At 71.0% G+C, this 55,791-nt stretch carries 50 protein-coding genes and 1 pseudogene (2 of these 51 cut by a window edge); 27 read left to right on the top strand and 24 right to left on the bottom strand.

Annotated elements, in window-relative coordinates; all coding sequences use genetic code 11:
- A protein-coding gene (locus ACZ6BB_RS32180; protein WP_471618640.1) for an SGNH/GDSL hydrolase family protein crosses the window boundary here: on the top strand, positions 1-440 show its end. Its footprint begins 460 nt before the window's first position; the window shows 440 of its 900 coding nt (coding positions 461-900); the start codon falls outside the window, past its left edge; it ends in the stop codon at positions 438-440.
- Between the two features lie 214 nt (positions 441-654).
- Here ACZ6BB_RS32180 and ACZ6BB_RS32175 read toward each other — a convergent pair whose 3' ends face one another.
- Positions 655-3,117: a glycoside hydrolase family 3 protein gene (locus tag ACZ6BB_RS32175; RefSeq protein ID WP_471618639.1), complete on the bottom strand. Its 2,463-nt coding sequence runs from the start codon at positions 3,115-3,117 to the stop codon at positions 655-657.
- Positions 3,118-3,228: 111 nt separating this feature from the next.
- Here ACZ6BB_RS32175 and ACZ6BB_RS32170 point away from each other — a divergent pair, with 111 nt between their 5' ends.
- Positions 3,229-3,825, top strand: a complete 597-nt coding sequence (locus ACZ6BB_RS32170) for a TetR/AcrR family transcriptional regulator (RefSeq protein WP_471618638.1) — start codon at positions 3,229-3,231, stop codon at positions 3,823-3,825.
- 140 nt (positions 3,826-3,965) lie between these two features.
- The gene (locus tag ACZ6BB_RS32165) at positions 3,966-5,285 is read left to right on the top strand and encodes a pyroglutamyl-peptidase I (protein ID WP_471618637.1); all 1,320 of its coding nucleotides are present in this window, start codon (positions 3,966-3,968) and stop codon (positions 5,283-5,285) included.
- Positions 5,286-5,319: 34 nt separating this feature from the next.
- On the opposite strand, the gene ACZ6BB_RS32160 is transcribed toward ACZ6BB_RS32165, so the two are convergent.
- The 3 genes from ACZ6BB_RS32160 to ACZ6BB_RS32150 form a co-directional block, all read right to left on the bottom strand.
- Complete coding sequence (locus tag ACZ6BB_RS32160) at positions 5,320-6,147, bottom strand: EI24 domain-containing protein (RefSeq protein WP_471618636.1); 828 nt, start codon at positions 6,145-6,147, stop codon at positions 5,320-5,322.
- 68 nt (positions 6,148-6,215) lie between these two features.
- Entirely contained in the window at positions 6,216-7,409 is a 1,194-nt protein-coding gene (locus tag ACZ6BB_RS32155) for a GDSL-type esterase/lipase family protein (protein WP_471618635.1), read from the bottom strand.
- A gap of 65 nt (positions 7,410-7,474) precedes the next feature.
- Positions 7,475-8,053, bottom strand: a complete 579-nt coding sequence (locus ACZ6BB_RS32150; RefSeq protein ID WP_471618634.1) for a TetR/AcrR family transcriptional regulator — start codon at positions 8,051-8,053, stop codon at positions 7,475-7,477.
- Positions 8,054-8,312: 259 nt separating this feature from the next.
- On the opposite strand from ACZ6BB_RS32150, the gene ACZ6BB_RS32145 reads away from it, so the two are divergent.
- Positions 8,313-9,485 carry a serine hydrolase domain-containing protein gene (locus tag ACZ6BB_RS32145; protein WP_471618633.1) on the top strand — a complete coding sequence of 391 codons (1,173 nt, stop codon included), beginning with the start codon at positions 8,313-8,315 and terminating at the stop codon, positions 9,483-9,485.
- Positions 9,486-9,608: 123 nt separating this feature from the next.
- On the opposite strand, the gene ACZ6BB_RS32140 is transcribed toward ACZ6BB_RS32145, so the two are convergent.
- Positions 9,609-10,631 (bottom strand): NADP-dependent oxidoreductase, encoded by a 1,023-nt coding sequence (locus tag ACZ6BB_RS32140; protein ID WP_471618632.1) that lies wholly within the window; start codon positions 10,629-10,631, stop codon positions 9,609-9,611.
- 126 nt (positions 10,632-10,757) lie between these two features.
- Here ACZ6BB_RS32140 and ACZ6BB_RS32135 point away from each other — a divergent pair, with 126 nt between their 5' ends.
- A complete protein-coding gene (locus ACZ6BB_RS32135; protein ID WP_471618631.1) occupies positions 10,758-11,195 on the top strand; it encodes a MarR family winged helix-turn-helix transcriptional regulator in 438 nt (145 codons plus the stop codon).
- A 23-nt stretch (positions 11,196-11,218) separates the two neighbouring features.
- On the top strand, positions 11,219-11,668 hold the full coding sequence (locus ACZ6BB_RS32130; protein WP_471618630.1) for a GNAT family N-acetyltransferase: 450 nt from the start codon (positions 11,219-11,221) through the stop codon (positions 11,666-11,668).
- A gap of 94 nt (positions 11,669-11,762) precedes the next feature.
- On the opposite strand, the gene yjfF is transcribed toward ACZ6BB_RS32130, so the two are convergent.
- The 6 genes from yjfF to ACZ6BB_RS32100 all read right to left on the bottom strand — a co-directional run bounded on the left by yjfF (position 11,763) and on the right by ACZ6BB_RS32100 (position 19,029).
- A complete protein-coding gene (gene yjfF / locus ACZ6BB_RS32125; protein ID WP_471618629.1) occupies positions 11,763-12,797 on the bottom strand; it encodes a galactofuranose ABC transporter, permease protein YjfF in 1,035 nt (344 codons plus the stop codon).
- Positions 12,797-13,927 carry an ABC transporter permease gene (locus ACZ6BB_RS32120; RefSeq protein ID WP_471618693.1) on the bottom strand — a complete coding sequence of 377 codons (1,131 nt, stop codon included), beginning with the start codon at positions 13,925-13,927 and terminating at the stop codon, positions 12,797-12,799. Before ACZ6BB_RS32120 ends, yjfF begins: the two co-directional genes overlap by 1 nt.
- Positions 13,928-13,938: 11 nt before the next feature.
- Positions 13,939-15,471 (bottom strand): sugar ABC transporter ATP-binding protein, encoded by a 1,533-nt coding sequence (locus ACZ6BB_RS32115; RefSeq protein ID WP_471618628.1) that lies wholly within the window; start codon positions 15,469-15,471, stop codon positions 13,939-13,941.
- 100 nt (positions 15,472-15,571) lie between these two features.
- Complete coding sequence (locus ACZ6BB_RS32110; protein ID WP_471618627.1) at positions 15,572-16,579, bottom strand: ABC transporter substrate-binding protein; 1,008 nt, start codon at positions 16,577-16,579, stop codon at positions 15,572-15,574.
- A gap of 142 nt (positions 16,580-16,721) precedes the next feature.
- The gene (locus tag ACZ6BB_RS32105; protein WP_471618626.1) at positions 16,722-17,756 is read right to left on the bottom strand and encodes a LacI family DNA-binding transcriptional regulator; all 1,035 of its coding nucleotides are present in this window, start codon (positions 17,754-17,756) and stop codon (positions 16,722-16,724) included.
- A gap of 427 nt (positions 17,757-18,183) precedes the next feature.
- Positions 18,184-19,029 carry an SCO2400 family protein gene (locus tag ACZ6BB_RS32100; RefSeq protein ID WP_471618625.1) on the bottom strand — a complete coding sequence of 282 codons (846 nt, stop codon included), beginning with the start codon at positions 19,027-19,029 and terminating at the stop codon, positions 18,184-18,186.
- Between the two features lie 257 nt (positions 19,030-19,286).
- On the opposite strand from ACZ6BB_RS32100, the gene ACZ6BB_RS32095 reads away from it, so the two are divergent.
- From ACZ6BB_RS32095 to ACZ6BB_RS32060, 8 genes are all read left to right on the top strand, one after another.
- Positions 19,287-20,444 carry a mandelate racemase/muconate lactonizing enzyme family protein gene (locus ACZ6BB_RS32095; RefSeq protein WP_041669839.1) on the top strand — a complete coding sequence of 386 codons (1,158 nt, stop codon included), beginning with the start codon at positions 19,287-19,289 and terminating at the stop codon, positions 20,442-20,444.
- Positions 20,441-21,481: a zinc-dependent alcohol dehydrogenase gene (locus ACZ6BB_RS32090; RefSeq protein ID WP_471618624.1), complete on the top strand. Its 1,041-nt coding sequence runs from the start codon at positions 20,441-20,443 to the stop codon at positions 21,479-21,481. The genes ACZ6BB_RS32095 and ACZ6BB_RS32090 overlap by 4 nt, the downstream gene beginning before the upstream one ends.
- Positions 21,482-21,613: 132 nt before the next feature.
- Positions 21,614-22,582 carry a hypothetical protein gene (locus tag ACZ6BB_RS32085; RefSeq protein ID WP_471618623.1) on the top strand — a complete coding sequence of 323 codons (969 nt, stop codon included), beginning with the start codon at positions 21,614-21,616 and terminating at the stop codon, positions 22,580-22,582.
- A 136-nt stretch (positions 22,583-22,718) separates the two neighbouring features.
- A complete protein-coding gene (gene chvE / locus ACZ6BB_RS32080) occupies positions 22,719-23,831 on the top strand; it encodes a multiple monosaccharide ABC transporter substrate-binding protein (RefSeq protein WP_471618622.1) in 1,113 nt (370 codons plus the stop codon).
- Between the two features lie 43 nt (positions 23,832-23,874).
- Positions 23,875-25,425 carry a multiple monosaccharide ABC transporter ATP-binding protein gene (mmsA, locus tag ACZ6BB_RS32075; protein WP_471618621.1) on the top strand — a complete coding sequence of 517 codons (1,551 nt, stop codon included), beginning with the start codon at positions 23,875-23,877 and terminating at the stop codon, positions 25,423-25,425.
- Entirely contained in the window at positions 25,422-26,666 is a 1,245-nt protein-coding gene (mmsB, locus tag ACZ6BB_RS32070; protein WP_471618620.1) for a multiple monosaccharide ABC transporter permease, read from the top strand. The genes mmsA and mmsB overlap by 4 nt, the downstream gene beginning before the upstream one ends.
- Before the next feature lie 70 nt (positions 26,667-26,736).
- Positions 26,737-27,780 (top strand): aldose epimerase family protein, encoded by a 1,044-nt coding sequence (locus ACZ6BB_RS32065; RefSeq protein ID WP_471618619.1) that lies wholly within the window; start codon positions 26,737-26,739, stop codon positions 27,778-27,780.
- A 191-nt stretch (positions 27,781-27,971) separates the two neighbouring features.
- Positions 27,972-29,666 (top strand): pyridoxal phosphate-dependent aminotransferase, encoded by a 1,695-nt coding sequence (locus ACZ6BB_RS32060; protein WP_471618618.1) that lies wholly within the window; start codon positions 27,972-27,974, stop codon positions 29,664-29,666.
- 211 nt (positions 29,667-29,877) lie between these two features.
- Here the strand turns inward: ACZ6BB_RS32060 and ACZ6BB_RS32055 are convergent, their stop codons facing one another.
- The 3 genes and pseudogenes from ACZ6BB_RS32055 to ACZ6BB_RS32045 form a co-directional block, all read right to left on the bottom strand.
- Positions 29,878-30,090, bottom strand: coding sequence for a hypothetical protein (locus ACZ6BB_RS32055; protein ID WP_471618699.1), 213 nt, complete (start codon positions 30,088-30,090; stop codon positions 29,878-29,880).
- Positions 30,091-30,114: 24 nt separating this feature from the next.
- Positions 30,115-30,323, bottom strand: a pseudogene (locus ACZ6BB_RS32050) (DUF5994 family protein); the annotation flags it as partial.
- Positions 30,324-30,414: 91 nt separating this feature from the next.
- Positions 30,415-30,939 (bottom strand): DUF5994 family protein, encoded by a 525-nt coding sequence (locus ACZ6BB_RS32045; protein WP_471618617.1) that lies wholly within the window; start codon positions 30,937-30,939, stop codon positions 30,415-30,417.
- Positions 30,940-31,140: 201 nt separating this feature from the next.
- Between ACZ6BB_RS32045 and ACZ6BB_RS32040 the strand changes: the two genes are divergently transcribed.
- The 3 genes from ACZ6BB_RS32040 (at position 31,141) to ACZ6BB_RS32030 (ending at position 33,745) form a co-directional block, all read left to right on the top strand.
- Positions 31,141-31,437, top strand: coding sequence for a hypothetical protein (locus ACZ6BB_RS32040; protein ID WP_471618616.1), 297 nt, complete (start codon positions 31,141-31,143; stop codon positions 31,435-31,437).
- 157 nt (positions 31,438-31,594) lie between these two features.
- On the top strand, positions 31,595-32,200 hold the full coding sequence (locus ACZ6BB_RS32035) for a DUF5994 family protein (RefSeq protein WP_471618615.1): 606 nt from the start codon (positions 31,595-31,597) through the stop codon (positions 32,198-32,200).
- A gap of 261 nt (positions 32,201-32,461) precedes the next feature.
- Entirely contained in the window at positions 32,462-33,745 is a 1,284-nt protein-coding gene (locus ACZ6BB_RS32030) for an ABC transporter substrate-binding protein (RefSeq protein ID WP_471618614.1), read from the top strand.
- A gap of 16 nt (positions 33,746-33,761) precedes the next feature.
- On the opposite strand, the gene ACZ6BB_RS32025 is transcribed toward ACZ6BB_RS32030, so the two are convergent.
- Positions 33,762-34,163, bottom strand: a complete 402-nt coding sequence (locus ACZ6BB_RS32025) for a hypothetical protein (RefSeq protein WP_471618613.1) — start codon at positions 34,161-34,163, stop codon at positions 33,762-33,764.
- Positions 34,164-34,472: 309 nt separating this feature from the next.
- Here ACZ6BB_RS32025 and ACZ6BB_RS32020 point away from each other — a divergent pair, with 309 nt between their 5' ends.
- Entirely contained in the window at positions 34,473-34,937 is a 465-nt protein-coding gene (locus ACZ6BB_RS32020) for an ATP-binding protein (protein WP_471618692.1), read from the top strand.
- Between the two features lie 3 nt (positions 34,938-34,940).
- On the opposite strand, the gene ACZ6BB_RS32015 is transcribed toward ACZ6BB_RS32020, so the two are convergent.
- Both ACZ6BB_RS32015 and arfA read right to left on the bottom strand, forming a co-directional pair.
- Positions 34,941-35,399, bottom strand: a complete 459-nt coding sequence (locus ACZ6BB_RS32015; protein ID WP_275458708.1) for an RrF2 family transcriptional regulator — start codon at positions 35,397-35,399, stop codon at positions 34,941-34,943.
- A gap of 72 nt (positions 35,400-35,471) precedes the next feature.
- Positions 35,472-36,986, bottom strand: a complete 1,515-nt coding sequence (gene arfA / locus ACZ6BB_RS32010; protein WP_471618612.1) for an arabinosylfuranosidase ArfA — start codon at positions 36,984-36,986, stop codon at positions 35,472-35,474.
- Between the two features lie 222 nt (positions 36,987-37,208).
- Here arfA and ACZ6BB_RS32005 point away from each other — a divergent pair, with 222 nt between their 5' ends.
- Genes ACZ6BB_RS32005 through ACZ6BB_RS31995 form a run of 3 tightly spaced genes read left to right on the top strand, consistent with a single transcriptional unit; the run spans position 37,209 to position 39,978 of the window.
- Positions 37,209-37,826: a transcriptional regulator gene (locus tag ACZ6BB_RS32005; RefSeq protein ID WP_471618611.1), complete on the top strand. Its 618-nt coding sequence runs from the start codon at positions 37,209-37,211 to the stop codon at positions 37,824-37,826.
- Positions 37,823-38,605, top strand: a complete 783-nt coding sequence (locus ACZ6BB_RS32000) for a toxin-antitoxin system, toxin component (protein WP_471618610.1) — start codon at positions 37,823-37,825, stop codon at positions 38,603-38,605. The genes ACZ6BB_RS32005 and ACZ6BB_RS32000 overlap by 4 nt, the downstream gene beginning before the upstream one ends.
- A complete protein-coding gene (locus tag ACZ6BB_RS31995; protein WP_471618609.1) occupies positions 38,602-39,978 on the top strand; it encodes an MAB_1171c family putative transporter in 1,377 nt (458 codons plus the stop codon). Before ACZ6BB_RS32000 ends, ACZ6BB_RS31995 begins: the two co-directional genes overlap by 4 nt.
- Positions 39,979-40,225: 247 nt before the next feature.
- Here the strand turns inward: ACZ6BB_RS31995 and ACZ6BB_RS31990 are convergent, their stop codons facing one another.
- The 3 genes from ACZ6BB_RS31990 to ACZ6BB_RS31980 are packed head-to-tail and all read right to left on the bottom strand — an operon-like array spanning position 40,226 to position 42,239.
- The gene (locus tag ACZ6BB_RS31990) at positions 40,226-41,338 is read right to left on the bottom strand and encodes a hypothetical protein (RefSeq protein WP_471618608.1); all 1,113 of its coding nucleotides are present in this window, start codon (positions 41,336-41,338) and stop codon (positions 40,226-40,228) included.
- A gap of 10 nt (positions 41,339-41,348) precedes the next feature.
- A complete protein-coding gene (locus ACZ6BB_RS31985) occupies positions 41,349-41,759 on the bottom strand; it encodes a peptidase inhibitor family I36 protein (RefSeq protein ID WP_471618607.1) in 411 nt (136 codons plus the stop codon).
- Positions 41,760-41,807: 48 nt separating this feature from the next.
- Positions 41,808-42,239, bottom strand: coding sequence for a peptidase inhibitor family I36 protein (locus ACZ6BB_RS31980; protein ID WP_471618606.1), 432 nt, complete (start codon positions 42,237-42,239; stop codon positions 41,808-41,810).
- Between the two features lie 197 nt (positions 42,240-42,436).
- On the opposite strand from ACZ6BB_RS31980, the gene ACZ6BB_RS31975 reads away from it, so the two are divergent.
- Positions 42,437-45,352 carry an AfsR/SARP family transcriptional regulator gene (locus ACZ6BB_RS31975; protein WP_471618605.1) on the top strand — a complete coding sequence of 972 codons (2,916 nt, stop codon included), beginning with the start codon at positions 42,437-42,439 and terminating at the stop codon, positions 45,350-45,352.
- A gap of 211 nt (positions 45,353-45,563) precedes the next feature.
- A complete protein-coding gene (locus tag ACZ6BB_RS31970) occupies positions 45,564-46,628 on the top strand; it encodes a helix-turn-helix domain-containing protein (RefSeq protein WP_471618604.1) in 1,065 nt (354 codons plus the stop codon).
- 53 nt (positions 46,629-46,681) lie between these two features.
- Here the strand turns inward: ACZ6BB_RS31970 and ACZ6BB_RS31965 are convergent, their stop codons facing one another.
- From ACZ6BB_RS31965 to ACZ6BB_RS31950, 4 genes are all read right to left on the bottom strand, one after another.
- Entirely contained in the window at positions 46,682-47,554 is an 873-nt protein-coding gene (locus ACZ6BB_RS31965; protein ID WP_471618603.1) for an SMP-30/gluconolactonase/LRE family protein, read from the bottom strand.
- Positions 47,551-48,324, bottom strand: a complete 774-nt coding sequence (locus ACZ6BB_RS31960) for an IclR family transcriptional regulator (RefSeq protein WP_471618602.1) — start codon at positions 48,322-48,324, stop codon at positions 47,551-47,553. Before ACZ6BB_RS31960 ends, ACZ6BB_RS31965 begins: the two co-directional genes overlap by 4 nt.
- A 250-nt stretch (positions 48,325-48,574) precedes the next feature.
- Entirely contained in the window at positions 48,575-49,816 is a 1,242-nt protein-coding gene (locus tag ACZ6BB_RS31955) for a PucR-like N-terminal domain-containing protein (RefSeq protein WP_471618601.1), read from the bottom strand.
- 3 nt (positions 49,817-49,819) lie between these two features.
- Positions 49,820-49,972, bottom strand: coding sequence for a hypothetical protein (locus tag ACZ6BB_RS31950; protein ID WP_013003939.1), 153 nt, complete (start codon positions 49,970-49,972; stop codon positions 49,820-49,822).
- Positions 49,973-50,193: 221 nt separating this feature from the next.
- Here ACZ6BB_RS31950 and pgfA point away from each other — a divergent pair, with 221 nt between their 5' ends.
- From pgfA to ACZ6BB_RS31930, 4 genes are all read left to right on the top strand, one after another.
- Positions 50,194-51,171 carry a cell envelope lipid trafficking protein PgfA gene (pgfA, locus tag ACZ6BB_RS31945; RefSeq protein WP_471618600.1) on the top strand — a complete coding sequence of 326 codons (978 nt, stop codon included), beginning with the start codon at positions 50,194-50,196 and terminating at the stop codon, positions 51,169-51,171.
- 329 nt (positions 51,172-51,500) lie between these two features.
- Positions 51,501-52,652, top strand: a complete 1,152-nt coding sequence (locus ACZ6BB_RS31940; RefSeq protein ID WP_471618599.1) for a glycosyltransferase family 4 protein — start codon at positions 51,501-51,503, stop codon at positions 52,650-52,652.
- A gap of 176 nt (positions 52,653-52,828) precedes the next feature.
- Positions 52,829-53,509: a class I SAM-dependent methyltransferase gene (locus ACZ6BB_RS31935; RefSeq protein WP_471618598.1), complete on the top strand. Its 681-nt coding sequence runs from the start codon at positions 52,829-52,831 to the stop codon at positions 53,507-53,509.
- Positions 53,506-55,791, top strand: partial view of an alpha-(1->3)-arabinofuranosyltransferase domain-containing protein gene (locus ACZ6BB_RS31930; protein WP_471618691.1) — the 5' portion only. It continues 2,181 nt past the right edge of the window; only the first 2,286 of its 4,467 coding nucleotides appear in the window; the start codon lies at positions 53,506-53,508; its stop codon lies beyond the right edge, outside the window. The genes ACZ6BB_RS31935 and ACZ6BB_RS31930 overlap by 4 nt, the downstream gene beginning before the upstream one ends.

Below are 55,791 nucleotides of genomic sequence, written 5' to 3'. Positions count from 1 at the left end.
CGATGACCCCGGTCGCCGACTTCCGAGCCGACTTCGAGGACGCGATGACCACCCTGCGGAAGAGCCTGCCCAAGGCGCAGGTGTTCGTGGCGAGTGTGCCGGACCTGAAGCGGCTGTGGTCCGAGGGCCGTTCGAACCCGGTCGGCAAGCAGGTCTGGAAGCTGGGCATCTGCCCGTCCATGCTGGCCGACCCCGACCTTCTCACCACTGCGGCGGGCGAGCGGCGCGACGCCGTCCAGGGCCGGGTGGAGGCGTACAACGACGTGCTGCGCGAGGTGTGCGAGAAGGACCGCCACTGCCGCTACGACGGGGGCGCCGTCTTCGCCTACCGCTTCGGACAGACCCAGCTCAGCCAGTGGGACTGGTTCCACCCGAGCGTGGACGGGCAGGCGCGGCTGGCCGAGATCGCGTACCGGATCATCAGCAGGAAAGGCTCGTGACCTGGGGTTCTGCCGTGACCTGGGGTTTCGCTCATGAGCGACCTCTTCGACACGCTTGCCCCGGGGGGCGGGGCCGGGTCCGGCCGACCCGGGTGAGTCCGGACGGGCAAGTGGGCTTCCCGGGCGTCCGGAGGTGTCCGCCACGTACACGCCGGCGGAGCCGCACGGTGACACGGCCCCGCGCCCCTGACGGGGGCCCTGCCGGCCCCGGTCCCTATGCCTCGATCGTCACCCGCGTGCGGCGGTCCCCGATCGAGCGGCCGGCCTCCACCTCGTACGAACCCTTCACGTACACCCACGCGTCGGCCGTCTCGTCCCAGATCTCGAAGGCTCGGCGCGGGAGAGGGATGACGGCCTCCGTGGATTCGCCGGCGGCCGCCTCGACCGTCGCGAAGCCCGCCAGCCAGCGGGTCGGGCGGGTGGCGTCCGCGGTCGTGGGGGCCAGGTAGAGCTGGACGGTCTCGCGGCCCTCGCGGGTGCCCGTGTTGCGGACGCGTACCGTCGCCGTCGTTCCGGTGACGTCGAGGGACTCGTACGTCCAGTCGGTGTAGCCGAGACCGTGACCGAAGGGGTACGTGGGGGTCCTGCCCTCCCTGTCCCAGGCTCGGTAGCCGATGAACACGTCCTCGTCGTAGCGGAGTTCGCCGGCGGTGGGGGTTACCTGGGTGATCGGGGCCTCGGACAGGGAGCCCCAGGTGGTGGGGAGACGGCCGCCGGGCTCATGGGCGCCGGTGAGGACGTCGGCGAGGGCGGCGCCGCCCTCCTGGCCGGGGAACCAGGTGAGCAGGACGGCGGCGACCTCCTCGCGCCACGGGAGTTCCACCGGGGAGCCCGCGTTGACGACCACGACCGTGGCGGGGTTGGCGGCGGCCACCGCGCGGACCAGGTCGTCCTGGCGGCCGGGGAGGCGGAGGTCCTTGCGGTCGAAGCCCTCGGACTCGACCCGTTCGGTGGTGGCCACCACGACGACGGCCGTGTCGGCGGCGCGGGCGGCCTCGACGGCCTCGGCGATCAGGTCGTCGGGGTCGCGCTGCGGTTCCTGGTGGCACAGCGAGAAGGCCAGCATCGTGATCGGGGCGTCGGCGGCGAGTTCCACGACATGGGTGAGGGAGACCCGCACCGGTGTGCCCTCGGTCAGTGCGACCTCGGCCAGCGGGACGGGGGCGCCGAAGAACGACACGAAGGGGTCGTCCGTGTCGGTGGTCCGGACCCCGTCGAAGTGGGTCGTGCCGTCGACGGTGAGGGTGTAGGCGCCGAGGCCCTTGACGCCGAAGGTGTGCGTGCCGGTCTCGCGCGGGGTGAAGGTGCCGGTCACCTCGACGGTGTGCAGGGTGGTGCGGGTGACGCCGTCGGGCAGGTCCGAACCCATCCACTGGATGTGGCCGTTGGGGGCGGAGCGCGTGCCGATGACCGTGCCGGCGGCGTCACGGCAGACGGCCCGGAGCGTGAACCCCTGGTCGGCGACGGCCAGTTCCTCGTTGGGGTCCGCGCCCAGGGCGTACGTCAGCGCGCCCTCGGGGAGGGCGGCGGTCAGGCCGTCGAGGGGGGAGACGACGCGGGAGGGGAAGACCGTGGCGGAGCCGCCGCCGAGGACGCGGGCGTCGCGGGCCGCGGCGCCGATGAGGGCGGTCCTCGTGCCCTGCTTCAGGGGCAGGGCCGCCCGGCCGTCCCGTACGTCGTTGCGGACCAGGACGAAGGAGCGGCGGGCGACCTCGCGGGCCAGGGCCTCGCCGTCGACGGGGGCGGGCAGGTCGGTGACGGCCGGGGCGGCGCCCTCCAGGATGCCGACGCGGGCGGCCAGCCGCAGGACCCGGCGGACCGCCTCGTCGAGTGCGGCCCGCGTGACCTCGCCGGCGCGGACGGCGGCCGCCAGAGGCTCGCCGTAGACGGTGGCCGGGCCGGGCATGGCGACGTCGAGGCCGCCGGCGAGGGCTCCGGCCGTGGAGCGGGCGGCCAGCCAGTCGGAGACGTTGAAGCCGTCGAAGCCCCACTCGCCGCGCAGGACCTCGTTCACGAGGTGGCGGTGCTCGGTCATCGTGGAGCCGTTGACCTGGTTGTAGGCGGTCATGATGCCCCAGGGGTGGGCGTTCGCCACGATCGCCTCGAAGGGGGCCAGGTACAGCTCGCGCAGGGCGCGTGCGGAGACCAGGTTGTTCACCGTGAAGCGGTCGGTCTCGGCGTCGTTGGCGACGAAGTGCTTGACGGTCGTACCGACCCCGCCGGTCTGGACGCCGGTCACATAGCCCGAGCCGATCTCCCCGGTGAGGTACGGGTCCTCGCTGTACGCCTCGAAGTGACGGCCGCCCAGCGGGGAGCGGTGCAGGTTGACCGTGGGGGCGAGGAGGACGTGGACACCCTTGCGGCGGGCTTCCTGGGCGAGCAACACCCCTGCCCGGCGGGCGAGTTCGGGGTCCCAGGTGGCGGCGAGGGCGGTCGGGGAGGGCAGCGCCACGGACGGGTCGTCGGCGGTCCAGCGCACCCCTCGCACCCCGATCGGCCCGTCGGACATGACGAGGGAGGCGAGGCCGATCTCGGGGAGCGCGGGCAGGGTCCACATGTCCTGTCCGGACAGCAGCCTCGCCTTGGCGTCGAGGTCCAGTCCGGCCAGGGCCTTCTCCACTGCCGCCTCGCGCGCCTCGTCGGCCGGGGTGGGGTGGGTGCCCGGGGTTGCCGCCATCGCGGTGCCTCCTCGTCGAGTCCGGTCGTCCCCTCATCGTGCATCGGTTACCTGTAGAGCGGTAGGTTTTGTTATCTTGCAGTAATTTTCTCTCTCGGCCGGCGGGACCGGATGCCGTACGGTGACGGCATGAGCGGCACCGGCAGGACCAGGGGCGTCCGGGGCGAGGAGCGGCGCGCGGAGATCGTGCTGGCGGCCCTGGAGGTGATCGCCGAGCGGGGTTACCGGGGCGCGAGCATGGCGGCGGTCGCCGAGCGCGTCGGGCTGACCCAGCAGGGCCTGCTGCACCACTTCCCCACCAAGGACGCCCTGCTCGTCGCCGTCCTGGAGGAACGGGACCGCTGGGACGCGCTGCCCGACAGCACGCTGCGGCTCGATCTGCTGGGCTCCCTCGTCGAGTACAACGCCATGCGGCCCGGCATCGTCCAGACCTTCTCCGCGCTGCTCGGCGAGAGCGTGACCGAGGGCCATCCCGCGCGGGAGTTCTTCACGCAGCGGTACGGGCGGGTGCGGGGGGCCATGGCGCAGGTGCTGCGCGCCGAGTACGGCGACCGGCTGCCGAGCGGTCTCACGCCGGAGCGGGCGGCGCCGCTGCTGGTGGCCGTGATGGACGGCCTGCAGTACCAGTGGCTGCTGGATCCGGGGTCCGTCGACATGCCGGGGGCCTTCCGGGACTTCCTGGCACTGCTGGGCGAGGACCCGGGCTGAGGCCGGCCGCGCGCGCGTACCGCCGGGCCTGCCGTGGTGGCCGAAGGTGGCGTGGCGCGCACCCCTCCCGTCACGCGATACTGCCGCGGTCCGGAGCGAGACCCCCACGGCACGACAGCGACGGAAGGACCCCGAGTCCCTTGACATCCCCACTGACTTCCCGGCGGGCCCGCGGCACGACGATCGGCCTGGCGGCCCTGCTGGCCGGTCTCTGCACCCCCGCGTCCGCCACTGCTCCCGCCGCCCCCTCCCCCTCGGCCGCGTCGGCGGCGGCCCCCACCGTCGAGGAGCAGCGGCTCGACCGGGCCGTCCCTCAGGAGATCCTGCGGCGGTCCGGATTCGGCACCGTGGCCTCGGAGTTCGGGCGGGCGCTGGACGGCGCGCGGTCGTACGCCCAGGCCGAGCGGATCGTCGTACGGGAGGGTGCGCGGTTGTGGAGGCGGGCCGTGGACCGGGCGCAGGGGCGCGGGCCGGCGGGCGGTGATCTGAGCCGCGACGACGACCGGCCCCTGTACTGGGCGCGGTTGGGCATGACCCGGGAAGTGCGGGGCTGGACGCCGGAGTTCGGCCTGTCGGACGGTCAGAGAGCCGCACTGACAGGCGCGTTGGAGCAGGCGTCCCGGGGGCAGGACTCCCTGAACCACCCCCGGGCAGGCAAGGGGGTGAAGCGGGTTCTCGTCACCGGGTTCGATCCGTTCACGCTGGACCGGGACGTGCGGATCTCCAACCCGTCCGGGGCCGCGGCCCTCGCCCTCGACGGCACGGTGATCCGGACCGCCGACGGCCCCGCGCGCATCGAGACCGCCGTCTTCCCGGTCCGCTGGCAGGACTTCACGGACGGCACGGTCGAGCGCACCCTGCGGGGGCGACTGCCCCGGGTGGACCTCTTCGCGACCGTCAGCCAGGGCCGGGTGGGGCGTTTCGACGTCGAGCGGACCAACGGGGCCTGGCGCGGCGGCTTCGCCGACAACGACAACATCGGCCGCACCGGGACCGTGCCGGTGACCGACCCCGCCGGCCAGCCCCAGTGGACGACCACGACCCTGCCGTACGCCGACATCGTCGCGGCGGAGACGGGCCGCTTCCCGGTGTACGACAACACGAGCGTGACCGAGATCCCCGCGGGCGGCACGACGGCGGTCGTACGGCCGGACGGGCCGACCCCCGGCTCGACCGCGCGGGCCGGGGGCGGCGGTGACTACCTCTCCAACGAGATCGCCTACCGGGCGACGCTCCTGCGGGACCGGCTGGGGCTCGGCGCCTCGCTGCCGGGCGGGCATGTGCACACGCCCGTCCTGCAGTTCGGCGCCGGCAACACGGACCCGGCGACCGGGACGGTGACCGATCCCGCGTTCGTGCGGAACCGGCTGGACATCATCGCGCAGGTGCGGGCGATCGTGACGGTGGCCGTGGAGGCCGCCGCGACCGGTTCAGGGGCCGCCCGGGGGACGCGGGACTGACGCGGGGTCCGGGCGTCGGCGCCGAGGATCTGCTTCAGGCGCCGACCCCGGGCTTGCGGAACATGCTGTTCTGACCGTGCTGAGGGGGGACGCGGTGGCGCTCGTCCTCGTCGGCCGTCTCCTCGCCCAGCAGGTCGCGGGCCATGAGGGTGGCGCCCGCGACCGCGCCCGGCATCAGGAAGACGGCGACGAACGGCACCAGGAAGGCGAGGCCCAGCGGGGTGCCGAAGCCCCAGATCAGGGTCTTGCGGGAGCGCAGGAGGGCGAGCCGGTCGCGGAGTTCGACGCGGCGGCGCTGGAGGGCCACGGCGGTCAGTTCCTCGGTGAGGAAGAAGCCGGTCACCATGAAGCCGATCACGGGGACGACCGTCTGGCCGACGAACGGGACGAAGCCGAGGCCGAAGAGCAGCAGGGCCCACACCAGCGCCCGTACGACGATCCGGAGGCTGTCCCGGCCCGAGATCCACAGCTCCCGCCACAGCGGCAGGCCGGACTCCGGTGCGGTGCCGTCCGGGGAGACGTCCCGGTCGACCCTCTCCGAGAGGCTCTCGTAGAAGGGCTGGCCGATGAGGAGGGTCACCGCGGTGAAGGTGACGACCGCGAGGGCCAGGGCGAGGGCGAACAGCACGGCGGTGAGGAGGCCGCGGAAGAGGCCGGCCCAGGGGCTGGACCAGTCGTCCGCGAAGGGGGTCGCCCAGGTGACGAAGTCCGGGCCCCAGACGCCGAGCGCGACCAGGGCGCCGAGGTAGAGGACGAGTGTGATCAGGCCCGGGATCAGACCGAAGCCGTACTGCTTGCCGTGCCTGGCCACCCAGCGTTGGCCCTGCACGAGGTACTGGAAACCCACCCCTAGATCGCGCATGGGGCAAATTTTACCCAGCGGGGTGCGGGCGGTCCGCGGTGGGAGCGCGGGCGCGCGGTCCGGGGTGCTCAGGGGGCGAAGGCTCCTTCCTGTCCGAAGGCCAGCTTCGCGAAGCGTTCGCCGATGAGGCGGTGGGTCTCGGCGTCCGGGTGCAGGTCGTCCGGCAGCGGGAGGGCGGCGGTGTCGCGCTCGCCGTACAGGGTGAGGCCGTCGAGGTGATGGAGGTTCGGGTCCTCGGGGGAGCGCTGGGCCACGATCGCCGCCAGTTCCTCGCGGACCACCTTCAGGGTGAGCCTGCCGGGGGTGGGGTCGTCCGGGTCGCCCATGGCGCGGAAGCGGAGGCGGCCCTCGGCGAGGTCGGTGAAGTCGGGGGCGCTGGGGCCGGGGGTGTCCTCGTGGATGGGGCAGAGGATCGGGGAGACGACGAGGAGGGGCGCGGTGGGGTGGCCGTCGCGGATCGTGTCGAGGAAGCCGTGCACGGCGGGGGCGAAGGCGCGCAGCCGCATCACGTCGTGGTTCACCAGGTTGATGCCGATCTTGACGCTGATCAGGTCGGCGGGGGTGTCCCGGATGGCGCGGGCGGTGAAGGGGTCGAGGAGGGCGCTGCCGCCGAGGCCCAGGTTGACGAGTTCGACGCCGGCGAGGCCGGCGGCGTGGGCGGGCCAGATCTCGGTGGGGCCGGCCGCGTCGGAGCCGTGGCTGATCGAGCTGCCGTGGTGCAGCCAGACCCTGCGGCCCCGGTCCGGGACGGGCTCGACGGGGGCGTCGGTGCGCAGGGCGAGGAGTTCGGTGGTCTCGTTGTGCGGGAGCCAGATCTCGACCGTCTTGAGGCCCTCGGGGAGGTCCGTGAAGCGCACGGTGCCGGGTGGGCCGGGGCGGTGCTCGGACCGTCCGGTGGTCATGTCGAGGGTGATGGTGTTGCCGTCCGGCACGCTCGCGCGGGCGGTCAGCCGGCCGTCGACGAGGAGGTCGTACAGGCCGTCCGGGCGGGGCGGGGCGCCCACGTAGGCCCGCTTGGTGCGCAGGGCGTCCAGTTCGACGGCGGTGGCGCGGGTACGCAGGACGAGGCGTACGCCGGAGGGCTGGGACTCGACGACGGCCAGCTGCGGATCGGTGCACTGGGCGCGGGCCCGGGCCGGCAGCCGGTGCGGCAGCACCCCGCGCTCGGTGCGCTCCAGCTCCAGGGCGCCGCGCAGGAGGTCGGCGGTGAGCGGGGTGGTGATCCAGTGGGGGCCGGTGGGGTTCTCGGAGTTCGTGGGCATGACCTGACCTGACGATCGGTGGGGTGGAGGGTCCGGCGGTGCGTGGCGTGGGGCCGCCCTCTGCATCAACCGGGGGGCGGGACCGGCCAGTTGCGCAGCAGGGCGTCGAGGGCGTCGAGGATCCGGTCCCAGCTCTCCTGCGAGTCGGGGGCGCTGTGGCTGAAGCCGCCGGCCGACTCCAGGCTGACGTACCCGTGGAAGACGCTGCCGAGGAGGCGGACGGCGTGGGTCTGGTCCGGTTCGGTGAGGTCGTAGCCGCGCAGGATCGCCCGTGTCATCTGCGCGTGCCTGCCGCCCGCACTGGCCGCGGCGGCCTCCGGGTCCAGTCTCAGCCGGGCCGCCGCGTAGCGGCCGGGGTGTGCGCGGGCGTAGTCGCGGTACACGTTCCCCAGCGCCGCCAGCGCGTCCTTCCCGGCCCGTCCGGCGAGCGCGGCGGCGCCCCGGTCGGCCAGTTCCTCCAGGGCGAGCAGGGCGATCCGGGTCCTGAGGTCCTGGGAGTTGCGCACATGGGAGTACAGACTCGCGACCTTCACGTCGAACCGCCGGGCCAGCTCGGACACGGTCACCTCCCCGAACCCGATCTCATCGGCCAACTCCGCGCCCGCCAGGGCGAGGCGCTCCGGGGTGAGACCCACGCGTGCCATGACCGTCCTTCACTCGACCGGCGTCGACGGGCGTCGACTGGATGGATTATGCAATTGCCTAAAGCTTTTAGGCAAGAGACCTCAAGCCTTAGGAGGGTGCCCCGACATCGGCGCGAGGCTCCGGTGGACACGACCGCATACCGCTGGCCGCTCCCGCCCCTCCCCCACGGTCGCCCGGAGTCACCAGGGGAATTCACGCAGGTGGGGCGGGTGTTGGTGGTGGGTGGGGGATGGGTGGAGCCGAGGAGAGGGAATGGGTATGAGTGAGGGGACCCGGGCGGTCGGTGTCCAGGGGACGGTCGCCGATGGCTTCGAGGCGGTGCGCGAGGCGTTCGCCGTGTTCGTGGCCGGTGAACGGGCGGACTACGAGGGGCAGTTGACCGCGTATGTGCACGGGCGGCGGGTCGTGGACCTGTGGGCCGGCCCCGAGGCGGAGACCGGTGGCGACACGCTGCACGGGGTGTTCTCCTCGACCAAGGGTGCCGCGCATCTCGTCGTCGCGCTCCTCGTCCAGGACGGTGTGCTGGAGCTGGACCGGGAAGTCGCCCACTACTGGCCGGAGTTCGCGGCCGAGGGCAAGGGGGCGGTGACCCTGCGGCAGCTGCTGGCGCACCGCGCGGGGCTCGTCGGCACCGATGCCGGGTTCACGCTGGAGGAGCTGGCGGACGACCGGGTGATCGCCGAGCGGCTCGCCGTCCAGCGCCCGTTCTGGCGGCCGGGCACGGCCTTCGGGTACCACGCGCTCGTGATCGGCGCGCTCACCGGAGAGGTCGTACGGCGGGCGACGGGGCGCACGCTGCAGGAGGTGTACGAGGAGCGGGTGCGCGCCCCGTACGGGCTCGATCTCTTCCTGGGGCTGCCGGCCGAGCACGAGCCGCGCTTCCGGACCGTCCTGCCGATGACGCCGACGCCCGCGCAGCAGGCCGAGCTGGACGCGGTACCGCGCGGGCCGCACACGCTGGCGTCGATCGCGTTCAACTCCCAGGTGCCGGAGCCGGGCGAGCTGACGGACTTCCCCAACGCGCGGATCGTGCGGGCGAGCGGGCAGTCCTCGGCGGGCGGTGTCGGCTCGGCGCGCGGGCTCGCCGGGATGTACGCGGCGGCCATCAGCACGGTGGACGGCCGTCCGCCGCTGCTGAAGCCCGACACCATCGGCGAGTTCGGCCAGATACACTCCGTCGGCCACGACCTGGTGGCCCGCGCCCCCAAGGCGTTCGGCCTCGGCTTCCAGGCGACCGCCGAACTCGTCCACCCCTTCCTCGGCGCCGGCGCCTTCGGCCACAGCGGCGCCGGCGGCTCCCAGGCCTTCGCCGACCCCCGCAGCGGCCTCGCCTACGGCTACACCCGTCGCCGTATGGCCTTCCCGGGCGGGGCGGCGCCGGAGAACGCGGGGTTCGTACAGGCCGTGCACACGGCGGCGCTGGCGCTCTGAGAGCCGCGAGTCGGGCCCGCGGCCCGGCCGCGCGCACACGAACGGAGTCCGCACCCCACGTCCAGGGGTGCGGACTCCGTCATGTGCAACGAACGTGAGCGGGCGTCCGTCACGGGGTGGGGCTCAGAGCTTGACGATCATCTTGCCGGTGTTGTCGCCGCGCAGGACGCCGAGGAATGCCTCCAGGTTGTTCTCTATGCCCTCGACGACGGTCTCGCGGTACTTGAGCGCGCCCGAGGCGACCCAGGGGCCGACCTCCTGGACGAACTGCGGCTGGAAGTCGTAGTGGTCACCGACGAGGACGCCCTCGACGCGCAGGCGGTTCTGCAGGATCTTGACCATGTTGCGCGGGCCCGGGGTCGGCTCGGTGGAGTTGTACTGGGAGATCATGCCGCAGATCACGGCCCGGCCCCGCAGGTTGAGCGCACCGATCGCGGCCTCCAGGTGCTCACCGCCCACGTTGTCGAAGTAGACGTCGATGCCGTCGGGGGCGGCCTCCTTGAGCTGCTCCCACACGGGGCCGTTCTTGTAGTTGAAGGCGGCGTCGAAGCCGTACTCCTCGACGAGGAGCTTGACCTTGTCGTCGGAGCCGGCCGAGCCGATGACCCGGGAGGCGCCCTTGAGCTTGGCGATCTGGCCGACCTGGCTGCCGACCGCGCCGGCGGCGCCGGAGACGAACACGGCGTCGCCCTCCTTGAAGGCGCCGACCCGCAGCAGGCCCGCGTAGGCGGTGAGGCCGGTCATGCCGAGGACGCCGAGGTAGGTGGAGAGCGGCGCGGCGTCCGGGTCGACCTTCACGGCCTGCTTGGCGTCGATCGTGGCGTACTCGCGCCAGCCGCCGAAGTGCAGCACGTGGTCACCGACGGCGATGCCGTCCGCCGCCGAGGCGACGACCTCGCCGACGGCGCCGCCCTGCATGACCTTGCCCAGCTCGAACGGGGCGACGTAGGACTTCGCGTCGCTCATGCGGCCACGCATGTACGGGTCCACGGAGAGGTACGTGTTCCGTACGAGGACCTCACCCGCGCCGGGCTGCCGGATCTCCGCCTCGACCAGGGCGAAGTCCTCGTCCTTGGGCCAGCCGACGGGGCGGCTCAGCAGGTGCCATTCGCGGCTGGTGGCGGGGAGGGCGGGGGTGTCGGACATGGGGGTGGGCCTTCCTGCGGGTGCGTGGTGCGAACGGTGGTGCATACCGTGCGGTTACTTCATTGACTGAAACAACCATGCTCCTGAATATTTCATGTTGTCAAGTAAAGAGGTAACCTCGACCCCATGCCCACGCAGAAGACGACCCCTCGCGTCGACCCCTTGACCATGGAGGTCGTCGAACTCATCGGCACGGTGGTGGCCCGCTACCACGAGGAGTACGAGGACGCCGCCGCCGAGCACACGCTCACCGGCGCGCAGGCCCGCCTCCTCGGCCTCCTTTCCCTGGAACCGCTCCCCATGCGCCGCCTCGCCCAGAAACTCCGCTGCGAACCCTCGAACGTGACCGGCATCGTGGACCGACTGGAGACCCGGGGCCTGGTGGAACGCCGCCCCGACCCCGGCGACCGCCGCGTGAAGCTGGCCGCGGCCACGGCCGAGGGCCGCCGGGTCGCCGCCAGCCTGCGGGACTCCCTGGACTTCGCCCGGGAGCCGCTGGCGGGGCTGAGCACGGCCGAGCGGGAGGTGTTGCGCGACCTGCTGCGGAGGATGGTCGGCGCATAGGGCCGCCCGGTATCGTGTAATGCATGCCGAGCCAGAGTGACCCTTACGACCTGAGCATGGGCGTGCCCTCGGTCGAGGTCTTCCGCCGTCTGCGTACCGATGCGGGCCTGTCCGACAAGGCCCCCGAAGCGGTCGCGCTCGCCCTGCCCCGCACCTGGCACGGAGTGGTCCTCCGGCACGAGGGGCGGCCCATCGGCATGGGGCGTGTCATCGGGGACGGCGGTACGGCGTTCCAGATCGTCGACATCTGTGTGCACCCCGCCCACCAGGGCCGCGGCCTCGGCAGGCGCATCATGGCCGCGCTCACGGAGGAACTGGAGCGCCGGGCGCCCGCCACCGCGTACGTCTCGCTGATCGCGGACGGCCCGGCCCGCTTCCTCTACGAGAAGTTCGGCTTCGCCGACACCGCCGCGCACGGCTCGATCGGCATGTACCGCGTGATAGGCGGGGGTTCGCAGGGCCGCGGCGCGTAGGCGACCGGGCGGAAGAAACGCGTAGGCGATCGGGCGGAAAAAGGGGACGCCCGCCCGTTCCCGGGCGGGCGTCCCCCTTGCTCGGGCGACGTTCTCAGGTCTTCTTGCGTGCCGTCATCGCCCGCTGGATCAGGATGAACGCACACAGCAGCACACCCGTGGCGATCTTCGTCCACCAGGAGCTGAGGGTGCCCTCGAACTGGATGATGCTCTTGATCAGGCCCAGGACGAGGACGCCGAACAGGGTGCCGATGACATAGCCGGATCCGCCCGTGAGCAGGGTGCCGCCGATGACGACCGCGGCGATCGCGTCCAGCTCCATGCCGGTGGCGTGCAGCGGGTCGCCGGACTGGATGTAGAGCGTGAAGAGCAGGCCCGCCAGCGCCGAGCAGAAGCCCGACACGGTGTAGACGGCGATCTTGGTGCCGCCCTGCGGGAGGCCCATCAGCATCGCGGACTGCTCGTTGCCGCCGATGGCGTACACCCGCCGGCCGAAGCGGCTGTAGTGGAGGATGTAGAACGCCGCGGCCAGGACCACCAGCGCGACGATCGCGCCGACGGAGAGGAAGCCCACGCCCAGTTGTGCCTGCGCCTGGGCCAGGCTGCTCACCGTCGAGTCGTCGAAGGCGATGGACTCCTTGCTGATGACCAGACACAGGCCCCGGAAGAGGAAGAGGCCGGCCAAGGTCACGATGAAGGGCTGGATCTCGTAGTTCTGGATCACGTAGCCCATCAGGAAGCCGCCCAGGGCGCCCACGGCCAGGGCCAGGGGAATGACCGCCAGGATCGGCAGGCCCTGGCGTTCCACCAGCCAGGCCGTGAGCATCGTGGTGAAGCCGATGACCGAGCCGACGGACAGGTCGATGCCGCCGGAGAGGATCACGAAGGTCGCGCCGACGGCGGCCACCAGCAGGTAGCCGTTGTCGATGAACAGGTTGAGGAAGACCTGCGGTTCGCCGAAGCCGTAGTTCTGGTAGCGGCTCAGGCCCGTGATGTACATCGCGAGGAAGAGCACGGCGGTCACCAGGACGGGCAGCCGCCGGTCGGCGAGGAGTGCCGAGACCTTGGACGAGGACGCCGGTGCCGCGAGGGTGTCCTGGGACGGCGGGGTCTTGGTGGTCGCGGTCATCACGACACCTCCATCTTCGGGGCCGCGTCGGCGGGTGTCGTGGCGGTCTTCGCCGGGGCCGCGGGTGCCGTGCCGCCGCCGGCCGCGCCGGGCTTGGAGCCGAAGCGGGCGCCGAAGACCTTCGCGCGGAACTTCGGGGACTGGAGCAGGCAGACGACGATGACGACGACGGCCTTGAAGACCAGGTTGGTCTGGGTGGGCACGCCGATCGTGTAGATCGTCGTGGTGAGGGTCTGGATGACCAGGGCGCCGACGACCGTGCCGCCGATGGAGAACCGGCCGCCCAGCAGCGAGGTGCCGCCGATCACCACGGCGAGGATCGCGTCCAGCTCGATCCACAGACCGGCGTTGTTGCCGTCCGCGGCCGAGGTGTTGGAGCTGATCATCAGGCCCGCGATGCCCGCGCACAGGGCGCAGAAGACGTAGACCATGATCTTGATGCGCATGGACCGGATGCCGACCAGACGGCTGGCCTCGGCGTTGCCGCCGACCGACTCGACGAGGAGGCCGAGGGCGGTCCTGCGGGTCAGGGCCACCGTGATGGCGACGACCGCCGCGACGACGAAGATCGAGAAGGGCAGTGTCAGCCAGTAGCCGCCGCCGATCAGCTTGTACGGCTCGCTGTTGATGGTGATGATCTGACCGTCGGTGATCAGCTGGGCGACGCCCCGGCCGGCGACCATGATGATGAGGGTCGCGATGATGGGCTGGATGCCCATCCGGGCCACCAGGAAGCCGTTCCACAGGCCGCAGACCACGGCCGCCACCAGGCCGATGCCCATGGCCAGGAAGACCGCGGACAGCGCGTTCTGGTCGGCCTGGTCGCTGATGTACGAGCAGGTCAGCGCGCCGGTGATGGCGACGACCGCGCCCACGGAGAGGTCGATGCCGCCGGTGGCGATGACCAGGGTCATGCCGACCGCCACCAGGATCAGGGGCGAGCCGAACAGCACGATCGAGACGAGGCTGCCGTAGAGGTGCCCGCCGGTCATCTTGATCGCGAAGAAGTCGGGCGTGAAGGGGACGTTGACGAGCAGCAGTGCCACCAGGACCGCGACCGGCCAGAAGAGGTGGTGGTGCGTCAGCGCCCGCCAGCGGGATGCCGTGCCGGTCGTGGCCGTCGTCGCCACGGGTGGGGTGCTCACTGGTGTTCTCCGCTCGCGATGGTCTCCAGGATCCGACTGGGGGTGATCTCCGGCCCGTTGGTGAGCTTCGCCACCAGCTTGCGGTCGCGCAGCACGCCGATGGTGTGGCTGAGGCGGAGGACCTCCTCCAGCTCGGCCGCGATGTAGAGCACGGACATGCCGTCCTCGGAGAGGGACACCACGAGCTTCTGGATCTCGGCCTTGGCGCCGACGTCGATGCCGCGGGTGGGCTCGTCGAGGATCAGCAGCTTCGGCTGGGTGATCAGCCAGCGGGCGAGCAGCACCTTCTGCTGGTTGCCGCCGCTGAGCTGGCCGACGCGGGCGTCGGGGTTGGCGGGCCGGATGTCGAGGGCCTTGATGTACTTGGCGACCAGTTCGTCGCGCTGGGCGGCCGGGATGGGCCGGGTCCAGCCGCGGGAGGCCTGGAGGGCCAGGATGATGTTCTCCCGGACCGTCAGATCGGGGACGAGGCCCTCGGTCTTGCGGTTCTCCGAGCAGAACGCGACCCCGGCGCCGATGGCGTCGTTCGGGGCGTGCATCGGGACCTGCCTGCCGCCCACGGTGACCTTGCCGCTGTCGGGCTGGTCGGCGCCGAAGAGCAGCCGGGCGAGTTCCGTGCGGCCGGAGCCGAGCAGTCCGGCGAGGCCCACGACCTCGCCCTTCTTGATGTCCAGGTCGAAGGGGGCGATCCCGCCCGTGCGGCCGAGGCCCTCGGCGTGCAGCAGGGTCTCGCCGACGTCGGCGTGCAGCTGCTGCTCGTGCAGTTCCTCCAGCTGGTCCAGTTCCTTGCCGATCATCAGCTGGATGAGACCGACCTGGTCGAGTTCGCTGACCATGTGCTCGCCGACGAGGGTGCCGTTGCGCAGGACGGTCATGCGGTCGCAGATCTCGTAGATCTGGTCGAGGAAGTGCGAGACGAAGAGGATCGCCACGCCGTCGTCCTTCAACCGCCGCATCAGGCGGAAGAGTTCGAGGACCTCGTCGCGGTCGAGGCTGGACGTCGGCTCGTCGAGGACGAGGACCTTGGTGCCCTTGCCCTCCTCACCGCCGGTGCTCACCGACCGTACGATCGCGACCAGTTGCTGCACGGCCAGCGGGTACGAGGACAGCGGGGCCGTCACGTCGATGTCGAGGCCGAGCCGGTCGACCAGCTCCGCGGCCTCCTGGCGCAGCCGCTTCCACTGGATGCGGCCGAAGCGCGTCGGCTCACGGCCGATGAAGATGTTCTCCGCCACCGACAGGTTGGGGCAGAGGTTGACCTCCTGGTAGACCGTGTTGATCCCGGCCTGCTGCGCCTGCAGCGGGCTGGCGAACCGCACGGACTCCCCGTCGAGGGTGATCGTTCCGCCGTCCAGGGAGTAGACCCCGGTCAGCACCTTGATCAGGGTGGACTTGCCGGCGCCGTTCTCGCCCATCAGAGCGTGTATCTCGCCGGGGAAGAGCCGGAAGTCGACGCCCGACAGAGCCCGTACCCCCGGAAACTCTTTGACAATGCCCGTCATCTCCAGGACGGGCAGCGGCTCTGCCATGGCAGCGCTCCTCATGGAATTCATCGAAGTCGTCCAGGCCCGCAGGGAGCCCCGGGACCGGGGGGCCGGTCCGAGGGGGACTCCCTGCCGGTGGGGTGGGTCAGTACTTGCGGGTGGGGAGGGCGTCCTTGGCCTGGTCCTGCATGAAGTCGCTCTCCTTGGTCTTGATCCAGCGCTCGACCTTCTCGCCGTTCTTGACCTTCTCCACGACCTCCATCAGCTGGGGGCCGAGCAGCGGGTTGCACTCGACGATCGCGTTGATCTTGCCTTCGGACATGGCGATGAAGCCGTCCTTCACGCCGTCGACCGTGACGATCAGGATGTCCTTGCCGGGCTTCTTGCCGGCCGCCTCGATGGCCTGGATGGCGCCGAGGCCCATGTCGTCGTTGTGCGCGTAGAGGACATTGACGTCCGGGTTGGACTGCAGGAAGGCCGCCATGACCTGCTTGCCGCCGGCGCGGGTGAAGTCACCGCTCTGGCTGACGACGATCTTCCAGTCGTCCTTGTGCTCCGCCTCCATGACCTCCTTGAAGCCCTTGGCGCGCTCGATCGCGGGGGCGGAACCGGTGGTGCCCTCCAGCTGGGCGATCTTCACCTTGCCCTTGTGGCCGGCCTTCTCCAGGACCTTCTCCAGGATCTTGGCGGCGCGCCGGCCCTCATCCGTGAAGTCGGAGCCGACCAGGGTGACGAACAGGGACTCGTCGCTCTCGACGGACCGGTCGGTCAGGACGACCGGGATCTTCGCCGCCTTGGCCTCCTTGAGCACGGCGTCCCAGCCGGTGACGACCACCGGCGAGAAGGCGATGACGTCCACCTTCTGCGCGATGAAGCTGCGGATCGCGGAGATCTGGTTCTCCGGCTTCTGCTGCGCGTCGGAGAACTGCAGCTTGAAGCCCGCCTCCTTGGCGGCCGCCTTCACCGAGTCGGTGTTGGCGCTGCGCCAGCCGCTCTCCGAGCCGACCTGGGAGAAGCCGAGGGTGATCTTCTTGCTGTCGCCACCGCCGGAGCCGGAGTCACCGGAGGAGCTGTCCTCCTTGGCGCAGGCCGCGAGGCCCGTCGCAGCCGCCACTCCGACCGCCGCGGTGAGGAAGTTACGTCTGTTGAGCATGTCTTCTCCTTTGAAGAGCCGGTCCGGGAACGGACCGTTGGTACTCGTGGTGGACCGGCCGCATTGCGTCCAACCTGTCGATCATCGTTCGAAATGTCGGCCACACTGAGGGATGAAAAGCGTTGGGTTGTTCGGTGCCGCGTCAGCCCGGCGGGGGCAGGTACGGGAACGTGCTGGCGCGGACGACGAGTTGGGGCTCGATGGCGATGGAGGACGGTCCGGCGGAGGGCCGGCCCTCGACCAGGTCGAGCAGCAGGGCGATGCTCCGCTGGCCCACCGTCGCGAAGTCCTGCCGGACGGTGGTGAGCGGTGGGGCGAAGAACTCCGACTCCGGGATGTCGTCGAAGCCGACCACCGCCACGTCCTGCGGCGTGCGTACGCCCGCCTCCCGCAGCGCGCGCAACACCCCCAGCGCCATCTGGTCGTTGGCGACGAAGACCGCGGTCAGCCCCCGGCCCACCCAGCCGGCCAGTTCCTGGCCCGCCCGGTAGCCCGACAGCGGGCTCCAGTCCCCGCGCAACGGCTGCGGCGGTTCGATGCCCGCCTCTTCGAGGGTGGCCCGCCAGCCGACGGTCCGGTCCGCCGACTCCTGCCAGTCCTCGGGTCCGGCGAGGTGCCAGACCTTGCGGTGCCCCGCGGCGAGCAGATGGCCGGTGGCCAGCCGCGCGCCCAGCTCCTGGTCCACGTTGACACTGGGGACCTCCGAGCCGGAGCCGGTGCCCACGGCCACCACCGGGAAGGGGAGCCGCAGTTCGGCGAGGGCCGCGACCGCCGACCGCTGCGGGGCGAGGGCGATCACTCCGTCCACGCCGCCGTCGCTGAGGCGGTCGACGGCCTCGGAGAGCGTCTCCACGGTCAGCTCGCGCAGACTGACCGTCGAGACGAGGTATCCCTCGGCCAGGGCCGCCTCCTCCAGCGCGAACAGCGTGCTGGCCGGCCCGTAGAGCGTGGTGTTGGAGGCGACCACGCCCAGCGTCTGGGTGCGCCGGGTCACCAGGGCCCGTGCGGAGGAGTTGCGACGGTAGCCCATCTCCTCGATCGCGCGCTGCACCCTGGTCCGGGTCTCGTCCCGCACGTTGGGGTGGTCCCCCAGGACGCGCGAGACGGTCTGGTGGGAGACACCTGCCTGGCGTGCCACGTCGGCCATGGTGGGCGGCCGGAGCTGTGAGTGGGTCACGGTCGCACCTCCTCGGTGGTCGACGGTGGACGGGTCCTGCGCTGCGGGTGGTTCGGTACTGCGGGTAGGTCCTGTGGTGGGGATGGTTCCCGCGCCACGGACGGCCCCTGTGCGGGCGGGCGGATGGTTCCGCGCCGTCGGCTTCACGCCGGGGTCCCGGAAAACCCCAGGTCGGCCGCTGGTAAGGCGAGTTGGGGCGGTGCCGGCAAGACGCTCGTACCTCCTCGGATGCCCTGGGGCGTCGACTGGTGAATGCGGAGGTCATTGTGAGCGCTAACAATTCATGGCGGTCAAGAGGGCTGCGTCAGGGAAGTCGTTACGGTTGCGTAACGCGGCCGTCCGCGGGGCACTGGGAGAGGACGGCCGGGGCATGCCCGAGCCCCCGGGCACGGACCTCGACCCGGGGGCTCTGACCTGCACGTTCTCCCTACGAGCACCACCACAGGAACTGCTTGCACGTCGCCGAGGGACTTGGTTGCGGGGTGGTTTCGTCCGCGGTCGGTTCGGGGGTCGGGGCGTCGGCGTCCTCGGGGTCCGGGGTCGGATTTCCGGCCGGAGGGGCGGGGCTCACCGTCGCGTTGGACGCCGAGCGGTCCACGGGCTTGTCGTCGTCCTCATCGGCGTCCTCGTCCTTGGATTTCCCCGACTCGGAGGCGGACGGAGAGGCCGACTTGTCCGGTTTCTTCCTGTCCTTCTCGGTGTCGGCCGGCCCTTCCGGACCCTCGCCGGCCTCCTCGGCGCCGTTCGCCGAGGCCGACGGAGAGGCGTCGGAGACGTCGTCGACGGAGGCCGCGCGCGGCTCCTTCGGCGGTGCCTCCATGCCGAGTTCGGCGAGGCTCAGCCCGCCGGCGGCGAGCAGCAGTCCGGCCCCGATCATCAGCACCCGCCGACGTCGGCGCCGGTGCGCGGCGGCCTTGCGATCCCGCCGTCCGGCTCGCGCGTCCCGCCCGCGGCCACGGCCCCGGCCGGGAGGCCCACCGGCCTCCGGGTCGTCACCCCCGGTGACCTGCTCGGACGCGCCGGCGTGTCCGACCACGTCCGGGGCACGCCGCGCGGCCCGCGCACCGCGACCGCGACCCCGGGCGCGGCGTCCGCCCGGGCTCACGGGGGCGGTTGCGGCGGGCTCGAAAGGACTCTCGTGTGCGTCCGCGGCCGTGTCGTCCCCGGCGGACAGGGCGTCCGGGTGGGTGCGGCACTCTTCGGCCGACGCGCCGCACCCCGAGCAGGAGAGGGCGCCATTGAGGTGCCGTTGGCACGGGTGGCAGTAGTCCATGACGCCGGAAGATTATGTTCCGCACCGGTGACGTTCCCGGGTGGGCCCGTGAAAGTTGTGTAGGAACCTCGTGGACCGGGGTGTCGCGGCGAGCGATCAGCCCTATTTGCCCGCTGCCCGAGCCTTCGACCCCCCTCGACCCGGAACCGTTGTGCTTTCGACCCATTGACACTCAGACCGGGTCGTCCTTACTGTCGCGATCAGCATTTCGAACGAGCGACGAAATTTCGAACAGACCACAAAGGACAGGGAGTACCGTGCGCATCACGGGAATCAGCACGCACGTGGTCGGGACGCCGTGGCGGAACCTGACCTACGTACAGGTGCACACCGACGAGGGGCTCACCGGCGTCGGCGAGACCCGCATGCTGGGCCACACCGACGCGCTGCTCGGCTATCTGCACGAGGCGAAGACCAACCACATTCTCGGGTCGGACCCGTTCGCTGTCGAGGACCTCGTCAAGCGGATGAAGTACGGCGACTACGGCCGGGCCGGCGAGATCGTGATGTCGGGCATCGCCGTCATCGAGATGGCCTGCTGGGACATCAAGGGCAAGGCCCTCGGCGTGCCGGTCTGGCAGCTGCTGGGCGGCAAGGTCACCGACAAGGTCAAGGCGTATGCCAACGGCTGGTACACCACCGAGCGCACGCCGGAGGCGTACCACAAGGCGGCGCAGGGCGTCATGGAGCGCGGCTACAAGGCGCTCAAGATCGACCCCTTCGGGACCGGCCACTTCGAGCTGGACCACGAGCAGAGCCTGTACGCCGTCTCGCTGATCGAGGCCGTGCGCGACGCCATCGGGCCGGACGCCGAGCTGATGCTGGAGATGCACGGCCGGTTCTCGCCCTCCACCGCCGTCCGTCTCGCCAAGGACCTGGCGCCCTTCAAGCCCGCGTGGCTGGAGGAGCCGTGCCCGCCGGAGAACCTGAAGGCGCTGGAGAAGGTCGCCGCCAAGGTGGACATCCCGGTGGCCACGGGTGAGCGCATCCACGACCGGATCGAGTTCCGGGAGCTCTTCGAGAGCCAGGCCGTGGACATCATCCAGCCCGACGTCGGCCACATCGGCGGCATCTGGGAGACCCGCAAGCTCGCGGCCACCGCCGAGACCCACTACACGCTGGTCGCGCCGCACAACGTGGGCGGTCCGGTGCTGACCGCGGCCTCGCTCCAGGTCGGCTTCACCTCCCCGAACTTCAAGATCCTCGAGCACTTCAACGACTTCGCGGACGCGGAGATCAAGAAGGTCGTCTCGGGGGCCCCGGAGGTCGTGGACGGCTACTTCCACCTGTCCGACAAGCCCGGCCTCGGCGTCGAGCTGGACGTGGACGCGGCGGCGGAGTTCCCGCAGCAGCAGGCCCGCTTCGACCTGTGGGCCGAGGGCTGGGAGCAGCGCAAGCCCAAGGGCAGCCAGTGACCGCCACGCCCGACGCGGCCGACGCCGGCACCCCGGCCGCCGCCGTCGTCATCGAGGCACCGGGCGAGCACCGGCTGGTGCCGCACGAGCCCCGGCAGCCGGCGGCCGGCGAGGCCCTGGTCCGGGTGCACGCCTCCGGGATCTGCGGCAGCGACCGCGAGGTCTTCCAGGGCAACAGGCCGGAGGGGTACGTCCGTTACCCCCTCACGCCGGGCCACGAGTGGTCCGGTACGGTAACCGCCGTGGGCGATGGTGTTCCTTCAAGTCTTGTAGGGCGCAAGGTAGTTGGCGAGGGCTTCCGCAACTGCCAGGTGTGCGACCGCTGCCACGCGGGCGAGACCACGCTGTGCTCGGCGGGGTACGAGGAGACCGGGTTCACCCAGCCCGGCGCGATGGCCACGACCCTGACCCTGCCCGCGCGTCTGCTGCACGTCCTCCCGGACGACGCGGATCTGTCGGCGGCGGCACTGCTGGAGCCGGCCGCGTGCATCGCGGCCGCCGCGCTCAAGGCGAACGCCGTCCCGGGCGAGCGGGTGGCCGTGGTGGGCACGGGAACGCTCGGCATGTTCGCCGTTCAGTTCCTGAAGGCGGCGTCCCCGGCCGAGCTGCTCGTCGTGGGCACCCGGCCGGACCGGGCGGAGCTGTCGAAGCGGTTCGGCGCCACGGACTTCCGCACCAAGGACCAGGAGCTGCCCGGCGACTTCGACGTCGTCATCGAGACCGCCGGGTCCGCGGACGCGGCGACCACGGCCGCCGCCCTGCTGCGGCGCGGCGGCCGGCTGGTCCTGACGGGCATCCCGGCGGCGGGCGCGGACGGGCTCGACCCGACCGACCTCGTCGTACGGCAGCTGGAGGTGCACACGGTGTTCGGCGCGGCGCCCGACGCCTGGGCGCACACCGTGCGGGTCTTCGGAGCCGGGCTGCTGGACCCGCTGCCGCTCGTCACGCACGAGCTGCCCCTGGAGCAGTTCCCGCAGGCCATCGAGCTGGTGGGGTCCGGTGACCCGACCGTCGGAAAGGTCCTGCTGCGGCCATGACACACCCCTGAGCCGTGCGCCGGTACGGGGTACCTGACGACCTCGTACCGGCGCACATCCACGAGCTTTGTGCACCAAGAGCCGCGAACCTTGTCCGAAATATCGAATCCGATGCAGCCAGAAGGACAGCTTGTGACCGACACCACCGCTCCGGCGCCGCGCCGACCCGGCGAGCAGGCCCTCGCCGCGCTCGGGCTGAACGCACCCGCCCTCGACCCTTCCGACGCCTCCCCGCACTCCTTCCCCGGCGGTGGCCGCTGGCGTACCGAGGTGCCCTCCGTCGAGGGGCCCGAGGCGCTCGGCGTGGTCCTCAAGGAGGCCTCGCGGCTCGATGTGCCGATCCACCGGATCAGCCAGGGCAGCGGCGTGTGGATGCTCACCGACGCCGAGATCACCGAGATGGTGGAGGCGACGGCCGAGCGCGACATCGAGCTCTGCCTGTTCACCGGCCCCCGCGGGACCTGGGACATCGGCGCCTCCACCCGTACCGACTCCAAGGGCGCCGGTCTGCGGGCCCGCGGGCACGACGCGGTCGCCGGGTGCGTCGAGGACGCCGTGCGCGCGACCGAGCTGGGTGTGAAGTGCCTGCTGGTCGCCGACGAGGGTGTGCTGTGGACGCTGCACCGGGCGCGGGTGGAGGGGATCCTCCCGGCCGACACGACCTTCAAGGTGTCGGCGCTGATCGGCCCGGTCAACCCGACCGCCTACGCCGTCTACGAGAACCTCGGCGGCGACTCGATCAACGTGCCGAGCGATCTGACGCTCGACCACCTCACCGAGATCCGGCGGGTGTCCGGCGCCCCCATGGACATGTACATCGAGGCGCCCGACGACCTCGGCGGCTATGTGAGGATGTACGAGGTCGCCGAGCTGATCCGGCGCGGAGCCCCGATCTACCTGAAGTTCGGCCTGTCGAAGGCCCCCGGGATCTACCCCTACGGGCACCACATGCGGGACCTCACCCTGTCCACGGCCAAGGAACGCGTACGGCGCGGCCGGCTGGCCCTGGACCTCCTCGCGCGGCACGGAGCGGACGGCGACATGGCGCCGCTCGGTACCCGTTTGCCCGGAGATCTGAACCGGTTCGGAAATCCCTCATAACGAAGCGGACAACTGGCTTCACAGAAGCAGACGCAGTCACACAGAATCCCCCACATCTCCTCTGGCTCCTTTCGGCTCATGAAGTGCCGTGCCCGCCAGAACGTACAGAGCCTTCAAGACATCAAGGATGATGATCATGCGCACTCGCCGAGCCGCACTCGCCGCCATAGCCTCCACCGCCTCCCTCGCCCTCACCCTGACCGCCTGCGGCCAGAACAGTGAGGGTGGCAGCGCCGACAAGGGCGGCAGCGCCGAGGGCGGCACCATCGGCATCGCGATGCCGACCAAGTCCTCCGAGCGCTGGATCGCCGACGGCAAGAACGTGGTGACCAACCTCGAGAAGATGGGCTACAAGACCAAGCTGGTCTACGGCGAGGACGACCCGGACCAGCAGGTCGGCCAGATCGAGAACCTGATCACCCAGGGCGTGAAGGCCCTCATCGTCGCCGCCATCGACAACAAGTCGATGAACAACGTGCTGCAGCAGGCCGCCGACGCCGACATCCCGGTCATCTCCTACGACCGCCTGATCCTCGGCACGAAGAACGTCGACTACTACGCGTCCTTCGACAACGAGAAGGTCGGCGAGCTCCAGGGCAACTACATCCTGGAGAAGCTCGGACTGAAGGACGGCTCCAAGAAGGGCCCGTTCAACATCGAGCTGTTCGCCGGCTCCAACGACGACAACAACACCCGCTACTTCTTCCAGGGCGCCATGAACGTCCTGAAGCCCTTCATCGACAAGAAGCAGCTCGTCGTCAAGTCCGGCCAGACCGAGCTGAACCAGGTCACCACCCTGCGCTGGGACGGCGGCACCGCCCAGAAGCGCATGGACGACATCCTGACCTCGGCGTACAAGAGCGACCGCGTGGACGCCGTCCTGTCCCCGTACGACGGCATCTCCATCGGTATCCTCTCCGCGCTGAAGTCGGACGACTACGGCTCCAAGAGCAAGCCGCTGCCGATCGTCACCGGCCAGGACGCCGAGGTCGCCTCGGTGAAGTCGATCATCGCCGGCGAGCAGTCGATGACCGTCTACAAGGACACCCGTGAGCTGGCCAAGGTCGCCTCGAACATGGTCGACGCGCTGCTGAAGGGCAAGAAGCCCGAGGTCAACGACACCAAGACCTACGACAACGGCTCGAAGGTCGTCCCCGCCTACCTGCTGGAGCCGGTCAGCGTCGACAAGTCGAACTACAAGGAGACCGTCGTCGACTCCGGCTACATCAAGGAAGGCGACCTCAACTAGCACGACGGACTCCCCGACCGACCACTGATTGGAAGGCACGACCATGGCGGGACCCGTCCTGGAAATGCGCTCGATCGTCAAGACCTTTCCCGGCGTCAAAGCGCTGTCGGACGTCACACTGACCGTCCAGCAGGGCGAGGTCCATGCCATCTGCGGCGAGAACGGCGCCGGCAAGTCGACCCTCATGAAGGTCCTCTCCGGCGTCCACCCGCACGGCAGCTACGAGGGCGACATCCTCTTCGAGGGTGAGCCCTGTGAGTTCAAGGACATCAGAGCCAGCGAGCAGCGCGGCATCGTCATCATCCACCAGGAGCTGGCGCTGTCGCCCTACCTCTCCCTCGCGGAGAACATCTTCCTCGGCAACGAGCACGCCAAGCGCGGGTTCATCGACTGGCGGGAGACCCTGCGGCACGCCACCGAACTGCTGCGCCGGGTCGGGCTCTCCGACCACCCGGACACCCGCGTCGCCGACATCGGCGTGGGCAAGCAGCAGCTCGTGGAGATCGCCAAGGCGCTCTCCAAGAAGGTGAAGCTCCTCATCCTGGACGAGCCGACGGCCGCCCTGAACGACGAGGACAGCGACAAGCTCCTGGATCTCATCCTGGAGCTGAAGAAGCAGGGCATCACCTCGATCATCATCTCGCACAAGCTGAACGAGATCCGCAAGGTCGCCGACTCGGTGACGATCATCCGCGACGGCCAGACCATCGAGACCCTCGACGTGAAGGCCGCGGAGACCACCGAGGACCGGATCATCAGCGGCATGGTGGGGCGCGACCTGGAGCACCGCTTCCCGGAGCGCACCCCGCACCAGCCCGAGCAGGGCGCCTCGCCCGCCCTGGAGATCCGCAACTGGACCGTGCACCACCCGATCGACCAGCAGCGCAAGGTCGTCGACGACGTGTCCGTCCAGGTACGGCGCGGAGAGATCGTCGGCATCGCGGGCCTCATGGGCGCGGGCCGTACCGAACTGGCGATGAGCGTCTTCGGACGCACCTACGGCCGCTACAGCGGCGGCACGGTCCTCAAGGACGGCAAGGAGATCCGCACCAGGACCGTCCCCGAGGCGGTCGACAACGGTATCGCCTACGTCACCGAGGACCGCAAGCACTACGGCCTCAACCTCATCGACACCATCAACCGCAACATCTCGCTCAGCGCGCTGGGCAAGGTCGCCAAGGGCGGTGTCGTCGACGAGCACGAGGAGCGGAAGGTCGCCGAGGGCTTCCGCAAGTCCATGAACATCAAGGCGCCGACCGTCTTCGAGCCGGTGGGCAAGCTCTCCGGCGGCAACCAGCAGAAGGTCGTCCTCAGCAAGTGGATCTTCGCGGGTCCCGATGTGCTGATCCTGGACGAGCCGACCCGCGGGATCGACGTCGGCGCCAAGTACGAGATCTACACGGTCATCGACAAGCTGGCGGCGGAGGGCAAGGCGGTCGTCTTCATCTCCTCCGAGCTGCCCGAACTGCTCGGGATGTGCGACCGCATCTACACGATGGCCGCAGGAAGGCTGACGGGTGAGTTCTCGCGTGCCGAGGCCACGCAGGAATCGCTGATGCGTCAGATGACGAAGGACAAAGAGGTAACCCGATGAGCACGGATGTGACCGCCAAGAGCCCGGCCCCCGCGCCGCCCGGCAAGAGCGGGACGGCGGCGGGCGGCGGCCTGCTCCAGCTGGTCCTGGACGGCATGCGCCGCAACATGCGGCAGTACGGCATGCTGATCGCCCTCGGCCTGATCGTGGCGCTGTTCGCGGTGTGGACCGACGGTGACCTGCTGCTGCCGCGCAACGTCTCCAACCTGGTGCTGCAGAACAGCTACATCCTGATCCTCGCGATCGGCATGATGCTGGTCATCATCGCGGGCCACATCGACCTCTCCGTGGGCTCGCTGACCGCGTTCATCGGCTCGATGGCCGCCGTCTTCATGGTCGACAACGACATACCGTGGCCCCTGGCCGTGCTGCTGTGTCTGGCCGTGGGCGCCGCCGCGGGTGCCGCGCAGGGCTTCTTCATCGCGTATCTCGGCATACCGTCGTTCATCGTGACCCTGGCGGGCATGCTCGTCTTCCGCGGTCTCACCGAGATCTTCCTCAAGGGCCAGACCCTCGGCCCGTTCCCGGAGGGCCTGCAGAAGGTCGCCAACGGCTTCCTCCCCGAGGTCGGCCCGGAGACCAACTACCACAACCTGACGCTGCTGCTGGGCTTCGCCGTCATCGGCTTCGTGGTCCTCCAGGAGTTCCGCGACCGGCGCCGGCAGCAGGAGTTCGCGCTCGACGTGCCGCCGATGAACCTGTTCGTCCTCAAGCTCGTCGCGATCTCCGCCGCTCTGCTCACCGTCACCATGCTGCTCGCCAGCTACAAGGGCGCCCCGATCGTCCTGCTGATCCTCGGCGCGCTGGTCGTCGGCTTCGGTTACGTGATGCGCAACGCGATCATCGGCCGCCACATCTACGCCATCGGCGGCAACCTGCCCGCCGCCAAGCTGTCCGGTGTGAAGGACAAGAAGGTCACCTTCCTGATCTTCCTGAACATGGGCATGATGGCCGCGCTGGCCGGTCTGGTCTTCGCCGCCCGCTTCAACGCGGCGTCCCCGAAGGCGGGCCTCAACTTCGAACTGGAGGCCATCGCGGCCTCGTTCATCGGCGGCGCGTCGATGAGCGGCGGCGTCGGCACCGTCCTCGGCGCGATCATCGGTGGCGTCGTCCTCGGTGTCCTCAACAACGGTATGAACCTCGTCGGCATCGGCACCGACTGGCAGCAGGTCATCAAGGGCCTCGTCCTGCTGGCAGCCGTCGGATTCGACGTGTGGAACAAGCGCAAGGGCGGCAACTGACCGCACCGCAAGGGGGCCTCGCCGAACGGGCGGGGCCCCTTTCCCATGGGAGAAAGGCGGGACGTCACCCGTGAAGGAACTCTTCGGCAAGCTCGCCGACGGCACCGAGATCCACCGCTGGTCACTGGAGAACGGCGGCACCCGGCTGAAGGTCCTGTCGTACGGCGGGATCGTGCAGTCGTTGCAGACCCCGGACCGCGACGGCCGGTACGCGAACATCTCCCTGAACCTCGGCACCGTCGAGGACTACGTCGCCGGGTCGCCCTACTTCGGCGCGCTGATCGGCCGGTACGGCAACCGGATCGGCGCGGGCCGCTTCACGCTGGACGGCGAGACGTACGAACTCCCCGCGAACGACGGCGCGAACAGTCTGCACGGCGGGACGGACGGCTTCGACCGGGCCGTGTGGGACGTCGAGCCGTTCACGGACGGCACCGACGTGGGCCTGCGCCTCTCCCGCACGAGCGCCGACGGCGAGATGGGCTACCCCGGCACCCTGGACGTACAGGTCGCCTACACCCTCACCGAGCGGGGCGAGTGGCGGATCGACTACGAGGCGACCACGGACCGGGCCACCGTCGTCAACCTCACTCACCACGTCTACTGGAACCTCGCGGGCGAGGGCAGCGGCTCGGTCCTCGACCACGAGCTGACGATCGCCGCCGCCCGCTACACCCCGGTCGGCCCCGGCCTGATCCCCACCGGCGAACCGGCCTCGGTCGCGGGCACCCCCTTCGACTTCCGTACGGGCAAGGCGGTCGGCGACGACCTCCGCACGGCCGATCAGCAACTGCTGCACGCCAAGGGGTACGACCACAACTGGGTCCTGGACAAGGGGGTCACCGCCGAGCCGGAGTGGGCCGCCACCCTCACGGACCCGGCGTCCGGCCGCACCCTGCGGATCTCGACCACCGAACCGGGGCTGCAGTTCTACTCCGGGAACTTCCTGGACGGCACGCTCGTGGGAGGCTCCGGGAGGATCTACCGGCAGGGGGACGCGCTGTGTCTGGAGACCCAGCACTTCCCCGACTCGCCGAACCAGCCGTCGTACCCCTCGACGGTGCTGCGCCCCGGGGAGACCTACCGGTCCACGACCGTCCACGCCTTCGGCTGACAGCGGTCCGGCCGGCCGACGGCTCCGCCACGGCCTTCACAGACGGCTCACATGTTCTTACCGAAATCTCAGCGGTTGAACGGAGCCGTTCCGGCCTCCGTATGTAGAGGCGGCCCGTGCTCCCCCGCACGGGCCGCCCTTAGTCGTCGGGCCCGGTCGTCCCCAACGGGCCCGCCCCCTACGGAGGTTCCATGTCCGACAACGTCACCTCGTTGTTCCGCAGCACTGCGGCGCACAGCCCCTCGATGGCTGCGCTGACGCGTGAGGGCGGCGACGGGGTGGGGCCGGTGGACTTCTGTATCCCGTGCAACCCGTACTTCCCCACGCCCGCCATGTTCGACGACATGGCGGGCAGGCTGCGCGACATCATCACGTACTACCCGAGCAGCGCCGACACCATCACGGCCGAGCTGTGCAACCTGCTCCAACTCCCTCCGCAGTGCGTGGCGATGGGCAACGGCTCGACCGAACTCATCACCTGGCTCGACCATCTGATGGTCCGTGAGTCCCTCGCCGTCCCCGTCCCCACCTTCGGCCGCTGGACCGACCAGCCGATGGAGACCGGCAAGCGGGTCGACATGTTCCCGCTGCAGGAGTCCAGCGGCTTCGCCCTGGACCTCGCGCAGTACGCCGAGTTCATCCGGGCCCGCGGCACCCGGGTCGCCGTCATCTGCAACCCGAACAACCCCGACGGCGGCTTCCTGCACCGGCACGCGCTGGTGCAGTTCATGGACGCGATGGCCGACCTGGACCTGATCGTCATCGACGAGTCGTTCCTGGAGTTCGCCGACGCCGAGTCCGAGCCGTCCACGGTCCAGGACGCGGTCATGCGGCCCAACGTGGTCGTGCTGCGCAGCCTCGGCAAGAACTTCGGCCTGCACGGCATCCGCTTCGGCTATCTGGTCGCCAACCCGGCGCTGGCCGGCAAGGTCCGCTCGATGCTGCCGAAGTGGAACCTCAACTCCTTCGCCGAGCACGTGGTGTTCATGCTGAAGAACCACGGACCCGAGTACATGGAGAGCCTGCACCAGGTCCGCCGCGACCGGCTGGACATGGCCCGTCAGCTCTCCGCCCTCCCCGGGCTGACGGTCTACCCGTCGCAGGGGAACTTCCTCTTCGTGCGCCTGCCCGTGGGCGCCGAGGGCACCGTGGTCCGCGACCGGCTCCTCACCGAGCACCGGATCCTGGTCCGCGAGTGCGGCAACAAGGTCGGCTCGTCCAGTCGCTTCCTGCGGCTCGTGGTCCGGCCCCAGGTCGACGTGCGTCGCCTGGTGTCCGGCCTGGAGTCGGTTCTCTACGGGTCCAGGAGGGGAGCCGCCGTACCCGAGCTGGGCACCGGGACCAGCTACAGCTCGGGTACGGCGGCCGTGGACCGGCTGATGAGCGAGACCAACGGCACGGGCATGCACAACCTCGCCGCGCAGGCCATGAGCATGCCGGCCCCGGCGCCCGCGTCCTCCATGCAGTTCGCCTCCCCCGCGCCGGCACCCGCTCCCGCGCCGGCACCCGCGCCCGCTCCCGCACCGGCGCCCGTTCCCGCCGCCGCGTCCATGCAGTTCGCGGCGCCCGCCCCCGTCCCCGCCCCGGCTCCCGTCGCGCCGATGCAGTTCCCGGCCCCGGCACCCGCTCCGGCCCCGATGCCGATGCCGGTCCCCGCTGCGGCCCCGATGCCCGCCGCACCGGCCGCCGCCATGCCGGTCCCCGGTCTGCAGCCCGTCGCCCAGACCGGGATGCCCGGCCTCGCAACCGCCGCCCAGAACCGCCGCGCCATGGGCGCGGCCCAGGGCCTCACCGCCGCCCAGGTACGCGGCCGCACCCAGCCGGAGCCCCTGGAGGAGCCCCAGGGGTGGCCCGCGGCCGGCGGGGTGTACAACCAGGTGGGGTGAGCCCCGGCTCCCCCTGACGGACCCCATGGGGCGACGCCCCCGACCGGCCCTGTACGGGGCGCTGTCGGGGGCGTCGCCTTTGGCCGTTGCCCGGAGCGACGCTCCGGGGAAGGCCGGTGTCGGTTCCGATGAGGCCGGCCCCGGCCCGGCATGTGCGGTGCCGCGGCCGGCGCCCTGCGAGTCGTACGGGTCCCGCGGAGTCCTCCGGGTCCTACCGGGCCCGGCGGCCCCGGCGACGGCCGGTGCCGGGCACCCGCGCCCGCCGGTCACGGGCCTTTCGCGCAGGCCCCGCGACAGGCATCCCGGTGTGGCCGTAGTGGAAGGAGGCGATGCGGTCGCCGTGCTGCGAGTTGAGCTGGTGAATGAGGAGGGCCCCGAAGGCGATCATCGCGATGATCACGATCACGGTCACGAATGTCTCCACAGTGCTCACCTTCCGATCGGCGGACGTCTGCGGCGGGACCACCAGAAGGTTCCGGCGGCCCGTGCGGCACGAGAGCAACTGCAGTCGTGCGGGTCCTGCTCGGGCGGGAACCAGCCCACCTTCTCCCCGTGCCGGGCGACAGGCACCTTGCGGGGAACGGCCGGCCGGTGGACGGGGTTCACCGTGACCCGGGTGATCCGCCCCCACAGCGGCTCCAGCACCGCGGTCAGGGAGAGAGGTTCCGATCCTCGGTACCTTCGAGCCTACTCCTCGGACGGGCCCGGCCGAGGGTGCGGCCGCGCCCGAGGAACGCCACCCCACGAACTACTCACCGAGGCCCCGTGGGCCTTGCGCGGCACTCGGGGCCGCTCGTTCGGTGCCGGTGTCTGCGCCGGTGTCGATGAGGATCTGTTCGGCCTGCCTCCCGCTGCCGGAACGGACGGCCTCGGCCATGGCGGCGCGCGCGGCGTCGGGTGTCGCGTGCGGCGGGACCACCAGGAGGGAGAAGAGATCATGCTCGCCCCGGGTGACGAGAACGGTGTCGTCGCCGACGGGGAAGGAGTCGATGCGGACGACACGGTCGTCGATGGTCATTCGCGTCGGCAGCTCTTCCCAGGCCCCGGTGTCCAGCCCGACACGTGTGATGGGGCCGAGGTACCCGGTGAGTGCGCTGATCAGGCTGGGGAGTTCCGCGGCGATGTCACGGGAACGGGGCCACCACACCCCGTCGAGCACTCCCGTCCGGTCATGGGTCGTCTCCAGCCGTACGACAGCCGTCCCGGGCCGTACGGTCTGGTGGACGGTGTCCGGCAGAAGCCTGGTCACCTGCGGGAACTCGGAGTCGGCCATCGCACTCGCCTGCCTCGTGCCTGCCCGTATGCCTGGACTGAGGGAACCGACGGCTTCCTCGTTCTCACGGTACTCCTCGCTCCGGCAGCCGCCGGGGAGCCCGCCGGTCACCCACGGGGGCTGAGGGCCGCGGAGTAGAGTGAGAGACCCAGCCCGCCCCGTTCCCACGGTGCATCGAACTCCGAGGTCGCTGTGCAACCCATGGAAACCCCCTCGGACGGACAGGCCAAGGTCCGAATCATCGCCGCCTCACCCGACGTCGCCCGTCGGGTCGCGGAGGTCCTCCGCCGCTGCTTCGACGCCACCGAGCAGCGCAGCTATCCCGCGGGCCCCGACGGAGGAACCCTTCTCGACCTCACCGTGGACACCGCCCACGCGGCGGAACCCGCTCGGACGTGGCTGGAGACGAGCCGGCCGGTGGCCGACGGCCGGCTCGTGGACGAGGACCGGGCCGTGGACGAGGACCGGCCTGTGGACGACGACCGCCGACGGAAGTGAGGCCGACGTCCGGGACCGACCGCCCGGGCCTCTCCGGGGAGTATGGTGAGGCCACCGGAAGCACCTCGCACACCGGCGTCGATGCCTGTGTCGCTCCCGGTGAGCGACGACACCGGACGGCTGCCTCCGCGCAGGGCTCCGGAGACGGGTTCGCGCGATGCTCGCGACCATTTCTCAGCTCCCTGACTCCCCTCGTCTCCCTCGTCTCCCCAGCCCTCCGCATCTCCCGTCACTGCCGGATCCCTTCAGAGTTCCGTCCGCACGCCTCGCGCTGAGGTCCGAGCGTCCGTTCGCCGGGCCCGCCGAGCTGGACGGCGCGTGGTGGCCCCGTTCACGTGACCTGCCGACCGAGCTCTCCGCACTGGCGGACGTGCTGGATCCGTTGTGGGGACGGATCACCCGTATCGCGGTCGACCCCCGCCACTGGCCGGTCCTCCCGCCCAGGATCTTCGTCAACGGCCACGTGGTGCAGGTCGGTTGGTTCACCTCGGCGCTGGATCCGCACGCGATCCTGTTGCGGTCCTACACCGCGGGCCGCTGGAACCTCCTCGTGGTCCCCCCGGAGACCGGCGCCCGCTCGGCCGCCCGGCTGATGGCCGCCGCGAGTGCGGACACCGGCCCGCCGATGACCGCGAGCGCACTCATGAGGACGGAACGGCGGGCGCGCACCGGAAGCCGGGAGTGCGCCCACGGCGCGGAGAAGGGGGGCCGGGCGCCCGGTGGGGAAGACCGGGGGCCGTCCGTCCGGGGGCGAACACGGTGAAGTGAACGACGGGGACCCCGATCCCGTACTTCCTGTCGGCGGTGTGCCGTCTCGGTCACTCCCGTCACACTGTCGGAACCAGAAAGCAACGCACCTGGCTCCCTGCGGCCCCACCGGCCCCATACGATCAAGCCCATCGTCCACGTGTGCGGCCTGGGCGCGTGCTCCGCACCGTACTCACGAACTCATGTACTTCTGCACCTCTTCACACCCGTGACTCACGCGCCACAGGTTCGACTGAATGCCGGAAGGGGACGGACCGTGCGCCATCAGGAGGCCCGGACGAGCCGCAAGGCCCGGACGATCGTGGCGGTCACGGCCGCGCTGGGACTGACGGCCGGTCTGTCCGGCTGCGGCGGCGACGCGGACGCCGAGTCGAGAACGGTCTCCCTGACCGTCATCGCGACCAACTACGGCGACAGCGTGCGCAAGAACTCCGAGGGCTACTGGGACCGGGTCACCCTGGCGTTCGGCGCCGCACACCCCGGCATCGACGTGGACGTGCGGGTCTACGACCCGGGCGAGGTCGAGGAGAAGGTCGCGAAGCTGGTCGAGCGGGGCGAGGCGCCCGACATCGTGCAGACGGACAGCTACTCCGAGTACGCCGCGCGGGACCTGCTCTACAGCGCGGACGAGGTGCTGTCGGTCCAGGCCCAGGCATCCTTCGTCCGCAGCCTCGCGAACGCCGGGGAGATGGACCGGGCGCAGTACGGCCTGCCGTTCACCGCGAGCACCCGCCTGCTCTACTACAACAAGGACCTGTTCGCGCGGGCGGGTCTGAAGCCGCCGCAGACCTGGGACCAACTCCAGGCCGCCGCGCGGGCGTTGAAGGCTCAGGGCGTGAAGTACCCGATCGCCGTACCGCTCGGACCGCAGGAGGCGGAGGCCGAGACGCTGATGTGGCTGCTGGCCGGTGACGGCGGCTACACCGACTCCACGAACCGCTACGACATCGCCTCCCCCGCCAATGTGGCGACGCTGACCTGGCTGAAGGAGAACCTGGTCGGCGAGGGCCTCACCGGCCCGGTCCCGCCCGGCGAACTCAACCGCGGCGAGGCCGTCGACGCCTTCCTCACCGGTGACGCGGCCATGGTCAACGCCCCGCTGTCACTGGTCCGCCAGATCGCGGACTCCTCCGACTCCGTGCCCTACGGCGCCGTGCCGCTGCCGAGCCGCGACGGCGAGGAGACCCCCACGATGGGCACCGCGGACTGGGTCGTCGCCTTCCGCAACGACGACCACCGCACCGCCATCGGGGAGTTCCTCGACTTCCTCTACACCGACAAGTACGTGACCGAGCAGGCCGCCCAGTACGAACTGCTCCCCGTCACCACCTCCGCCGCCGACGCGATGCGCGCGGACAAGGCCCACCGGGCTCTGTGGAGCGGCCTCGACACCCTGCAGAACCTCCGCCTCTATCCCGTCGCCGAGACCAACTGGTCCGAGGTCGCCGCGGCCGTCCGGGAGCGCATCGGCGGGGCGGTGACCGCGGAGGGGAACCCGAGGAAGGTGCTGGAGTCGATCGCGCGGGTGACGAGGAAGTAGATGCGGGCGGCGGAGGTCAGGAGCCCCTCGGCGCGGAACCGCCGCGGTCGGCCCCGACGGTGCTGCGGCGATCAGGGACGTCGGGACGGCCGGAGAGGCCGGGACGGCCGGAGAGGTCTGGGTGGTCAGGGCGGTCTGGGTGGTCGGGGCGCTCGGGTTGATCCGGGGGCGCCGGCAGATGTGTCGCCATCCCCGCCGCGACCAGGCCCGATGCGAGGAGCAGGCCCTGCGGCAGCACCATGCCCATGACCAGCATCAGCAGCGCGACGGCCAGGAGGGCCCAGGCGGGCCGCGCCGCCGCCGGTACGCACGCGGTGGGCGTGGGCGTGGGCGTGAGCGTGGGCCCCGCGGCGTGCGGGCGGTTCCGCCCCGTCCCGTTCCGCGGAGCGTGCGGCGGTTCGGTGTCGGGCTGCGTCATGGCTCCTCCGTCCCCCGGGCCCCACGACCGACCGGGCGGATGGGCGGCGCTACCGATGGACACCGGCACACCGCACCCCACAGGCAGGCCCCAGCCGATCGATGAACGCAAACCGATCAGCCGAGGTCGGGCGGGATCGATCGCAATTCGATCGAATACACACGGTTTTGACCAGGCATGATGCCCTCTCGATCTCCTGGGTACACATCGAATGAGCACGGCTAGCGTGGGCGGGGTGCGGCAGTTCACCTTTGACGCCCAGCACCCGTGCTCGTACCCATCGAGTCCCATCGAGAGGAGGCGGCCGTGATGCCGGGCGGGGAGACGGACAGCGGTACAGGAACGATCGGCGGCCCGGGCCGCGAACCCCCCGGCCGCGCCCCCGGGACCCTCCTGCTGAAGCGGCACTTCACGGGCGAGAACCTGCCCCAGGTACGCGCCCAGGTGGAGGACACGGCCGCGGCGGCGGGCCTCGGCGGCGTCCGCCTCGGCGAGTTCACCCTCGCGGTCAGCGAGATCGCCACCAACGCGGTCGAGCACGCCGGCGGTCAGGGCCGCCTCGAACTGCGCCGCCTCCCCCAGGAACTGGAGTGCCGCATCACCGACAGCGGCCCCGGCTTCACCCCCGCCATCCCCGAACTCCTGCCCGGCCTCACCGGCGCCTGCCCCGGGCGCGGCCTCTGGCTCGCCCACCTGGTCACGGACCGCCTGACGGTGAGGCCGGCCCGCCGGGGGGCCGGGGCCGAGGTGACCTTGGCGATGCGGTTGGCGTGAGGGTCACGGGTTCTCCCAGGCCGCCGGCTCCGCCGCCAGGTTCTTCACCGGCTCGGGAAGGGCGCCGGCCGCGATGTCGGCCACCGTGACGCCCTCCAGGATGCGCCGGACATTGGCCCGCAGGGCGATCCACAGCGGCAGCAGCGGTTCGGCGGAACCGGTGTAGGTGAGGCCGGTGGGGCGCTCGCCGCGCACCGACACGATCGGGCCGTCGACGGCCCGGATCACATCGGCGACGGTGATGGCGGCGGGCTCGCGTGCCAGCCGGTACCCGCCGCTGCCGCCCCGCCTGCTGGTGACCAGGCCGCCCCGCCGCAGGTCGCCGAGGATGCCCTCCAGGAACTTGTGCGGAATCTCCTGGACGGTCGCGATGACTTCCGCCTTCACCGGACCGCCGTCCTGCCGTACGGCGACTTCCAGTACCGCGCGTACGGCGTAGTCCGCCCGTGCCGAGATCCTCATGGCCCCATTGTCGACCACACGGAGGCACGCGGGTCCCGCCCCCTCACGGGGCGCGGGACCGGGTACGGCGGCTCAGCCGAGCCGGATCACGTTCCACGACAGCGGCTCCAGGACCGCGCTCAGCACACCGTCCCGCAGCGAGGCCCCCTCACCCGCGTGCGGCGCGACCCGCTCGGGCTCCGCCTGTGTGTTGCGTGCGTCGGGGTCCGCGTCGGCCAGCACGCTGTGCTCGACGATCCGGGTCAGCCCCAGCCCGTTCAGGGCGACTTCGAGCGGCAGGGCGTCGTGACGGCCCCGGTTGACCGCGAACACGGTCACCGAACCGTCCTCGGCCCGCACCGCCGTGGCGTGCAGCAGATCCGCCTCGCCGTACTTCTTCGTCCCGTACGTCGGCGAGTCCACCCGTACGTCGAACACCTCGCCCCGCCCGTACCTGGCGGCCTGCGCGAACGGGAAGAACGTCGTCTGCCGCCAGGCCGGGCCGCCCGGCTCGGTCATGATCGGGGCGATGACGTTGACGAGCTGCGCGAGGCAGGCGACGGTGACGCGGTCGGCGTGGCGGAGGAGGGCGATGAGGAGGGAGCCGAAGACGACGGCGTCGGTGACGCTGTAGTTGTCCTCCAGAAGGCGGGGGGCCTCCGCCCAGTCCCGCGTGTCGGAGTTCTCGATCTCGTGCCACTTCGAGATGTACCAGACGTTCCACTCGTCGAAGGAGAGGTTGATCTTCTTCTTGGACTTGAGCTTCGCGCCCACGTGGTCGGCGGTGGCGACCACGTTCTCGATGAAGGACTCCATGTCGACGGCGGAGGCGAGGAAGGAGTCGATGTCGCCGTCCTCGGGCTGGTAGTAGGCGTGCAGGGAGATGTGGTCGACGAGGTCGTACGTCTCCTCCAGGACCGTCGCCTCCCACGCGGCGAACGTCGGCATGGACTGGCTGGAGGAGCCGCAGGCGACGAGTTCGACGTCCGGGTCGATCTGGCGCATCGCGCGGGCGGTCTCGGCGGCGATCCGGCCGTACTCGGTCGCCGTCTTGTGGCCGGTCTGCCAGGGGCCGTCCATCTCGTTGCCGAGACACCACAGCCGGATGCCGAAGGGATCCTTGTCGCCGTGCGCGGCACGGAGGTCGGAGAGAGCGGTGCCGGCGGGGTGGTTGGCGTACTCCTGGAGTTCCAGGGCCTCGGCGACACCGCGGGTGCCGAGGTTGAGGGCCATCATGGGCTCGGCCTGGGGGCCGACCTTCTTCAGGAAGCCGATGTACTCGGAGAGGCCGAAGCGGTTGGTCTCGGTGGAGCGCCAGGCCAGGTCGAGGCGGCGGGGGCGGTCCTCCACGGGGCCGACGGAGTCCTCCCACTTGTAGCCGGAGACGAAGTTGCCGCCCGGGTAGCGGATCGTGGTGACGCCCAGCTCCCGGACCAGGTCCAGTACGTCGGTGCGCAGGCCCGCCTCGTCCGCGGTGGGGTGGTCCGGTTCGAAGATGCCGGTGTAGACGCAGCGGCCGAGGTGTTCGACGAAGGAGCCGAAGAGTCGGGGGTCGACCTCGCCGACCTTGAACGCGGGGTCGAGGGTGAAGCGGGCGGTGCGGGTCATTCGGGGCGGCCCCTTCGCTGTTCGGTATTGCGGATGGTGATCGTTGAGCCGAACGGGACGCTATGGTCGAAGTCGGGGCGAGTCAATGGGGTGAAGGACCGGGAGCGGGTGCCTCGCCGTCCGCCGGATGCCGGCACCGGGCGGAGCAACCATCGTTCGTCAAAATTCAACGATCGTTGGATTCTCGTGGTCCCGGCGTCCGCGGGCACGTAGGGTCGGCCCGTGCCCGCCCTGCCAGACAGCCTTGCCGAGACCCTGACCCGCCTCGACGCCCGTATCGCCGGGAGCGGAGGTGACCGGGGCCGGCTTCTCGACGTACCGGCGCTGGCGCGGCGCACCGGCCTCGCAGAGGACCTGGTCCGGGCGTTGCTCGACGGGGGCGAGCCCGTGGCCGACCGGGTCGACGACCGGGTGCGTGGGCGGCTGCACGCACTGCACGAGGCGTATGCCGCGCGGAGCGGCAAGCGAGCCGGTGAGGTCTGCCGGGAGGTCGCGGAGCGGCTGTCCATCAGTCCCGAATGGGCCCGGCAGTTGCTGCTCGGCCGGAAGACGCCGAACGTGTCCGACCTGACCGAACTCGCGGAGTTCTTCGGCGTCGAGGAGGGTGTCCGGTTCTTCACCGACCCGGCCTCGGCCGTGCTGAACCGGGAACTCGGGCGCCTGCTCGGGGGACTTGACGACGGCACGGACGGCGACGGGCCGCTGGTGGAGTTCGCCACCCGGCACGGGGTGGTCACGCTCGCGCTGCGCGGCCATCGGCTGACCCCCCGCAAGCAGGAGGCTCTCGCCGTCATGCTCGAAGGGCTGCTCGGCGTCGACGACGAGGAGGGGCGCCGATGAGCCGCGCCGGGGGCCCGGACCGAGACGAACGTGCGGGGGCCCGCCGGGACGGCGGGATCACGGGGACAGGTGGCTTCTCCGGGACGGGTGGGTTCTCCGCTCTGCGCGGGGCCGTCGGCAGGGTGCGGGCCGCGCTGCTGCCGTCGCAGTCCGGCGCCGAGATGCGCAAGCTGACCGCGGGGCTCGGCAAGGCGGTGCGGGCGCGGCTCGACGGACCCGTCGGGGTACAGGAGTTGGGCGCGGCGCTGTGTGCGGAGATGAGCGCGCGGCGGGGCGGGCGGCCGGTGAAGCTGCGGTTCGAGCGGTTCCCGGACGGGATAGGGGTGACCGGACTGTGGATGGAGTTCCCCGACTTCGACCTGGTGATCGTCGAGGAGCGGGCCGAGACCGTACAGCAACTGGTCATCCTGGGACACGAGTTGTGGCACATGCACGCCGGCCACTGTCATCACCCGCTGCCGGGCCCGGACGCCGCGCTCGCGCTCTCGGGTGAGGCGGGCGTGCCGGACGCGCCGAGCGGGCCCGCGTTGTCCTCCCTCTCCCCCGAGTTGTCGGCGGCACTCGGACAGGGAGGGACCCCCATCGCCGCGCGCCACGGCTCCCACGAGTCGGAGGAGCAGGAGGCCGAGGACTTCGGGCACCGGCTCGCCACCGCGTTCCGTTCCTGGGTGGACACCGGACAGGACGGCCCGGCCGGCGCGGCGGATCCGGGTGGCCCGGCCGACCCCGTCGGGCAGGCCATCCAGGCGACCCTGGGCTATCGCAGGCACCGCAGATGAGGGAGACGGTCGTGCCGGCGACGACCGGGGCACTCAGCTCCACCGGTCCCGCCGACTTCTTCGGTGATCTGTACATCTCGTTCTGGATCCCCACGGCCGTGCTGACCGCCGCGCTGATGATCAAGCTGCCCGGCATCGTGAAGCTGTGGCGGGACTCCCTGCTGCGGGCGGTGGGCGGGCTGCTGCTGCTCGCCGCCTGCGTCTTCGTGTTCGCGGTGCCGTCGGTCATCGCGTGGACCAACCGGGTCGTGGGGGTGCCGAACATCGCCGCGCCCTGGGTGTACTCCCTGATCACCGCGTTCTGCGCGTGCTGTCTGCTGCTGATCGTCGCCTGGCGCAACGGCCCGGCCGACCGTTCCCCGGCGACCCGGCGCCTCATGCGCTGGGTCGCCGCCGTCTACACGGCGGTGATCGTCGTCCTGTGGGTGCTGTTCGCGCTCGCGGACGTCCCCCGCGAGCGGCTGCGGGACCTCGACACGTACTACGCGACCACGCCCTTCATGCGCGAGGAGATCCTGCTCTACCTCGGTGCGCACACGGCGGCCTGTGTGATCACCTACCGCCTGATCCGCAACTGGGTACGCGCGGACGGCCTCGACCGGTGGCTGCGCGGCGGCCTGCGGGCGCTGGCGCTGGGCTGCGCGCTCAACCTGGTGTTCGACGCCGCGAAGTTCACGGCGGTGGTCGCCCGCTGGACGGGGCACGACCTGGACTGGCTGAGCACGCACGTGGCGCCGCCGGTCGCCGCCCTGGCCGCCATCTGCATCGCGGTGGGCTTCATCGTTCCGCACGGCGGCCAGTATCTGCGGGACCGCTGGCGGGTGCGGGCCGTCCACCGGCGGCTGCGGCCCCTGTACCTGCTGACCCGGACGGTCGACGACTCCCGGGTCCCCTTCGCGCTGCGCGCCACCCCGGAGCTGCGCCTCACCCGCCGGGAGACGTTCATCCGGGACGCCCTGCTCCGGCTGACCCGCCACCTCGACGACGACCTGCGGAGCCGGGCGTACGACGCCGCGCTGGAGCTCGGGCACGAGCCGGGCCGGGCCAAGGCCCTCGCCGCGGCGGTCACCGTCCAGGAGGCGATCGCCGCGCGGCGGCGATCGCCGGCCGAGGGGGCGACGGGCACCCCGGCTCCGGGCACACCGGTTCCGGGCGTGCTCGCCACCGGACCTCTCACCACAGGCCCCCTCGTCCTCGGTCGGGCGGGTGCGGTGGCCTTCCCCGGGTTCACGGTCTCCTCCGGCCCCGCCGATCTGCTCCGGGACATCGAGGCCATATCGCTGGTGCTGCGTGAACCCGCCGAGATCGAGGCGGTACGGGCGCTCGCCGCCGCCTCCGCCGCGAAGGACAGCGGTGTGCCCGCGCATGAGTGAACGGGCCCCGACCGTCGGCTGATCGGCGGTCGTCACCGCCGGCGTACATGGCCGTTGTCGCCGCGCACCAGCACCGGCAACGGCCACGTGGCCGCGGGCACTCGGGCGGTCCGGGCAGTCCGGGCGGTTCAGGCGGTTCGGGCTTCGACCGCGTACAAGCCGTCCTGCCCCTCCCTTCACGCGAACCGGTGAACTCCTTCTCGCCGTCCGAGACGTCCTCGGCCCCGCCGCGGGCCCACGCGCGCGATCACCTGGCGATGTGCCGCCATGTCCTGTCGAGTGCGATCCGCCTGAGTTGCCGGAGGGTGAGAGCGGGTTCGGTACGGCTCGCGGGTATTCCGTAGCCCCTGGCGTTGACCGCCATGACCACCACCCGGAAGCCGTCTTCACGAAGGATGTCGACGGACCATTCGACGGCGCCCTTCCCGCCATGGGGAGAAGGCTCCTTGGCGGTTCTGACGCGGGTGCCGTCCGGCAGGGTGGTCGACTTCTCGAACACCTTCGCGATGCGGGCGTCGCCGGGCTTCCAGCGTTGCACGTTGGCCGCGACGAGGCTCTCGCCGCGGCCGTCGTCGACGACGACATGCCCGAAGCCGTCCGAGCCCGCGGGCTGCCGGACTCGCAGGCCGGTCGGGAGCAACGCGGCGATGGTGCGGGCGATCTCCTTTCCGGCCACCCCTGGAGTCGCTTCGGTCCGCTCGCTGTCGGGCGGCTTCGGCATCCTCGAGAGAACGGGCTTCCACTGCGGCGAGGTCGCGACGGCCGACAGCTGCTCACCGGCCAGCGGACGTGGCGTGTCCTCATCCGCCGGCCACTGGCCGGGCCGCATCTCGGTCTGTGTCACCACGACCTGTTCGCCTCCGCCGTAGGTGAACTGGGCGGTGAGAACTTCGACACCGGACGGTTCGGAACCGTCCTTGGGCGACCGGTCCACCGTCAGCTTTCCGCCGCCGGGCAACCTGGTCTCCGTGCACCGGCTGAACGGCGCGTACGCGGTGTCGGGGCACCGCAGGAACAGCGGGGGAACGGGAAGGCCCCATCTGTACAGGGAAACCGACACCTCGGCCTCGTTCCCGCCCCGGCCGTAGACGAGCGCGGCGGAAGGCGCCGCGGAACCACTGCCCAGCCCCTGCCCCCGCTGCCCCGAAAGCCTCCCTTCGGGGAGCAGCGATTCCAGGGCGTGCACCATCTGCCGTGCCGACGGCGAACCGGAACCCCGGGAGCCGGTCTCGTGTGCGGGGGTCAGGGAACTGCAGCCGGAGAGCACAGCGGCGCTCAGGCAGACGGACACGGCCGACGCGAAGGCGAGGCGGTGGTGCTTTCCGGCAAAGGTGTTCCGGAGAACGCTACCCGTGGACATATGGCCCGCCTCAGCAGTTTCCCGGGCGCCACACGCTGATTTTGTCCTGCATGTAGGCGTTGATGTTCGGCCAGTTCTCGCGACCGCCGATCCCGAATGTCAGCCCCGCGAAGTAGTAGTGCTGGTAGAAGCAGTACCCGCTGCTCGAATTGTTGACGATCGCCGAGGTCCTGTCGTCCATGTGGTGCCCGGGGAGGCTGAAGGACTGGCCGTCGCCGCGTTGGGCGAGCAACCGGCCGTTGTAGGTCGTGTGTTCGTAGACGCAGAGCGTGTACCCGTCACACGTGCTCGGCGTCCCGTTTCCCCTCAGGTCGTACCACTCCTGCGCGGACGCCTGCGTCGGAACGGCGGCCACCGCGATGGCCGCCGCCGTCGCGGCGACGACCGTCGCCCGCTTCATCCGCTCAGAGAAATCGAACATCTCGAAGAATTCCTTCCGTTCCGTCGGACTGCGGCTCGATGTCGGCGATCAGTAGCAGTTTCCGGGGTGGAAGGCGCTGATCTTGTCCACGATGTAGCTGTTGACGTAGGGCCAGTCCTCGTTGCCGTGGATCAAGAAGGTCAGACCCTTGAGGTCCCAGTGCTCGTAGAAGCAGAAGGCGCTGCTCGAATTGTTGACCACGGACGAGATCTTGTCGTTCATGTAGGTATCCGTCCAGGAATTACCACTGACCGGAGAAACCCACTTGAAGGACGCGGCCTCCACGCCGGTGAATCCGGCCATGTCGCCGTTGTAGACCGTGTGCTGGTACAGGCACAGCTGGAAGGCGTTACACGTACCAGGGGTCCCGTTCCCTGTTCTCTGGATGTATGCGGACGCGTCCGTCACAGCCGCGCCGACCGCCAGAGCCGCCGTCGCAGCGACTATCGCTGTCCGCGTCCGCTGGGAAGTCCAGGACATAGGAAGTCTCCTCTTGTTGTCGATTTCCTTTCGGTGAGCCGCAGTCAACTACAAGCGAAACGAGATGTATTGAACCTGGGCGTCACGCATGGGATTGTGGTGCCACATAGCCCCGCGGGATGTCGCGGCCATCTCGGCACGGGCGACCAGAAAACTGACCTGCTCGCCGGTACCGGACGGGCATTTCCGCGAGGAGGATGCGGGTGGAAGGGCGATTACGGTTCTCGGTGCTGGGGCCGGTCAGGGCGTGGCGCGAGGGGACCGAGATCGAGCTGGGGCCGCCCCAGCAGCGCGCGGTGCTGGCCGTGCTGCTGCTGGCGGAGGGTTCGCAGGTGTCGACGAGCGGCCTGGTCGACGCGGTGTGGGGAGCCAGGGCACCCGCTTCCGTTCTCGGCATCCTGCGGACGTACGTCCACCGGCTGCGCAAGGCACTGGAGCCCGGCGGGGACACCGCGTCGTCCGTGATCCGTTTCACGGGCGACGGCTACCAACTCCGTGTCTCGCCGGACGAGTTCGACCTCGCCGCCTTCCGACAGCGGCTGGACCGGGCCGAGCAGGAGCGACGTGCGGGAGACATCGAGGGTGCGGTGCACCAGCTGCGGGACGCGCTCGCCCTGTGGCGGGGGACGGCACTGGCCGGTGTCCGTGGCGAGTTCGCGCGGAACCGGCGGCAGCGGCTCGCCGAGCTGCGACTGTCCACGGAAGCGGCCCGCCTCACGGCGGAACTCGACCTGGGCGCCTCCGCACAGGCTGCCGTGGAGCTGACCGGGCTGGTCGCCGAGCACCCGCTGGACGAGCGGTTCCGGGAGCTGCTGATGCTCGCCCTCTACCGGTCGGGGCGGCAGGCGGCAGCCCTCGCCACCTACCGCGAGGCGCGGAACCTGCTCGTGGAGGAGCTGGGGGTCGACCCCGGCCCTGCCCTTCAGACGATGTACCAGCAGGTGCTGCGGGCGGACACGGCGCTCCTCGCTCCGCCGACCCCGCCCTCGCCCTCGCCCTCACCCGCACCCGCACCCGCACCCGCACCCGCACCCGCACCCGCACCCGCCCAACTGCGGGCCGGGCTGCCGGTCTTCGTCGGCCGCGACGCCGAACTGGCCGAGGTGGCCGGACTGACGCCGGGCACCACGGTGGTGGTCAGCGCCATCGCGGGTATGGCCGGTGTCGGCAAGACCACCTTCGCGGTGCACTGGGCACGGCAGGTCGCCGACCGGTTCCCGGACGGCCAGCTGTACCTGAATCTCCGGGGCTTCGACCCGGTAGGTCTTCCGGTCCCGCCGGAACACGCCCTGCGCACCCTGCTGATGTCCCTGGGCGCCGACGCGCGCGCCCTGCCGCAGGACGACGTCGACGCGCTCGCCGCCCTGTACCGCACCCTGCTCACCGGCAAACGCGTACTGGTGCTGCTGGACAACGCCCGTGACGCCGCGCAGGTGCGGCCGCTGCTGCCCGGTGCGTCCGGCTGCCTGGTCATCGTCACCAGCCGAAACCGGCTGAGCGGGCTGGTCGCCCTGGACGGCGCCCACCCCCTCCATCTCGACGTGCTCTCCGTGGCGGAGGCCCGTCGGCTGCTCGCCCGGCGCCTCGGGCCCGACCGGGTCGCGGCCGAACCCGACGCGGTGGAGGAGATCATCGGCCGCTGCGCGCGCCTCCCTCTCGCCCTGGCGGTCACCGCCGCCCGGGCTGCGACCCGGTCCGTCCTCTCCTTGAGCGCGATCGCGACCGAACTGCGCGAGAGCGCCAACGGCCTGGACGCGTTCGGTGACGGGGACACCGCGGCTGACGTGCGCGCCGTCTTCTCCTGGTCGTACCACTCCCTCACCCCGGGCGCCGCCCGTCTGCTCCGGCTGCTCGGCCTGCACCCCGGCCCCGACATCTCCCTGCCCGCCGCGGCCGGCCTGGCCGGGCTCACCGTCCCGCACACGAGGCAGCTGCTGGCCGAGCTGGTCCAGGCCCATCTCGTCGACGAGCCCGCCCCCGGCCGCCACACCTTGCACGATCTGCTGCGCGCCTACGCCACCGAGTTGAGCGAAGCCGACGAACCCCGCGACGAGGTGCGGGCGGCCCGGCGCCGTATGTTCGACCACTATCTGCACACCGCCTGTGCGGCGACCGCGTTGACCACCCGTGCGCGGGCACTGATCCCCCTGGCTCCCGCGGCCGAGGGCGTGCGCGCCGAGGGGTTCGGCGGCGACACGGCGAAGGCGACGGCCTGGTTCGCCGCCGAGCACGCGGTGCTGATCGCGGCCGTCGAACACGCCGCCGTCCACCGGTACGACGTCCACGCCTGGCAACTCGCCTGGGCCGTGTCCAACCATCTGCATCTGCGCGGTCTGTGGCGGGAGCATGAGGCCCTGCACCTCACCGCCCTGGACGCGGCCGGCCGACTGGGCGACCGGGCCGCCCAGGCTCATGCCCACCACGGTCTCGCCATCGCCCTGACGGGTCAGGACCGTAACGGCGAGGCACGGGTTCACGGAGAGCGGGCCGTCGAACTGTTCACCGAATCGGGCGACATGAGAACCTGCGCCGAGGCCCATCGCACGCTGGCCTGGTTGGCGGAGCAGCAGGGTGAGCTGGAAGCCGCGCTCGGCAGCGCTCAACGGGCCCTCGTGCTGGACCGGGCCCATGGCGGCCGTACGGCGGACGACACCCGCGGCCGGTCGGCGACAGCGTCCGCGCTCAACTCGGTCGGCTGGTGCCACATACTGCTCGGCCAGTACGAACAGGCCCTCGCCCCCTGCCGGGAGGCGCTGGCCCTGCAGCGGGAACTCGGCGACGACACCAACGCGGCACACAGCTGCGACAGCATCGGCCACGCCCACCATCATCTCGGCCAGTACGACGAGGCCGTCACCGGATTCCGCGACGCCCTCGCCCTCTACCGCCGGCACGGCGGCGTCCCCTGGTTCATAGCCGGAACCCTCAAGCGGCTAGGGGACACCCACGTCAGCGCGGGCCACCCGGAACCGGCCCGCGCGGCGTGGACCGAGGCGCTGGAGATCCTTGAGCGGCTCGGCCATCCCGACGCCGAGTCCCTGCGCACGCGGCTCCGTCGGCTCGACGAGCCGAGTGGCTCTGCCGAGGTGGGCGTGGTGCTCACCGAGTCGTAGTCGACCCTCGCTCCGGGACCCGGTCGGCCGGATGCCGGCGGCCGGGCCCGCTCGACGTGTGGTCCGGTGGTCCGGGATGGAAACGGACGTCAACGCTCCGTGGAGCGGCCGTCAACAGGTCGTGGACACCGGGCTGGTTTCTTGATCGGACGACGGGCGGGTGCGCAGCCCGCTCGACGCAACGGATCGAGCGGCCGAGAGGAGACGCGTCGTGAGTGACCAGGCGTCGGACCTTCACTCCACTGGTTCACCGAGGTGTGGTCGAGCCACAGAATTCGAGATCGAATTGAATCTCGCGGCTCCGGAGATCCGAGATTCCGACCGATTGTTCCACGAGTGGAAAGCCGGCCCGTTGTCACATCTCACACACCTGCACATCGTCAACCCCGCTCCCCACGGCTTCCGGCTGTCCGCGCGTGGTCACCGCTTCAGCGGCCTGCTCTCGATCGGTTTTCATTCCGATGCGCTGACCGGCATTTCCGGGAGAAATCTGGACCAAGATCCGATCGTGGCGGATCTGGTGGTCTCGGGGAGGCTCGATTTCAGCAAGGAGGGAAGAAAATACCCGGTCCTGCCGGGGCAGCTCTGCATTCGGGACACCAGGTCCGCATGGCGATTCTCCTGTGCACCGGCCACGCGTGTTCGCATGGTCTCGATACCCCGGCATGCGCTGACCGCACGCATCGGATCGCCGAAGAAGCTCGACCACACCCACATAGAGGACGCCAGATCCCCCAAGATCGGCCTCTTTGTCAACTTCTTGGAGGCGCTGGAGAAGTCCTGCGGCGATCTGGACCGATCCGCGGGGGCACGGGGCATCGCCCTTGATTCCTGCGCCACCCTGCTGGCGGGAATACTGACCACGTCCCGTGAAACCGAAATCGAGACCGAAAGCGAAAGCGAAACCGGCTCGAACGACCACCGGGAGGCCACGCTCCGGGCCGCGATGAATGCCATAGAAACAAATCTCGCCAGGCCCGACCTCTCTCCCGCACTGATCGCCCAGGCCCTCGGCATCTCGCTCCGGACGCTGCACCGCTCCTTTTCCGGTTCGAGTGATTCCGTCATGTCATTCGCTCGGCGCCTCCGGCTCCAGGGCGCACGCGACGACCTCATGCGGGCGGGGAGCGCTGCCGGAGTCTCCGAGATCGCGGCCCGATGGAATTTCTCGGACGCAAGTCATTTCATCAGAAATTTCAAGGAGTTCTACGGGACGACTCCGGCCGCCTATGTGCTCGCACGGCGGCACCGAGACCGTCGTCGACGACGCGGGTGAGGGTTGGCCGCCCCCATCACGGCGGGCGACCACGGCCGTGCCGTTCCTCGGGATCAGCCCGCGAACGCCGGCTGGGCCACGCCCTTGCCCGCACCCGGTACGACCAGCAGCGAGCCGGACAGGGGGTGCGGGGATTCCGTGCCCGTGCGGGCCGTCGTGATGTAGAGGTCGGTGAGGTCGGGGCCGCCGAAGGCACAGGCGGTGGGGCGGGGGACGGGGAGGGGGACCACGCGGTCCAGGGTGCCGTCCGGGGTGTAGCGGCGAACGGCACCGCCCTCCCAGAGGGCGACCCAGACACACCCCTCGGCGTCGACGGTGAGGCCGTCGGGGAAACCGCCGCCGTCCTCGATCGTCACGAAGGGGCGCCGGTTCACGGGGAGCCGGCCCTCCGCCGCGCCCGTGTCCGTGTAGTCGAAGACGTCGATGCGGCGGGTCGGCGAGTCGATGTAGTACATCAGCCGCCCGTCCGGGCTCCAGCCGGTGCCGTTGCTGACGGCGACGTCGTCGAGCACGGTCGTGGTGAGCCCGTCGGCCGTGAAGCGGGCCAGGGTGCCGCCGCCCGGGGCCTCGTCGTAGCGCATGGTGCCGGCGAAGAGGGAGCCGTCGGGTGCCACGGCGGCGTCGTTGGCGCGGCGGCCCGGCACCGGCTCGTGGTGCAGCCAGCGGAACGTGCCGTCGGCGCCGGTGAGACCGACGCCGTCACGGAGGTTCAGGACGAGGCCGCCACCGGCGCGGGGCTTGACCGCGCCGACGTGCTGCTCGGTCACGAGGACCGTGCGGCGGCCCGAGGCCGGGTCGTACGTGTACACGCGCGAACCGAGGATGTCGATCCAGAGCAGACGCTGGGCGTCGGCGTCCCAGGTGGGGCCCTCACCGAGGGCCGCGTACTCGCGTACGGCGACCTCGTAACCCGTGTTCGCGCTCATGCCACGCTCCGGTGGCCGAGGCGCTCGGACAGTTCCGCGGCGCCCTTGGCGGCGAGCTGCTCCAGCTCGATCCGGCGCTCGTCGCTCCAGCGGATCATGGGCACGGAGATGGAGATCGCGGCGACGACCCTGCCGGTGCGGTCGCGGACCGGCGCGGCGACGCAGGAGACGTCCGGGTTGGACTCGCGGTTCTCCACGGCGAGACCCCGCTCACGGATCCGGGCCAGGGTCTCGCGCAGGGCGGCCGGGTCGGTGATGCTGTTGGAGGTCATGGCGACCAGGTCGGCGTCGTCCGGGATCCGGGCGTTCAGCTCGGCCTCGGGAAGGGAGGCGAGGAGCATCTTGCCGACGGAGGTGCAGTGCGCCGGGAGGCGGCGGCCCGCGGCGGAGACCATGCGGACGGCGTGCGTGGAGTCGACCTTGGCGATGTAGATGACGTCCGTGTACTCCAGGATCGCCACGTGCACCGTCTCGTCGCAGGTCTCGGCGACGGACCTGGCCACCTGCTGGCCCTCGGCGGCGAGGTCCAGCTGCTCGGCGTAACGGCTGCCGAGCTGGTACGGGCGGACTCCGAGGCGGTAGCGTCCCGGCTGCCCCTGGACCTGGACGATGTATCCCCGGGCGGCGAGCGTGGTGACCAGCTCGTGCACGGTGGTGCGGGGCAGTTGGAGCCTGCGCACGATGTCGGGGGCGGAGAGTGTGCCGTCCCCGTCCAGGAAGAGCTCCAATATGTCGAGCGCCCGGGTCACGGCAGGTACGAGGCGTCCCACAGCCGGCTCCCTCCCTCTGTCTGTCGGTTCTGTCTGTCGGATCTGTCTGCGGCGGTGTTCGAAATTTCAACGGTCGATCGGCATGACGAACACAGGCTAGTCATAGTGCGTTGACCGGGCAATAACCGCGGACGATCGAGCAGGGGTGGGCGAGGCAGGGGGTGGGGTGGATGAGGTGGGTGAGGTGAGGTGCGTTGCCGGGTGCGGGTGCGGGTGCGTGAGTGCTGGTGCCTCCGGGGAGACGACCCGGTCAGCGCCGGCCGCGCGGATCCCCCAGCTCCCCCCGCAGCCGCTGCGCCCTCAGCACCAGCTCCAGCTCGAAGCGGCGGTCGGGGTCGTCGATCTCGTCGCCCCAGAGTTCGCGTATCTGACGCAGACGATAGCGGACGGTTTGCGGGTGCACACCCAGACGGGCGGCGATCTCGGGGGCGCCGCCGCGGGTCTCCAGCCAGGCGAGGAGGGTCTCCGCGAGGCGGCGGCCATGGGTGGGCCCGCAGTGGGCGAGGGGGGCGAGGCAGCGCAGGGCGAGGTCGTCGATCAGCTCCTCGGGCTGGAGGAGGACGAGGGCCTCGGTGTGTTCGGTGCAGTGCAGGACCTCGCCGCCGGGGAGCAGCCGGCGCTCCATGAGACGGACGGCGGCTTCCGCCCAGCGCAGCGACTTCGCCGCGTCGGCCAGCGGCACCGGCGGGCCGATCGCGCCCGACCAGCCGGTCAGGGCGCGGTGGAGGAGTTCGGGGCGGCCCGCCGCGTCGGGTTCGGGGACGACCATGCGGGGCTGCTCGTACTCCATGTCCAGCAGGACGCCCTGGCCGACGGCGGGGGCCATGGCCTCGCGGGCCGGCCGTAACAGGACCCCGACGGCGACCTTCTCCGGGAGGGTCCAGCCGATCCGGGCCGCGCGTTCGGTGAGCGCGTCCGCCGGGTCGCCCCGGTGGTGCTCGGCGAGCAGGAGTTCCATCAGCCGGCGTTGCAGTCGCAGCCGTTCGCCGGCCTGCCGGGCCGCCGCCTCCGCGTAGCCGCGCACCGACTGGTCCACCAGACCGTCCAGGTACTCGTATCCGGCGTCGACCAGCTCGTACATCGCGGGCGGCGGGATCTCCACGCGCTGGCCGATCTCCGCGAAGCGGCGCCAGGCCAGGCGTACGCCGAGGCGGTAGATCGCCTGCAGCGAATCCAGGCTGCGGCCGTTCAGGCCCTCGCCGCGGCCGAACTCCTGGAAGACGCCCGGAGGCACGCGCGGGCGGCCCTCGGCGGTCTCCAGATGCTGGACGAAGACCTCGATCGCGCGGCGGATGCCGATGAGGGCCATCGGTTCGCCGGATTCGTCGAGGACGACGGGCAGGTGGGGGTACTCGCGGCGGATCTCGCGAAGGATCTCCTCGGCGAGGGCGGGGGCCTCGGCCATGGCGATCGCGGCGAACTCGCGCACCTGCAGTCGCGGCACGTCGTGCCAGGCGGAGCGGACGGTGACGGTTCCCGGGCCTCCGGTCACCCCTCAGCGCTCCTGACCGGCGTTCTCGTAGGTGATGAGCGGGGTGTTCGGCTGGTCCGGAGTGGCGTCGAGCAGAGCGACGACACCGAACGCGGCGCCCGCGGCGAGAGCGGCGGCGGCCGCCATGGTCAGTGCGGCGGCGAGCAGTCTGGACATCGCAGGGGCAGCCTCTCGGTCGACAGGTCGTCCCCACCCAGGGCACCCCGCGGACTCAGTGTCAGCAATGCATTGACACTGCGTCAAGACTCCGCCTACGGTTCCCGGCCCATACACAGCCCCCACACCCAGCCCCCGTCCGCACGCGCACATTCCCCAGGCGTCGCACTTTCCGCACGCCTACCCGAGTCGCACCTCCCAACGCCCCCTGGAGTGCCCGGATGCGCCGTACAGCTTCACCACTCTCACTGGTCCTGCTGGGCCTCGGCACGTTCCTGCTGGTCCTCGCGCCCCTGCTCGCGTGGTACGTGGAGCCGAGGGCCGCCGTGAACCCGATCGACATCGACACGACCGCCGTCTACTCCGGCACCGGCAGCGTCTTCGACGTGGAGCAGGTGAAGACCGTGCCGGGCCAGGAGATCACCGTCACCCAGCGGGTACGCGGCGATGTGGCCGAAAGTGAGCGCAGCGGGGCCGCCGTGTGGGACGTGATCACCTCGGTCGACACCGAGAAGTCGCTGCCGGCGGCCGATCCGCACGACGCGCTGGACTTCTCCCCGCACCGCTGGGTCAGCGACCGGAAGACCAACCGGCCCGTGCACTGCTGCGACGAGAAGCCGTACATCGAGGGCGAGGCGTACCTGAAGTTCCCCTTCGACGTGCAGAAGCGCTCCTACCGCTGGTGGGACAACACGCTCGGCGCGACGGTGACGCTCCACTACGAGGGCCGGAAGAAGATCCGGGGCTACGAGGGGCTGCGGTTCACGGCGAAGGTTCCGGCCACGAAGACCGGCACCCGGATGGTCCCCGGCGCCCTCGTCGACGAGCCGGGCCGGCCGCAGGTGCTCGCCGAGGAGTGGTACGCCAACCACGGTCTCGAACTGGTCGTCGACCAGAGCACGGGGCGCGTGCTCTACGCGCAGACCGGGCCGCGCCGGACGCTGCGGGCGCCGGGAGGCACCGAGGACGCGGCGGTGCTGCTCGACAGCCGGAAGCTCGCGTTCACCCCGGCGACGCAGAAGTTCGCGGTGGACCAGGCGGAGAAGGACAGCGCACTGCTGCGGCTGGTGGGGCGGACGGTGCCGATCGGTGCCACTGTGGTCGGTTTCGTCCTCGCCGTGGCCGGTGCCGTTCTGGTCGCACGTGGCAGGCGGCGCCCCGATACGCCCGAGTCGTCCCAGGAAGAGATCACGATGTGACAGGGCGTCAGTTGAATAAACCCCGAAAATTGTCACGCCGGTGAGTAGCAGCTTCGAACCGCTGGGCGAAAACTGTCCACCCCACCTGAGCACAGCCCACCCACACCTCGCCCACAGCGACTCCGGACATCTGCCGGTACTTCCGATCCTCGTACGTCCGATCCACCAGCTCCCGCCCCCTCTGCTCCCGATCCCCGTACGTCCGAGCACCTCCGAGGCACGCGCAACCCGTACGACCCACCCGGACCCCCCGCCCCACCGGAACATCCCCCACGGCGAACGTCCTTCTCCCCGCTGAGTTCCGCACCCCGAGACGAGTTGGAGCACCCATGCCCCAGCACGTGCCGTTCTCGCTGGTCGAGGTGTTTCCGCACCTTGACCAGCACCGGTCGGCAAGCCCCCCACAGCCGCGCCGGATCGTCTTTCTCGCCCGCCGTGACCTCGGTAATCCGGCGGCGGGGGGCTCCGAGCTCCTCGTCGACCGGCTCGCCGACGGCCTGACCCGGCTCGGTCACCAGGTCACCCTGCTGTGCGGCGGCCCGGCGGCCTACCGCGACTACCGGGTCGTGTCGGCCGGCGGCGATCTGAGCCACCATCTGCGCGCCAGATCGGCCTTCGCCCGTCAGGTGGGCGACTGCGACCTGCTGGTCGAGGTGTGCAACGGCATGCCCTACCTCGCACCGCTCTGGCACCACGGTCCGACGATGTGCCTGGTCAACCATGTGCACACGGATCTGTGGCGGTTGCGGTTCGGCGGCGCGCTGGCGCCGGCCGCACGGCTCGGCCGCCGCCTCGAACACTGGTCGCTGACGGCCGCGCAGCGCCGGAACCTGCTGGTCGCCGTGTCCTCGTCGACGGCGACCGCGCTCCGCTCGATCGGTGTGGAACGGGACCGGATACGGGTCGTGCACAACGGGGTCGAGGAGCCGGGGCCGCGTGCCGAACGGTCGGCCGAGCCGCTGTTCGTGGCGGTGGGCCGGCTGGTCGAGTACAAGCGGATCGATCTGCTGCTGCGGCTGTGGGAACGGGTGCGGCCGGTCACGGGCGGACGGCTCGTGATCGTCGGTGACGGACCCGAACGCGACCGGCTGCGGGCGATGGCCGGGGCGGGGGTCGAGTTCGCCGGGCACGTGTCCGAGGAGGAGAAGCACCGGCTGCTGTGCGCGGCCTGGCTGCTGCTGCATCCGTCGGCCGTGGAGGGGTGGGGGCTGGTCGTCACGGAGGCGGCCGTACGGGAGACACCGTCGGTGGCCTTCGACGTGCCCGGGCTGCGGGACTCCGTCGTGGACGGGGAGACCGGCGTGCTCGCCCGGGGGGAGTCCTCCTTCGCCGCGGCGTGGTGCGCGCTGGCGTTGTCGACCGACCGGCGGGTGCTGATGGGGAAGGCCGCGCGGGAGCGCGCCGCGCACTACCGGTGGGGGCACACGGTCCGGCAGTTCCGGGCGGTGGCGGCGGAGGCCGTGCGGGGCTGGTCGCCTTGAGCGCCGGAGGGGGTGCCTCGTCCGACCGTCGGCGACTGCGGGTCGTTCGTGGCGTGTCGCGCCCACGCGACGGAGCCGCACATGTCACAGCCCCGCGCCCCCATGAGGGCGCGGCGGCCGACCCCGGTTTCAAGGATCCCTCTCTTCGGCGCTCCCTCACCCTCTTCCGGGCCTTCATGCGCGAGCAGGACGATCCCGCGTACTGCTACTCCCTGCTCGCCCGTGACGCCGTCGACCAGGTCGAGGCGTACGGCGGCCGGGCCGTGGAGGGGCTGACCGTAGTCGATGTCGGTGGTGGCAGCGGGTACTTCACCGAGGAGTTCCGGCGGCGGGGCGCCCAGGCGTACCTCTTCGAGCCCGACCTACGGGAGTTGGGGACAAAACCGCCGGACGGGGCCGTGGTCGCCGACGGGTATCTCCTCCCCCTGGCCGACGGGGTCGCGGACGTCACCTTCACCTCCAACGTGCTGGAGCATGTCGCCGATCCGCCGACCTTCCTCAGTGAACTCGCGCGGGTCACCCGGCCCGGCGGGCTGATCTACGTGTCGTTCACGAACTGGCTGTCCCCCTGGGGCGGGCACGAATGGGCGCCCTGGCACTACCTGGGAGCCGAACGGGCGCGGGCCCGCTACCGGCGCCGTACGGGCAAGGAAGCCAAGCACACCCTCGGCGAGAACCTCTTCGTCGTGCACATCGGACGCACTCTGCGGCAGGTGCGCGGCCGGGACGACGTGACGGTCGTGTCGGCGCGCTCCCGCTACTGGCCGTTTCTCGCGGAGACCGTCGTGAAGGCGCCGGGACTGCGTGAGTTCGCCACCTGGAACCTCCTCCTCATCCTCCGGCGGTGTCCACCATGACGAGCACGGTCCAGGCTCCACCCCCCGCGCCGGTACGGCCCGCGGGCACGGCCGAGGGACCCCCCGAGGGCCCCCGGTCGCGGCGCTGGCTGCTGGGATTCTGGGCCGTGGTGTTCGTCCTGCTGGTCGCGGCGCAGCCGGGGCGGCAGACCTTCGACACCAAGCTCGGCGTCACCACCGATCCCTGGCAGTTCGTCTCCGACCTCGGCCAGCTGTGGCACGACCGGGGCGGGTTCGGCGGCATCCAGGACCAGTACGTCGGCTACCTGTGGCCGATGCTGCCGTACTACGGGCTGACCGATCTGGTCGGGCTGCCGGTGTGGCTGGCGGAGCGGCTGTGGCTGTCCCTGATCGTGTCGGTGGCCTTCTGGGGCGCGCTGCGGCTGGCCGAGCGCCTGGGCGTCGGAAGCTCCGCGTCGCGGCTGCTCGCCGCCGGCGCCTACGCGCTGTGGCCCGTGTTCACGACGGTCGTCGGGTCGACGTCGGCCGCCGCGCTGCCGGGGGCGTTCCTGCCGTGGGTCCTGCTGCCGCTGGCGAACGAGCGGTACAGCGCCCGGGTGGCGGCCCTGCGGTCCGCGCTCGTCATCCCCTTCATGGGCGGGGTCAACGCGTCCGCGACCCTGGCCTCGCTGCTGCCGGTCGGGCTGTATCTGCTCACCCGGACGCCGGGGCCCCGGCAGCGCGGGCTGATCGCCTGGTGGGTGCCGGGGGTGCTGCTGGCGACCGCCTGGTGGGTGGTCCCACTGCTGCTGCTCGGCTTCTACGGGGAGAACTTCCTTCCGTACGTGGAGAGTTCACAGACCACGACGGCCACGATGTCCGCCACCGAGGCCCTGCGGGGTGCCGGGAACTGGGTGGGCTATCTGAACTTCGGTGAGCCCTGGCTGCCGGCCGGCTGGTCCGTCGCCGCGTCCGTGGTCGTGATCCTGTCGTCGGCGCTGGCGGCGGGGCTGGGCCTGGCCGGACTGGCGCGGCGGGACATGCCCGAGCGCCGCTGGCTGGTGCTGACCGTGCTGGTGGTCGCGCTGTTCACCCTCGCCGGGTACGGCGGCGCGTTCGGGGCGCCCTTCCACGGGGTGGTCCAGGACTGGCTGAACTCCGGGCTCGTGCCCTTCCGGAACATCTACAAGTTCCAGACGGGGCTGGCGCTCGCGCTGGTCCTCGGGCTCGCGCACCTGGTGGGCGTGGCCGCGCAGGTGCGGGGTGCCCGGCGGGTGCGGGGGCGGCGGTTCGCGCCGCTGGTCGCGGCCGTCCTGGTCGTACCGGGGCTGCTGTGGCCGTACCTCAACGGGTCGGTGCTGCAGCCGGGTTCGTTCAAGGAGCTGCCCAAGTACTGGCAGGCGACGGCGGACTGGCTGGAGAAGTACTCGCCGGACTCCCGCGCCCTGGTCGTACCGGCCACCGCGCACGGCATCCACACCTGGGGCACCACCGTCGACCAGCCCCTGGACGTCTTCGCCGGCTCCCGCTGGGCGCAGCGCGACTACGTGCCCTTCGGCACCCCCGGCAACCGGCGTGCGATGGACGCCGTCGAGCAGGCGCTGCTGACGGGCGGTGAAGTGCCGGGACTCGGCGACTACCTGAGCCGAGCGGGCCTCTACTACGTCGTCGTGCGCAACGACCTCGACCCCGACCAGATCGGCGCGGTGCCGACCACGACCGTGAAACGGACCCTGGAGCAGTCCGGGTACGAGCGGGTGACCGGGCTCGGGCCGGTGATGACCGGCGGACGGATCGCCGAGGGCACCCCGCTGCAGGTCGAGGGGCTGTACGCGCGGCAGCGGGCCGTGGAGATCTATCGCCCGGCCGAGGACGTGCCGCGCCCCGGGCAGGCCGGACTGAAGGCGATCGCGGACACGGCCGTCGTCTCCGGCGGCCCGGAGTCGCTGCTGCCGCTGGCCGCCGACCCGGAGCTGCGCGACCGGGCCACCGTGCTGACCGGCGACAACCACCCCGGGCTCGGAACCCCGGCCGTGCAGGTGGTCGGTGACGGGCTGCGCCGGGCGGACACCCGCTTCGGCCTGGTCAACGCCAACACGTCGTACACGTACACGGCGAACGAGCGGAACCCGGGCGGGAGCGTGCAGGACCCCGGCGCGCAACCGAAGCAGATCCTGCCGGTGTCGGGCCTCGGCCACCAGACGGTGGCCGAGCTGCGGGGCGCCAGATCCGTGACCGCGTCGACCAGCGGCAACTGGCTGTTCCATCTGCCGCAGTACGACCCGGTGAACGCCTTCGACGGCGACCGGGGCACCGCCTGGGCGGAGGGCGCGGCCGGGTCG

The sequence above is a fragment of the Streptomyces sp. NPDC041108 genome, assembly GCF_055592645.1.
This window is presented reverse-complemented; position numbering and strand designations above follow the sequence as displayed.

Excerpts from the sequence above, each read along its gene's own strand:
- ACZ6BB_RS32175 (WP_471618639.1), bottom strand. The coding sequence starts at position 3,117 with ATGGCGGCAACCCCGGGCACCCACCCCACCCCGGCCGACGAGGCGCGC.
- ACZ6BB_RS32170 (WP_471618638.1), top strand. The coding sequence starts at position 3,229 with ATGCCGTACGGTGACGGCATGAGCGGCACCGGCAGGACCAGGGGCGTC.
- ACZ6BB_RS32160 (WP_471618636.1), bottom strand. The coding sequence starts at position 6,147 with ATGCGCGATCTAGGGGTGGGTTTCCAGTACCTCGTGCAGGGCCAACGC.
- ACZ6BB_RS32155 (WP_471618635.1), bottom strand. The coding sequence starts at position 7,409 with ATGCCCACGAACTCCGAGAACCCCACCGGCCCCCACTGGATCACCACC.
- ACZ6BB_RS32150 (WP_471618634.1), bottom strand. The coding sequence starts at position 8,053 with ATGGCACGCGTGGGTCTCACCCCGGAGCGCCTCGCCCTGGCGGGCGCG.
- ACZ6BB_RS32145 (WP_471618633.1), top strand. The coding sequence starts at position 8,313 with ATGAGTGAGGGGACCCGGGCGGTCGGTGTCCAGGGGACGGTCGCCGAT.
- ACZ6BB_RS32140 (WP_471618632.1), bottom strand. The coding sequence starts at position 10,631 with ATGTCCGACACCCCCGCCCTCCCCGCCACCAGCCGCGAATGGCACCTG.
- ACZ6BB_RS32135 (WP_471618631.1), top strand. The coding sequence starts at position 10,758 with ATGCCCACGCAGAAGACGACCCCTCGCGTCGACCCCTTGACCATGGAG.
- ACZ6BB_RS32130 (WP_471618630.1), top strand. The coding sequence starts at position 11,219 with ATGCCGAGCCAGAGTGACCCTTACGACCTGAGCATGGGCGTGCCCTCG.
- yjfF (WP_471618629.1), bottom strand. The coding sequence starts at position 12,797 with ATGACCGCGACCACCAAGACCCCGCCGTCCCAGGACACCCTCGCGGCA.
- ACZ6BB_RS32115 (WP_471618628.1), bottom strand. The coding sequence starts at position 15,471 with ATGGCAGAGCCGCTGCCCGTCCTGGAGATGACGGGCATTGTCAAAGAG.
- ACZ6BB_RS32110 (WP_471618627.1), bottom strand. The coding sequence starts at position 16,579 with ATGCTCAACAGACGTAACTTCCTCACCGCGGCGGTCGGAGTGGCGGCT.
- ACZ6BB_RS32100 (WP_471618625.1), bottom strand. The coding sequence starts at position 19,029 with ATGGACTACTGCCACCCGTGCCAACGGCACCTCAATGGCGCCCTCTCC.
- chvE (WP_471618622.1), top strand. The coding sequence starts at position 22,719 with ATGCGCACTCGCCGAGCCGCACTCGCCGCCATAGCCTCCACCGCCTCC.
- mmsA (WP_471618621.1), top strand. The coding sequence starts at position 23,875 with ATGGCGGGACCCGTCCTGGAAATGCGCTCGATCGTCAAGACCTTTCCC.
- mmsB (WP_471618620.1), top strand. The coding sequence starts at position 25,422 with ATGAGCACGGATGTGACCGCCAAGAGCCCGGCCCCCGCGCCGCCCGGC.
- ACZ6BB_RS32060 (WP_471618618.1), top strand. The coding sequence starts at position 27,972 with ATGTCCGACAACGTCACCTCGTTGTTCCGCAGCACTGCGGCGCACAGC.
- ACZ6BB_RS32045 (WP_471618617.1), bottom strand. The coding sequence starts at position 30,939 with ATGGCCGACTCCGAGTTCCCGCAGGTGACCAGGCTTCTGCCGGACACC.
- ACZ6BB_RS32040 (WP_471618616.1), top strand. The coding sequence starts at position 31,141 with ATGGAAACCCCCTCGGACGGACAGGCCAAGGTCCGAATCATCGCCGCC.
- ACZ6BB_RS32035 (WP_471618615.1), top strand. The coding sequence starts at position 31,595 with ATGCTCGCGACCATTTCTCAGCTCCCTGACTCCCCTCGTCTCCCTCGT.
- ACZ6BB_RS32025 (WP_471618613.1), bottom strand. The coding sequence starts at position 34,163 with ATGACGCAGCCCGACACCGAACCGCCGCACGCTCCGCGGAACGGGACG.
- ACZ6BB_RS32020 (WP_471618692.1), top strand. The coding sequence starts at position 34,473 with ATGCCGGGCGGGGAGACGGACAGCGGTACAGGAACGATCGGCGGCCCG.
- ACZ6BB_RS32015 (WP_275458708.1), bottom strand. The coding sequence starts at position 35,399 with ATGAGGATCTCGGCACGGGCGGACTACGCCGTACGCGCGGTACTGGAA.
- arfA (WP_471618612.1), bottom strand. The coding sequence starts at position 36,986 with ATGACCCGCACCGCCCGCTTCACCCTCGACCCCGCGTTCAAGGTCGGC.
- ACZ6BB_RS32000 (WP_471618610.1), top strand. The coding sequence starts at position 37,823 with ATGAGCCGCGCCGGGGGCCCGGACCGAGACGAACGTGCGGGGGCCCGC.
- ACZ6BB_RS31995 (WP_471618609.1), top strand. The coding sequence starts at position 38,602 with ATGAGGGAGACGGTCGTGCCGGCGACGACCGGGGCACTCAGCTCCACC.
- ACZ6BB_RS31990 (WP_471618608.1), bottom strand. The coding sequence starts at position 41,338 with ATGTCCACGGGTAGCGTTCTCCGGAACACCTTTGCCGGAAAGCACCAC.
- ACZ6BB_RS31985 (WP_471618607.1), bottom strand. The coding sequence starts at position 41,759 with ATGTTCGATTTCTCTGAGCGGATGAAGCGGGCGACGGTCGTCGCCGCG.
- ACZ6BB_RS31980 (WP_471618606.1), bottom strand. The coding sequence starts at position 42,239 with ATGTCCTGGACTTCCCAGCGGACGCGGACAGCGATAGTCGCTGCGACG.
- ACZ6BB_RS31975 (WP_471618605.1), top strand. The coding sequence starts at position 42,437 with ATGCGGGTGGAAGGGCGATTACGGTTCTCGGTGCTGGGGCCGGTCAGG.
- ACZ6BB_RS31965 (WP_471618603.1), bottom strand. The coding sequence starts at position 47,554 with ATGAGCGCGAACACGGGTTACGAGGTCGCCGTACGCGAGTACGCGGCC.
- ACZ6BB_RS31950 (WP_013003939.1), bottom strand. The coding sequence starts at position 49,972 with ATGTCCAGACTGCTCGCCGCCGCACTGACCATGGCGGCCGCCGCCGCT.
- pgfA (WP_471618600.1), top strand. The coding sequence starts at position 50,194 with ATGCGCCGTACAGCTTCACCACTCTCACTGGTCCTGCTGGGCCTCGGC.
- ACZ6BB_RS31940 (WP_471618599.1), top strand. The coding sequence starts at position 51,501 with ATGCCCCAGCACGTGCCGTTCTCGCTGGTCGAGGTGTTTCCGCACCTT.
- ACZ6BB_RS31935 (WP_471618598.1), top strand. The coding sequence starts at position 52,829 with ATGCGCGAGCAGGACGATCCCGCGTACTGCTACTCCCTGCTCGCCCGT.